Origin of the sequence: Clostridium nigeriense (genome assembly GCF_900086595.1) — a bacterium.
GTDB lineage: Bacteria > Bacillota > Clostridia > Clostridiales > Clostridiaceae > Clostridium > Clostridium nigeriense.
The window spans coordinates 210,637-268,307 of sequence record NZ_LT575472.1 but is presented as its reverse complement, the minus strand read 5'-3'; the positions used below and the strand labels follow the sequence as shown (position 1 = coordinate 268,307).

The 57,671-nt window shown below is 27.9% G+C and carries 57 protein-coding genes, 5 tRNA genes, 2 rRNA genes and 1 other annotated feature (2 of these 65 only partly in view); of the genes, 7 read left to right on the top strand and 57 right to left on the bottom strand.

The features are described from left to right. The 6 genes from BN6774_RS01585 to BN6774_RS01560 form a co-directional block, all read right to left on the bottom strand. Positions 1–1,137, bottom strand: partial view of an MATE family efflux transporter gene (locus BN6774_RS01585; protein ID WP_066889422.1) — the 5' portion only. Its footprint begins 174 nt before the window's first position; the window shows 1,137 of its 1,311 coding nt (coding positions 1–1,137); it begins with the start codon at positions 1,135–1,137; its stop codon lies off the left edge, out of view. 175 nt (positions 1,138–1,312) lie between these two features. Further along, on the bottom strand, positions 1,313–2,119 hold the full coding sequence (locus BN6774_RS01580; RefSeq protein ID WP_066889420.1) for a Cof-type HAD-IIB family hydrolase: 807 nt from the start codon (positions 2,117–2,119) through the stop codon (positions 1,313–1,315). A gap of 228 nt (positions 2,120–2,347) precedes the next feature. Further along, positions 2,348–3,082 (bottom strand): flagellar motor protein MotB, encoded by a 735-nt coding sequence (locus BN6774_RS01575; protein ID WP_066889418.1) that lies wholly within the window; start codon positions 3,080–3,082, stop codon positions 2,348–2,350. Position 3,083: 1 nt separating this feature from the next. Next, positions 3,084–3,866: a flagellar motor protein gene (locus BN6774_RS01570; protein ID WP_066889416.1), complete on the bottom strand. Its 783-nt coding sequence runs from the start codon at positions 3,864–3,866 to the stop codon at positions 3,084–3,086. Between the two features lie 300 nt (positions 3,867–4,166). Then, positions 4,167–5,891, bottom strand: a complete 1,725-nt coding sequence (locus tag BN6774_RS01565; protein ID WP_066889414.1) for a ferredoxin hydrogenase — start codon at positions 5,889–5,891, stop codon at positions 4,167–4,169. A gap of 157 nt (positions 5,892–6,048) precedes the next feature. Further along, positions 6,049–6,378 (bottom strand): DUF1622 domain-containing protein, encoded by a 330-nt coding sequence (locus BN6774_RS01560; protein WP_066889412.1) that lies wholly within the window; start codon positions 6,376–6,378, stop codon positions 6,049–6,051. A 143-nt stretch (positions 6,379–6,521) separates the two neighbouring features. Here BN6774_RS01560 and BN6774_RS01555 point away from each other — a divergent pair, with 143 nt between their 5' ends. Together BN6774_RS01555 and BN6774_RS01550 are read left to right on the top strand one after the other, a co-directional pair. Further along, positions 6,522–7,412: a phosphatidylserine decarboxylase gene (locus BN6774_RS01555; protein ID WP_066889410.1), complete on the top strand. Its 891-nt coding sequence runs from the start codon at positions 6,522–6,524 to the stop codon at positions 7,410–7,412. Between the two features lie 11 nt (positions 7,413–7,423). Then, entirely contained in the window at positions 7,424–8,227 is an 804-nt protein-coding gene (locus tag BN6774_RS01550; RefSeq protein WP_066889408.1) for a MurR/RpiR family transcriptional regulator, read from the top strand. A gap of 28 nt (positions 8,228–8,255) precedes the next feature. On the opposite strand, the gene BN6774_RS01545 is transcribed toward BN6774_RS01550, so the two are convergent. The 28 genes from BN6774_RS01545 to BN6774_RS01440 all read right to left on the bottom strand — a co-directional run bounded on the left by BN6774_RS01545 (position 8,256) and on the right by BN6774_RS01440 (position 26,373). After that, positions 8,256–8,516, bottom strand: coding sequence for a hypothetical protein (locus BN6774_RS01545; protein WP_066889406.1), 261 nt, complete (start codon positions 8,514–8,516; stop codon positions 8,256–8,258). An 8-nt stretch (positions 8,517–8,524) separates the two neighbouring features. Further along, positions 8,525–8,905 (bottom strand): hypothetical protein, encoded by a 381-nt coding sequence (locus BN6774_RS01540; protein ID WP_066889404.1) that lies wholly within the window; start codon positions 8,903–8,905, stop codon positions 8,525–8,527. A 21-nt stretch (positions 8,906–8,926) separates the two neighbouring features. Further along, positions 8,927–9,292 (bottom strand): DUF2089 domain-containing protein, encoded by a 366-nt coding sequence (locus BN6774_RS01535; protein ID WP_066889402.1) that lies wholly within the window; start codon positions 9,290–9,292, stop codon positions 8,927–8,929. A 271-nt stretch (positions 9,293–9,563) separates the two neighbouring features. Further along, complete coding sequence (locus tag BN6774_RS01530) at positions 9,564–10,928, bottom strand: 6-phospho-beta-glucosidase (protein ID WP_066889400.1); 1,365 nt, start codon at positions 10,926–10,928, stop codon at positions 9,564–9,566. Positions 10,929–11,014: 86 nt separating this feature from the next. Next, positions 11,015–12,157, bottom strand: a complete 1,143-nt coding sequence (locus BN6774_RS01525) for a Card1-like endonuclease domain-containing protein (RefSeq protein WP_066896370.1) — start codon at positions 12,155–12,157, stop codon at positions 11,015–11,017. 427 nt (positions 12,158–12,584) lie between these two features. Continuing rightward, complete coding sequence (locus BN6774_RS01520; protein ID WP_066889397.1) at positions 12,585–12,968, bottom strand: protein-export chaperone SecB; 384 nt, start codon at positions 12,966–12,968, stop codon at positions 12,585–12,587. Then, entirely contained in the window at positions 12,968–13,264 is a 297-nt protein-coding gene (locus BN6774_RS01515; protein WP_066889395.1) for a hypothetical protein, read from the bottom strand. Before BN6774_RS01515 ends, BN6774_RS01520 begins: the two co-directional genes overlap by 1 nt. Continuing rightward, entirely contained in the window at positions 13,254–13,826 is a 573-nt protein-coding gene (locus BN6774_RS01510; RefSeq protein ID WP_066889393.1) for a hypothetical protein, read from the bottom strand. Before BN6774_RS01510 ends, BN6774_RS01515 begins: the two co-directional genes overlap by 11 nt. Positions 13,827–14,309: 483 nt before the next feature. Continuing rightward, positions 14,310–14,669, bottom strand: a complete 360-nt coding sequence (locus BN6774_RS01505; protein ID WP_066889391.1) for a hypothetical protein — start codon at positions 14,667–14,669, stop codon at positions 14,310–14,312. Positions 14,670–14,787: 118 nt separating this feature from the next. Beyond that, positions 14,788–15,159: a hypothetical protein gene (locus BN6774_RS01500; RefSeq protein ID WP_159426805.1), complete on the bottom strand. Its 372-nt coding sequence runs from the start codon at positions 15,157–15,159 to the stop codon at positions 14,788–14,790. A 4-nt stretch (positions 15,160–15,163) separates the two neighbouring features. Then, on the bottom strand, positions 15,164–16,489 hold the full coding sequence (locus BN6774_RS01495) for an FtsK/SpoIIIE domain-containing protein (protein WP_066889387.1): 1,326 nt from the start codon (positions 16,487–16,489) through the stop codon (positions 15,164–15,166). A 40-nt stretch (positions 16,490–16,529) separates the two neighbouring features. Continuing rightward, positions 16,530–16,784 carry a hypothetical protein gene (locus BN6774_RS01490; RefSeq protein ID WP_066889385.1) on the bottom strand — a complete coding sequence of 85 codons (255 nt, stop codon included), beginning with the start codon at positions 16,782–16,784 and terminating at the stop codon, positions 16,530–16,532. Between the two features lies 1 nt (position 16,785). Further along, positions 16,786–17,598, bottom strand: coding sequence for a rolling circle replication-associated protein (locus BN6774_RS01485; RefSeq protein WP_066889383.1), 813 nt, complete (start codon positions 17,596–17,598; stop codon positions 16,786–16,788). 374 nt (positions 17,599–17,972) lie between these two features. Next, positions 17,973–18,140 (bottom strand): hypothetical protein, encoded by a 168-nt coding sequence (locus BN6774_RS18440; protein ID WP_159426804.1) that lies wholly within the window; start codon positions 18,138–18,140, stop codon positions 17,973–17,975. An 84-nt stretch (positions 18,141–18,224) separates the two neighbouring features. After that, positions 18,225–18,560: a hypothetical protein gene (locus BN6774_RS01480; RefSeq protein WP_066889381.1), complete on the bottom strand. Its 336-nt coding sequence runs from the start codon at positions 18,558–18,560 to the stop codon at positions 18,225–18,227. 1 nt (position 18,561) lies between these two features. Further along, entirely contained in the window at positions 18,562–19,275 is a 714-nt protein-coding gene (locus tag BN6774_RS01475; RefSeq protein WP_066889379.1) for a sigma-70 family RNA polymerase sigma factor, read from the bottom strand. Between the two features lie 70 nt (positions 19,276–19,345). After that, a complete protein-coding gene (locus BN6774_RS01470) occupies positions 19,346–20,119 on the bottom strand; it encodes a hypothetical protein (protein WP_066889377.1) in 774 nt (257 codons plus the stop codon). A 6-nt stretch (positions 20,120–20,125) separates the two neighbouring features. Beyond that, positions 20,126–20,275: a hypothetical protein gene (locus tag BN6774_RS18435; RefSeq protein ID WP_159426803.1), complete on the bottom strand. Its 150-nt coding sequence runs from the start codon at positions 20,273–20,275 to the stop codon at positions 20,126–20,128. Positions 20,276–21,212: 937 nt separating this feature from the next. Next, on the bottom strand, positions 21,213–22,127 hold the full coding sequence (locus BN6774_RS01465; protein ID WP_066889375.1) for a hypothetical protein: 915 nt from the start codon (positions 22,125–22,127) through the stop codon (positions 21,213–21,215). A 218-nt stretch (positions 22,128–22,345) separates the two neighbouring features. Then, entirely contained in the window at positions 22,346–22,510 is a 165-nt protein-coding gene (locus BN6774_RS18430; protein ID WP_159426802.1) for a hypothetical protein, read from the bottom strand. Between the two features lie 138 nt (positions 22,511–22,648). Continuing rightward, on the bottom strand, positions 22,649–22,792 hold the full coding sequence (locus BN6774_RS18425) for a hypothetical protein (protein ID WP_159426801.1): 144 nt from the start codon (positions 22,790–22,792) through the stop codon (positions 22,649–22,651). After that, positions 22,773–22,943 carry a hypothetical protein gene (locus BN6774_RS18420; protein WP_159426800.1) on the bottom strand — a complete coding sequence of 57 codons (171 nt, stop codon included), beginning with the start codon at positions 22,941–22,943 and terminating at the stop codon, positions 22,773–22,775. The genes BN6774_RS18425 and BN6774_RS18420 overlap by 20 nt, the downstream gene beginning before the upstream one ends. A gap of 177 nt (positions 22,944–23,120) precedes the next feature. Further along, positions 23,121–23,441 (bottom strand): hypothetical protein, encoded by a 321-nt coding sequence (locus tag BN6774_RS01460; protein WP_066889374.1) that lies wholly within the window; start codon positions 23,439–23,441, stop codon positions 23,121–23,123. A 106-nt stretch (positions 23,442–23,547) separates the two neighbouring features. Next, on the bottom strand, positions 23,548–23,703 hold the full coding sequence (locus tag BN6774_RS18415) for a hypothetical protein (protein ID WP_159426799.1): 156 nt from the start codon (positions 23,701–23,703) through the stop codon (positions 23,548–23,550). Positions 23,704–23,707: 4 nt separating this feature from the next. Continuing rightward, positions 23,708–25,072: a replicative DNA helicase gene (locus BN6774_RS01455; protein WP_066889372.1), complete on the bottom strand. Its 1,365-nt coding sequence runs from the start codon at positions 25,070–25,072 to the stop codon at positions 23,708–23,710. Positions 25,073–25,084: 12 nt separating this feature from the next. After that, on the bottom strand, positions 25,085–25,843 hold the full coding sequence (locus tag BN6774_RS01450; RefSeq protein ID WP_066889370.1) for a hypothetical protein: 759 nt from the start codon (positions 25,841–25,843) through the stop codon (positions 25,085–25,087). 128 nt (positions 25,844–25,971) lie between these two features. Then, positions 25,972–26,154 (bottom strand): helix-turn-helix domain-containing protein, encoded by a 183-nt coding sequence (locus tag BN6774_RS01445; RefSeq protein ID WP_066889368.1) that lies wholly within the window; start codon positions 26,152–26,154, stop codon positions 25,972–25,974. 15 nt (positions 26,155–26,169) lie between these two features. Further along, positions 26,170–26,373 (bottom strand): helix-turn-helix transcriptional regulator, encoded by a 204-nt coding sequence (locus BN6774_RS01440; RefSeq protein ID WP_084766823.1) that lies wholly within the window; start codon positions 26,371–26,373, stop codon positions 26,170–26,172. Between the two features lie 137 nt (positions 26,374–26,510). On the opposite strand from BN6774_RS01440, the gene BN6774_RS01435 reads away from it, so the two are divergent. Further along, positions 26,511–27,335 (top strand): helix-turn-helix domain-containing protein, encoded by an 825-nt coding sequence (locus tag BN6774_RS01435; RefSeq protein WP_066889366.1) that lies wholly within the window; start codon positions 26,511–26,513, stop codon positions 27,333–27,335. A 205-nt stretch (positions 27,336–27,540) separates the two neighbouring features. Continuing rightward, positions 27,541–28,698, top strand: coding sequence for a tyrosine-type recombinase/integrase (locus BN6774_RS01430; RefSeq protein WP_066889364.1), 1,158 nt, complete (start codon positions 27,541–27,543; stop codon positions 28,696–28,698). A gap of 119 nt (positions 28,699–28,817) precedes the next feature. Here BN6774_RS01430 and BN6774_RS01425 read toward each other — a convergent pair. From BN6774_RS01425 to BN6774_RS01415, 3 genes are all read right to left on the bottom strand, one after another. After that, positions 28,818–28,894 (bottom strand) — tRNA-Arg (locus BN6774_RS01425). Between the two features lie 62 nt (positions 28,895–28,956). Next, positions 28,957–29,886, bottom strand: coding sequence for a sensor histidine kinase (locus BN6774_RS01420; RefSeq protein ID WP_066889362.1), 930 nt, complete (start codon positions 29,884–29,886; stop codon positions 28,957–28,959). A 231-nt stretch (positions 29,887–30,117) separates the two neighbouring features. Next, positions 30,118–30,879, bottom strand: coding sequence for a DUF1189 family protein (locus tag BN6774_RS01415; protein ID WP_066889361.1), 762 nt, complete (start codon positions 30,877–30,879; stop codon positions 30,118–30,120). Between the two features lie 154 nt (positions 30,880–31,033). Here BN6774_RS01415 and BN6774_RS01410 point away from each other — a divergent pair, with 154 nt between their 5' ends. After that, on the top strand, positions 31,034–32,263 hold the full coding sequence (locus tag BN6774_RS01410; RefSeq protein ID WP_066889359.1) for a L,D-transpeptidase: 1,230 nt from the start codon (positions 31,034–31,036) through the stop codon (positions 32,261–32,263). 78 nt (positions 32,264–32,341) lie between these two features. Here the strand turns inward: BN6774_RS01410 and BN6774_RS18780 are convergent, their stop codons facing one another. Beyond that, entirely contained in the window at positions 32,342–33,577 is a 1,236-nt protein-coding gene (locus BN6774_RS18780; protein ID WP_066889357.1) for a L,D-transpeptidase family protein, read from the bottom strand. A gap of 124 nt (positions 33,578–33,701) precedes the next feature. Here BN6774_RS18780 and BN6774_RS01400 point away from each other — a divergent pair, with 124 nt between their 5' ends. Both BN6774_RS01400 and BN6774_RS01395 read left to right on the top strand, forming a co-directional pair. Then, positions 33,702–35,048 (top strand): CCA tRNA nucleotidyltransferase, encoded by a 1,347-nt coding sequence (locus tag BN6774_RS01400; RefSeq protein WP_066889355.1) that lies wholly within the window; start codon positions 33,702–33,704, stop codon positions 35,046–35,048. A gap of 200 nt (positions 35,049–35,248) precedes the next feature. Continuing rightward, positions 35,249–35,428, top strand: coding sequence for a hypothetical protein (locus BN6774_RS01395; RefSeq protein WP_066889353.1), 180 nt, complete (start codon positions 35,249–35,251; stop codon positions 35,426–35,428). 145 nt (positions 35,429–35,573) lie between these two features. Here the strand turns inward: BN6774_RS01395 and addA are convergent, their stop codons facing one another. From addA to BN6774_RS01300, 19 genes are all read right to left on the bottom strand, one after another. Then, positions 35,574–39,347 (bottom strand): helicase-exonuclease AddAB subunit AddA, encoded by a 3,774-nt coding sequence (addA, locus tag BN6774_RS01390; RefSeq protein WP_066889351.1) that lies wholly within the window; start codon positions 39,345–39,347, stop codon positions 35,574–35,576. 3 nt (positions 39,348–39,350) lie between these two features. Then, positions 39,351–42,785 (bottom strand): helicase-exonuclease AddAB subunit AddB, encoded by a 3,435-nt coding sequence (gene addB / locus BN6774_RS01385; RefSeq protein WP_066889349.1) that lies wholly within the window; start codon positions 42,783–42,785, stop codon positions 39,351–39,353. A gap of 43 nt (positions 42,786–42,828) precedes the next feature. Beyond that, positions 42,829–43,344 (bottom strand): GNAT family N-acetyltransferase, encoded by a 516-nt coding sequence (locus tag BN6774_RS01380; RefSeq protein ID WP_066889347.1) that lies wholly within the window; start codon positions 43,342–43,344, stop codon positions 42,829–42,831. Between the two features lie 106 nt (positions 43,345–43,450). Continuing rightward, positions 43,451–44,230: an endonuclease/exonuclease/phosphatase family protein gene (locus tag BN6774_RS01375; RefSeq protein ID WP_066889345.1), complete on the bottom strand. Its 780-nt coding sequence runs from the start codon at positions 44,228–44,230 to the stop codon at positions 43,451–43,453. 1 nt (position 44,231) lies between these two features. Continuing rightward, positions 44,232–45,896, bottom strand: a complete 1,665-nt coding sequence (locus BN6774_RS01370; protein WP_066889343.1) for a PTS transporter subunit IIBC — start codon at positions 45,894–45,896, stop codon at positions 44,232–44,234. 18 nt (positions 45,897–45,914) lie between these two features. Further along, on the bottom strand, positions 45,915–47,579 hold the full coding sequence (locus BN6774_RS01365; protein WP_066889341.1) for an alpha-glucosidase: 1,665 nt from the start codon (positions 47,577–47,579) through the stop codon (positions 45,915–45,917). 83 nt (positions 47,580–47,662) lie between these two features. Continuing rightward, positions 47,663–48,607, bottom strand: coding sequence for an ROK family protein (locus BN6774_RS01360; RefSeq protein WP_066889339.1), 945 nt, complete (start codon positions 48,605–48,607; stop codon positions 47,663–47,665). Between the two features lie 176 nt (positions 48,608–48,783). Then, positions 48,784–49,785 (bottom strand): LacI family DNA-binding transcriptional regulator, encoded by a 1,002-nt coding sequence (locus tag BN6774_RS01355; RefSeq protein WP_066889337.1) that lies wholly within the window; start codon positions 49,783–49,785, stop codon positions 48,784–48,786. Positions 49,786–49,949: 164 nt separating this feature from the next. Further along, positions 49,950–50,040: transfer RNA gene (locus tag BN6774_RS01350), tRNA-Ser, on the bottom strand. 24 nt (positions 50,041–50,064) lie between these two features. Further along, a tRNA-Ser gene (locus tag BN6774_RS01345) sits at positions 50,065–50,155 on the bottom strand. Between the two features lie 191 nt (positions 50,156–50,346). Next, positions 50,347–50,437: transfer RNA gene (locus BN6774_RS01340), tRNA-Ser, on the bottom strand. 263 nt (positions 50,438–50,700) lie between these two features. Next, a complete protein-coding gene (serS, locus tag BN6774_RS01335) occupies positions 50,701–51,978 on the bottom strand; it encodes a serine--tRNA ligase (RefSeq protein ID WP_066889335.1) in 1,278 nt (425 codons plus the stop codon). 51 nt (positions 51,979–52,029) lie between these two features. Further along, positions 52,030–52,230 (bottom strand) — a binding site (T-box leader). A gap of 50 nt (positions 52,231–52,280) precedes the next feature. Then, complete coding sequence (locus BN6774_RS01330; RefSeq protein WP_066889333.1) at positions 52,281–52,532, bottom strand: DUF1667 domain-containing protein; 252 nt, start codon at positions 52,530–52,532, stop codon at positions 52,281–52,283. Then, positions 52,525–53,937 carry an FAD-dependent oxidoreductase gene (locus BN6774_RS01325; protein WP_066889331.1) on the bottom strand — a complete coding sequence of 471 codons (1,413 nt, stop codon included), beginning with the start codon at positions 53,935–53,937 and terminating at the stop codon, positions 52,525–52,527. Before BN6774_RS01325 ends, BN6774_RS01330 begins: the two co-directional genes overlap by 8 nt. An 18-nt stretch (positions 53,938–53,955) precedes the next feature. Next, entirely contained in the window at positions 53,956–54,462 is a 507-nt protein-coding gene (locus BN6774_RS01320; protein WP_066889329.1) for a transcription repressor NadR, read from the bottom strand. A 15-nt stretch (positions 54,463–54,477) separates the two neighbouring features. Then, complete coding sequence (locus tag BN6774_RS01315) at positions 54,478–54,987, bottom strand: HD domain-containing protein (protein ID WP_066889327.1); 510 nt, start codon at positions 54,985–54,987, stop codon at positions 54,478–54,480. Positions 54,988–55,120: 133 nt separating this feature from the next. After that, a tRNA-Ala gene (locus tag BN6774_RS01310) sits at positions 55,121–55,196 on the bottom strand. A gap of 10 nt (positions 55,197–55,206) precedes the next feature. Beyond that, positions 55,207–55,323, bottom strand: a 5S ribosomal RNA gene (gene rrf, locus BN6774_RS01305). A 45-nt stretch (positions 55,324–55,368) separates the two neighbouring features. Further along, positions 55,369–57,671: ribosomal RNA gene (locus BN6774_RS01300) — 23S ribosomal RNA — on the bottom strand; it runs 602 nt beyond the window's last position.

Below are 57,671 nucleotides of genomic sequence, written 5' to 3'. Positions count from 1 at the left end.
TGCTTCATTAATTGATGCAAAGAATGATGTTGTTACTATATTCAATCCCATTATTATAAAAGCTATAAAATAAATTTTAACACCTTCTACTGCCATAGACAATAATACTATATCACCTTCATTATTAAATAAATTGACTATTTCCTCGGAAAACTTAAATCCAATAAGATAACATCCTACACCTAATACTACTGATGTAATTAATCCATAATTAAATATAGTTTTAATATTATCTCTATTTCCTTTTCCATAGTTCTTACTTATAATAGGCTGAATTCCTTGTGCTATTCCAGTGAAAATAGAAACTACTATTAATGCTAGGTTTGCTATTATTCCATAGGCAGCTACCCCTGTATTATTTGAAATACTTAAAATAGTAAAATTAAATAATAATATAATTATTCCTGAAGAAACTTCCGTAATAAATGATGGAATTCCTAAAGAAATTATTCTTTTTATATCTTGTAAATTAATTTTGCATTTAATAATCTTAAAGTTATTTTTCTTTCTAATAAAATGAAATGATAAAATGATTAAGCTTAATATAGGAGTAGTTCCTGTTGCTAATGCCGCGCCAAACATTCCAAGCTTAAAAGGATATATAAATATATAATCTAAAACTACATTGCTTAAAGTTCCTAAAATCATTGCAATCATAGCTAAATTAGGAGCATTATCATTTCTAATGAATGCTGTCATTATATTGTTTATAATAAATACAGTAGAAAAAGATAATAAAGTCCTTAAATAATCTCCTGCTAATGGTGCTATTATTTCATCAGCCCCTAAAACTCTTACTATATCATGTGAAAATAATAATCCTATTACAGTTGTAATAATACCTAAAATTAATCCTATTTTTATTGCATGAGTAAATACTCTATTTGCTCCATTTTCATTATTATTTCCTCTTTTTATAGCATAACTAATTGCAGCTCCAATACCTATCATTAAACCTATTCCACTCATTAAGCTCCATAGTGGAAGAACTAAATTAAGAGCTGTTAATCCAACACTCCCTACTCCATTTGCTATAAAAAATGTATCTGCAAGTATATAAAATGACATTCCTATCATACTAATTACATTTAAAGATACATATTTAGCAAAGTCTTTTAAAATATTATTTTTAATCATTATATTACCTCCATTAACAAATAAAAGCACTAGATAGTTTATACCCCAAGGCCTAATGGTATAAATCTCTAATGCTTGTAATTAAATAAAATATCCGGCGATATTTTTACTTATTCTTTTTAGTTTATAAGATTTTATAATATTATATTATCTTTGTCAATGATTCTATTAATTATTATTTTATTATACTTTCAATACACTCTTTAACACTAGAAACATGATTGTTAGCTATATTCTTAAGATTTTCTTCAACATGATGAAAAGTGTAACTATTTTTAGTTAATTCAAACATTGATACATCATTATAGGAATCTCCTATAGCGTATAAACTATCTGTTCCTACATTATTTATTTCAAGTAATTTTCTTAAACCATTTCCCTTAGAGCAGTTTTTAGGCGCTATATCAACAAAATATTGATTTCTAAAAGCCTCTAGACCTTGTCCATATTTTTCAATTAATAAATCCTTTGCTTTCTCAGCTAATTCTATATCCTTCTGAGTTGAAAACACACTTATAAATGAATATCTTCTTTTTTCAGAAAGTAAATCCTCTACTGAAATTCTATCTTTAAAATATAATACCATCTCATCTATCTCTTTTGAATGTGAGCTTGTACATTCTATCCCCTTTGATTCAACAAGATAATGTTGACCATCTGCTTCAAAATGAATACAAACATCCTTCTCATCTATAAAATCATTGAAAACGCCCTCTGCTATATCACTTTCAATATATTCATTCATTATTACTTCTTTATTTTTATCTAATACTATAGAGCCATTACAAGCTACTATATAATCATATTCTATTTCAGGATAATCTTTAAATACATCATAAATAGAATCTACGTTTCTTCCAGTTGATATAATAAACTTGTTTCCTGCTTCCTTAAATTTTATTATAGCATCTATATTTTCCTTACTGATACTATGATCTTCCTTTAATAAAGTTCCGTCCAAATCACAAGCTAAATACTTCATTAAATTACACTCTCCCTATAAATACTTCTTAAAGATTATACCACATTAGTAGTAAAAAATTTTTTCAATATATAAAATTCAAATTTTATATATATTTACAACATCACATTTACTTTTTTATCCATGATAACTGTACTTATATAAAGTAATAATTTATGAGGACTATGTTATTACTATTAAATTATAAAAGTGGCTGTTATAAACAGCCACTTTGTTATGTTTGAAATACTAATTACTATTTTCTATATTATCATACTTATTATTTAATATAAGTATATCTACTCTTCTGTTTTTTGCTCTACCTTCCTCAGTATTATTATCTGAAACAGGTCTATATTCTCCATATCCAACAGCTGATAATCTGTTTGGTGATATGCTTCCATGCTCTATTAAAAACTCTACAACATTTGATGCTCTAGTAGATGATAGTTGCCAGTTAGAACTATAAAGCTCATTACTTATTGGCAAATTATCTGTATGCCCCTCAACTCTTACATAGTTATCTATTTTATTTAATATTCCTGACAATGCTACTAACTTAGCTTTCATATTTTCCTTTATATCTGCCTTTGCACTATCAAAAAATATACTATCATTAAAACTTATTACTAAACCTCTTTCTTCTATTGTTGTAGATACACTATCCTCTAATCCTAGATTATTAATCATCTCATCAACTTGTCCTTCAATTCCTTGAAGTTTTTCTTCCTCACTTTGAACTAAGGGTTTTAACTCTCCCTCATCACTAGAGTTTTCTAAACCTTGTCCTACCCCTGACTCTCCAATACCTGTTCCACCAGTAAATGCAGAGGACATTGAATTTGCTAGCTTTTCATATTTCTTTTGATTTATATTGGACGCTGAATACAAAACAACAAAGAATACCATTAGTAGAGTTATAAGGTCAGAGTATGTAAGAAGCCATCTTTCACTATTTTCTGCTTTTTCTTTTTTCTTCTTCATATTAAACTTCTCCACCTAGATTTAACTTTTCTACTTCACTTTCTGTTAAATACCCTTCAAGCTTACTAACTATAGAATTTGGACTAGCGCCTTCTTGTATAAGTAATAAAGCTTCTATGTACATTTCCTTTTCTATAATCTCTTCATCATTTAAAGCTTTTAGTTTATTAGCTACTGGTAGCCAAATTAAGTTAGCTGTTGCTATACCATAAAGAGTTGCTATAAAGGCAACTGCTATCTTAGGTCCTAATTCATCAGGATCATCTAAACTTCCTAGAACTTGGACTAGTCCCATAACTGTACCTATAATACCCATAGTAGGCGCATAACCACCTGCTGCTTCAAATATTGCTATACCTTGATGATGCCTTTCAGAAATTTGCTCTAACCTAGTTTCTAAAGAGCTTTTTATTATTTCTGGACTAAATCCATCAACTATCATTTGTAATCCCTTTCTAATGAAAGGGTCTATTTCTGTATTATTTAAATCTGATTCCATACTAAGTAATCCATCTTTTCTTGTTTTAATTGCTGTATTTTTAAAGAATATTATTGAATCCATAATGTTACTTTTACGCTTCTTAAATGCAACTGCAAAAACTTTAGGAAACCTCTTTAATACCTTTGCTTGAGTTGAAATTCCTACAGCACCAATAGTACCCCCGATTACTATAATAGCTGCAGTATGTTGTAATAATGCCCCTAGTGCTCCCCCTTCTAATGTAAATCCTAAAATTATACATAGAAAAGAAAATAAAATACTTATAACAATTGTAATATCCATAATACACCATCCATTTTATATTAAAATTTCCCATTATTTTATATTATATACCTATTTTTTATTCTATCAATTATTCTATTTGTATGTGTTTTAAGCTATTTTTCGATATTTTACGTCATTATATTAAATTATATTTACATATCTTAGAATTTTTATAAAATAGTCCTTTATTATTTATATCAAATTTATGTACTAGTATTTTTTGTAATAATATATTTTAGTCATATAAATAATTAAGGGACTGTTTTAAACAGTCCCTTAATTATCCATTATTCATTTTTAATTGTGCTATATCACTCTTTATTTCTTATAACTCATATGAAGTAATTCATGTGCTTTTCCATGTCCTGGTTCACCCATATAAGTATCGTACATCTTATTTAATGCTCCATTTTCATGAGATTTTCTTTTCTTTAAGTTCTTATCTTGATTATATAAAACTGACGCTCTTACGCTTCTAATATCCATGCTTAATCTATCTGAAGCATTCACATGTGGTTGACCACCACCATTTACGCATCCTCCTGGACAAGCCATTACTTCAATAAGGTGATATTGTTTTTCATCCATTTTTCCACTATTTATAAATTCAAATAAGCTTGATGCTCCATTAATTACAGCTACATTATAATTTTCTCCACCAATTTCTACTGTAGCTTCCTTAATTCCTGCAAGTCCTCTTACTTGTTCATATTCTATATTCTCTAAGTCTTTTCCTTCAACAAAATCTTTTGCTGTTCTTAAGGCAGCTTCCATAACTCCACCAGTCGCTCCAAATATAGCTCCTGCTCCAGTATATTCTCCCATTGCTGGATCAGCTTCACTATCTTCAAGCTTAGCAAAGTCAATTTTTGCATCCTTAATCATTTTTGCTAACTCTCTAGTAGTTATAACTGCATCTATATTTCTTAATCCGTTATTTTCCATTTCAGGTCTATCAGCTTCGTACTTTTTAGCAGTACAAGGCATTATAGTTACTGTAAATACATTTTTAGGATCTATATCTTCAATTGTTGGGTAATAAGTTTTACTTGCTGCTCCAAATATTTGTTGAGGAGATTTAGCAGTTGATAAATTTCCTAAAAGATTTGGATAGTAATTTTCTACTTGTCTTACCCATGCTGGACAACAAGATGTAAACATCGGGAATGGTCCACCAGTTTTAATTCTTTCAACTAACTCTGTTGCTTCTTCCATTATAGTCATATCTGCACCAAAATTTATATCAAAAATCTTATCAAACCCTAATTGCCTTAAAGCAGTATATGTCTTTCCAGTTACATCTACCCCATATCCCATTTTAAATAATTCTCCCATAGCAGTTCTTACAGATGGAGCCATAGCCACAATAACATGCTTTTCTTCATCTGCTAATGCTTCTTTAACTCTATCCATATGAGATTTTTCTGATAATGCATCAACAGGGCATGCAGCAACACATTGTCCGCATAATAAACAATTAGTGTCATCAAAACATTTTAAATTATCAGGACCAATTATATTTTCACCATTAACTTCAATAAATTTTATAGATTCTGTTCCAGTTTTAGTCTTACAAGCTGCAACACATCTACCACAAGTAACACATTTAGTTCTATCTATAACAATTGATTTACTTCTATCATCAACATAATCTGATTTATCAGCAACAACAAATGGCTTAGTTGCTTTAGCTCTAGTCTTAATTACTAACTTTAAGAACTCACAGTTCTCTCTTCTCTTACAAGGTCCACACTTAAATTCATGTTTATCTAATAAAGCTGCAACTCTTTCTTTAACAGCTTCTTGAACCCTTTCAGTATTAGTATTAATGACCATTCCATCCTCTGGAATTAAACAGCAGGCCTTAACTAAATCCTCTTGCCCTTCTATTTCAACTAAACAAACTCCACACTGTCCAACACTTCCGCAATCCTCTAAGAAACATAGGGCTGGTATATCTATTCCATTATCTTTTGCTACTTTAATTAAATTGCTTTCATTATTTACTATAATATTATTTCCATTAATAGTTATATTCTTCATTAAAATTTCCCCCTATATTTGATGTAATGAGTTCACTTCCATTGTTATAATATTAACGATTATATTTTACACCATTTTTTAAATAATTACTATCTTTTAATTCAAATTATAAAGAAAAAGGTATTGTTTATTAATACCTCTTGTCCAATTTTTTATCTTAATGTCCATTTTTTGTATCAGCTTTCATTTCCCAATGTATTACAAAGGCTAATACAGCTCTTAGAATAATAATTGCTGCTAAAATATACATTTCATCTAAAGATCTAACTATAACTGTTTTTAGTATTTCTGCTCCTAATTTAAACTCTAATGCTAAAGTTAAAGATTGAGCAAATTCTACTTTAATAGGATAGTTATTTTTTGTAAGTATATTTAATATAAACTTATAAAAAGCCTTAATAGCTCCAATTATAATAATTATTATACCCATTAGTTCTAAACTATGTATAGCAATTGGAGTAATAAACTCAACAAAATGTTCTATCAATCCTAAATTCCCCCTATACTTTTTATACATCATTATTATCATTGATAAATGAAAATATGTAAAGGAAAATTAGCAATTAGGGGTTTTTTATTTATGTTTTATGGTAAGATAATACTATAAAATTTATAAAAACGAGGTAACTTATGATACAGGTATATAATAGAAAGACTAAAAAATATGAAGTAGAAAAGGTTGCTGGAGAAGGTTATATTAAGTGGTCCTATGAGTCTCCTATTGGAAAGAACTTCACTGAGCTACTTATAAAGAAAAAACTATTTTCAAAGCTTTATGGTGCATATTGCGATACTTCACTAAGCACAAAAAAAATCCCTAAATTTATTAAAGACTTTAATATTGATATGAATATTAGTTCAAGTAATATTGAGGATTTTAAAAGCTTTAATGACTTTTTTATTAGAACTCTAAAAAATGAAGCTAGGCCTATTTCTGAAGATAAAAGTTTATTAGTTTCTCCAGGAGATGGTAGATTATTTGCATATGAACATATATCTACTGATAAATTAATTCAAGTTAAGGGGATACACTATAGCTTATCTGAATTAATAGGTGATGATAAAATAGCTGAAGAATACGAAGGTGGAGTATGTTTAGTTTTAAGACTTTGTCCTACTGATTATCATAGATTCCACTTTGTAGATGATGGAATACCTTTAGAGAATCACTTCATTAATGGTAATTATTATTCTGTAAATCCAGTTGCTCTTGAAAGAATACCAAAGCTTTATTGCCAAAACAAAAGAGAGTGGAGTATTTTTAAATCTGATAATTTCGGAGATATAATTCATATTGAGGTTGGGGCTACATGTGTTGGAACTATAATTCAAAGCTATAAGCCTAATGAAAAAGTTTTTAAAGGGCAGGAAAAAGGATACTTTAAGTTTGGTGGTTCTACAACTATATTAGTACTAAAAAAGGATGCAGTTAAAATTGATGAGGATATATTAAACCAAACAAAATTAGGATTTGAAACTATGGTTTTAATGGGAGAAACAATAGGTAAAAAGGATTTTTAAAGGAGATTTATATGGGGGATTTAATATACAGACTTTTAATATTTTTAAATAGTAGTAAGGAAAATGATATTAATTATAATATAGCAATTACTATGCTTAGAAATGTTCGTATTATACCTAATATGTCTATTAATAGGCTAGCTGAACTTTGCTATACTTCTCCTGCTGCTATAACACGATTTTGCCATAAACTTGGATATACAAGTTTTATCGAATTTAAAGAAAATATTAAGAAAAATATAGATAGCTATAATGAAGGTTTAATGAAGCCTAGGTCAATTTCTTACGATTTACCTAGAGAAGACTTATTAAATAATATGTCCTTAGAAATACTTAATGAAATAGATACCTTTAAATCCTTTGTAGATTTAAAGGTAATTGATAGGGTAGTAGAACTAATTTATAGTAGTAACAATGTTTGTATATTTGGAACTCAATTTTCTCAATTAATGGCTCAAGATCTTCAAAGAAAATTAGCTAATCTATCCAAGATAATTTATAATGCTAATGATGTACAGGAGCAAGAAAGATTAGCTAGTGAGTTAGACGAAAATTCTTTAGCAATATTAATTTCACCAACTGGTAGATTTACTATTTATCACGAAAGACTTTGGGAAAAGATCGATAATAGTCCTGCAACAGTTGTTGTTATAACAGAAAAGGAAAATCCTTACTATAAAAAAAGAAGCGATTATATAATTTATCTTCCTCCTAGAAATGATTCCAATGAATATGTACAAAATCATAGGTATGATTTAGCATATCTTATTGAATATATATATACAAGATACGGAAACCTATATAAAAATAAATAGTGGATCTGTTTTAAACAGTTCCACTATTTTAAACTTTAATTAACACATAAGTTCCATCACTTGATGTAATCTCTACTAAAGTAAGCCCCTTAAATTTTTTTAACTCTCTTACTGCACACAATAGAGCTTTTGTATCTAAATAATCAATATATTTTATAGCACTATCTAAATCAGTATCTGAGTCAACAAACTTACTAATATATTTTGATATTCTTATTCCACTAGTTATAACAAACATAGGAATATAAAATTTAATATTTCTTTCCTCTGACTTAATAACTATTTTCATTTTTTTACCTACTCAATAACAACTCTAACAACATCACCATTACTAGAATCAACTGTAACTATTTCTCCAAGCATTTCATTATCTAAAGCAGTTATAATTGATTCGCTTAACACTTCAAAATCAATACCTTCCATTTCTGCATTTTTAATTGGTAATTTTCCAGTTGCTTTTAATATTGCTCCTATAACAGATACCGGCAGATTAACTCTTACATTGTCTCCTTTAGATGAATCTATAATTACCTTAAGCATTCTTTTATCATAATTCTTTACTATATCTAAACTTTTTTCTTCTTTTGCAAACATAGCCTCAATTAAATCTGCACTTTTTTCTATACTTAGCTTTTCTTCAGATAACATAGTTAATACTTTTAATAAATCCTCTCTCATTATATTCACCTCCAAATATTCCTAATTTTCCTTAATTTTCTCTATAGCCTCTTGTGCTGATATCTCACCTTTTTCTAATGCATCTATAACATCACTAGTTGATGTTTTTATTAATTTTGCGTTACTCTTATACCCTAAAGCATTTATTACCTCGTCTAGTTTTGCTCTAACTGTTGGATAAGAAATTCCAAGCTCTTTTTCAACATCTTTGATACTACCTCTACACATAATAAAAACTTCTATAAATTTAAGTTGATCTTTAGATAAGTAATCAAACTTAGAAAATTCAAATTCATTTTCTATAACAGTTTTACATGAAGAACACCTTAATCTAGTTGCCTTCATATTTTTATTGCATACTGGACAAGAAGTTATTACTTTATACATACCTTATCCCTCCTGTTAATATTATATTATTCCTCATCAATTTATTTGTCAATAAAATAATTAAAAATATTTATTTATAAGTTAATATATTTAATTTATTATTTTCAATTTATTAATACTTTTTATTTTTATATTAATTTTATTTATAATTTATCTATTTTTATATAAATAATAGTTAAGTTCACTAAAAAAAGAAGAAGCTGATATTAAATAACCGCTTCTTCTTAGTATTATAACTCATAAATAATACTTTATATTTTTAATTATTAAATTAAAACTCTGCTCTTTCAACCATTTCAATTTTTTCTATAACATCTTTAAATTGAGGTAAATATTCCTTATGGGCAACTAACATTTCATTTAATAACTTTCTTCCTCTTATATCATCTGCTACTAATGGATTAGTTACCATAGCTAAAAGTGCAGTATTATAATCTCCAGTATAAGCTGCTTCAGCTGCTAATCTTTCAAATGATTTAATTTGACTAACTAACCCTTGTGCAAATATAGGTAAATCAGAAACTGTTTCTACTGGAACTGGACCATCCTTACCTATATAACAACTTACTTCAATTGCTGAATCATCTTCAAATTGCTTTAATGTTCCATTATTTCTTGTATTCACAGCAATTACAGTATTTTTATCATTATAAATTCCATTAATTACATTACAAGCAACATCTGAATAGTGAGCTCCACCACGCTTTGATAGCTCCTCTGGTTTTTCCTTCAAATCAACATCTTTGTACATTTCAAATAATTTCTTTTCTACTTCCATTACTACTTCAGCTCTAGTTCTACCCTTCTTAAACTCTTCTAACTCATCCTTAAGCATATCTCTAGTCTTATAGTAATATCTGTGATAAGGACAAGGAATTACTCCGAATGCCCTTATGGTAGCAACATCCCAATCTAAGTCTTTTATATTTGCCATTGTTTGACTCTTTGCTTCAGGTGCTGTTAATCTTCTTATAACTTCAGCTGTAACATCTTTTCCTTCATTATATATTCTTTCTGCATAAACCATATGGTTTAATCCTGCAAAATCAACAGTAATTTTATCTCTATCTGCTCCTAATACATCAGCAAAAGCATATTGTAGTCCAATTGGAACATTACATACTCCAACTACCTTTTTATGAACTCCGTATCTTAGTAAAGCTTCAGTAACTATTCCTGCTGGATTTGTAAAGTTAATTAACCATGCATTAGGACATAACTCTTGAATATCCTTAGCTATATCTAATATTACTGGAACTGTTCTTAATGCTTTAAATAACCCTCCAGCTCCATTAGTTTCTTGTCCTAAAAAACCATGACTTAATGGAATTCTTTCATCTTTACATCTTGCTTTTAATAGGCCAACTCTTAATTGTGTAGTAACAAAATCAGCATCTTTTAAAGCTTCTCTTCTATCTAAAGTTAAATGAATATTCATTGGAACTCCAGCTTTTTCAACCATTCTCTTAGCTAAAGCTCCAACTATTTCAAGCTTTTCTTTTCCTTCTTCAATATCCACTAGCCAATAATCACTTACAGGCATCTCATCATATCTTTTAATTAATCCTTCTACTAGTTCTGGTGTATAACTTGATCCTCCACCAATTGTAACAATCTTTAAAGGCTTCTTTTCCATAGTCTAAACCTCCATAAATATATTTTAATTTTCTGATAATTTAATTATACACTTATTTTCTAGTAAACAATTTCATTTTTTGAAAATTAACCTTTATTAAGTATTAATTTTATATTATTCTTAAATTTCTCTTCATTTCCATCAAATATTATAAGGCTTATTCCCATTTCCTTGGCTCTATCCTTAACAGCTAATTTAATTGGCTCCTTTGTGGCAACTAAAATTTTATAAGCATTTTCTCCTCCTATTTGTTTACTATAAACATCTAGTTCATTTAAAGCATCTTCATTATATTTATCGCTATCCTTACATGAAATACAAATAGGTATAGAGTCTTTTACAGCAATTACATCAACTTCGTTTCTTACTATTTTACTATTATCATTCCACAAAAACATAACACCGCTTTTTACTTCATCTATTTCCTTAATTTCATTAATTATATTGTTAGTTGCTACTTCTAACCAAGTTCCACTTTTAAAAATGAATGATTTTAGATATTCATTTTGAAACTCAACCTTTATAACCTTATTTTCTTCATTATGATATTCTATTCCTCCTATTTTTTTTAACTCATTAAGAATTTTCTCTAATAGTTTTTCTTCTTCATTATTTAATAGTTTCAAATTTATTCTTATAGTCTTAGAGTTTTGTGAGTCGTGTAAAAAAATATTAGGATCATATAATTTTTGTTTATATTTATGCCAAGTGCTTAAATTTTTATAAATAGCTTTAGTTAATATAACTAAAGCTTCATTATTAGCTAGATCAGTTGAATCATTTATTAATTCTCCTCCACTAGCTTTTACGAGTTTATCTAACTTTAACTCTTCAAATTCTTCTTCAATTACTCTTACTTCATTATCAAACATGTATAAGTTCTTGTTTTTTATATCTACATATATAGACTGTATAGAATTTTCTATACATAAATTTAACAGTTGCAATGAATTTACTCTACTTCCTCCCGTTAAATTTACTATAATTTTTTTATTTTTATTTTCATTTATTATCTTGCTTAACGCTAATATATCTCCATTTTTTATCAACAAACTTTTAAATTTTATATTGGGCAAAAAATTATTATAATACTTTTTTAAAGAATCTAATAATCCCTTATTATCTTCTTTATATATAAATAATACACTCTCTGGATTAAATTTTTTAGTAGCTATTATACTACTCTCATTATGATCATCTATTTGGTTTATTAAAACATCTATATTCATAAAATATCTTTCCTTTATTATAAATAAATATATTTTTAATTTATCCAAATATATCAAACTTATCCTAATAAAAAATCATGTTATATAAATTTATTAATCTCTTATGATTTAATATAATTTTTTTTAATAATAAAAAAAATCTCGTAAATTATAAATTTACAAGACTTTCTGGTACGGCGGAGAGGATTCGAACCCCCGACCAACTGGTTCGTTTAATAGCATTTTAATATGTTTTAAACCATTTATAAGTACTTACTTTAAGTAAGTTCACTTTTTAATCAGTGTTACTTTTGCCCCTCTTATTTTATCCTATAAGGGGCAAAAAAGAGGGCAAAGATTCACTTTATAATCTACCATTTTAATTACTATGTAATTATTAAATAGCTTATTCTATTATATACCTATATTTCTATATTGATTAGTTATATTAATTATCTTTATCCAATAATGCATTAAAATTAATCGGTGGAAGTATTATTGGTTTTACACCTATTTGTGCAGTTAATGTAGTTAAAAAACTTCTTACATATGGAAATAATATTGCCATAGCATTTTTTTGTAAAAACTCTCCCTTTGCCTTAAAAATTCCAACTGTTGAGAATTCCAGATTAAAATCATTAGAATTAGTATCGCAAATTTCTATATTTATATTAACTCTATAACTATTACTTTCTCCCTCATCAACTCCTGCTCCTATTTTAAACTCTAGATCAGAATCAATTTGGGAATATGAATTACTTCTTTTATAAGTTATATCCTGTACATAGACATTTCCCAATTCTAAAATACAATCATATGTTTGTCCACTCATTAAGCTACCTCACCATAAAATTTATTGTATTCTTTTTCATTAATTAAAGTAACGTATTCATTGCTCTTTAAAGTATTTATATACAAATTGCTTTCATTAGAAAAAGTCTTCTTAAACGAAAACATCTTTATAGCATTATCCTCTATACTTCCCATATTAATCATATTTATATCCTTTGATTTATCTAACTCAAATTCCACTCCATACTCATCTAAACTTCTAATCATATCTTCTTTTTTCATTGTTTCTAAATCACTAATTAAACTTTTTAATAAATCATTTTTGTTAATCATCATTTCTTTCCCTCCCAATACACTTTATTGAATCAGAATTAATAATGTTTAAATTTTTAACACATAATATTCTACAATTAGGAATATTAGATGCTATTAACTTTACATCCATTTTTCTCTTTCTTAATTCTATGTATCTACTTTGAGTTATTGCTTCAAAGTCTCCTTTTTTAGCTATATTATCTATAATCATACAATCTAATTTTTTAACGCTATTTTTTTCATTTTCATTTATCTTTATACCATTTTTATAATGTATATTTAAGAAAGCTTCTTTATATTCATGAAACATTTGTTGATAAATATATTCATCCAAATTTAATATCTTACTTGATTCAACATGTATACTTGCCTCTACTATTGAAGAATATTTAAATCTTTTAACATTTTTTGCCCACTTTAAACTATTTTCTTTTGCATTATCTCCAATAAAATAATAAATCCCTTTTCCTATCCACTCATCATCATTTTCACTAGGATTAAATTTTCTCTCTCTTAAAATACCTTTTTCCCCATCATAACTAGTCCCATGATAAGCAAGTATATTATTTAGCTCATTGCTCATACCTTCTCAATCCTATCTTTAAGTATTCCTATAAAATAAAAAAATATACAAAATAATCATATTATTTAGTTTTTATGTTATATAGTATATTTAATACCATTCTATACCATTTAAATGTATTTGAAAAGAACTTTTCGCCTTTTAAATTTATAAAAATTAGTATTATTTTCTATAACTAACTATATAAGTTTTTATATATACAATATATAGTATCACTATTATCTTCTATATCTATATATATACCTTTGTATATATTATAAAGTTTTCTTAAAATAAATAACTATCAAAAAAGACAAGAAAAACCCTCATCTTCTTTTAATATTTATAATTTTTTATTTTATAGTTAATATTAATTTATGAATACTAATCACTCTTTCTTTTATATATTTTTTATACTAATACATAAAAAAATAGAGTAAAGAAAATCTTCACTCTGACTAAAAAATAAATTAAGTTACAAACTATTTATACAAAAGAATATAATCAACTTATTTTTTCTCTAAATAATTCCTTAAGCGACTTATATTCTTCTTCTACTTGTTTGTGATAATCATCAATAGATGTAATATTAGCTTTTTTAATACTAATATTTGTGTTTTCGTTAGTTTTATTATATTTAATATTATCATGTAAATTAAATTTTAATTGTTCATAGTAGCTTTCATTATCCCACATAATAGGAGCTACTATTTTTTCATATTGCTTTCTAGTAATACCTTTAAATTGAATAATTTCTTCTGCTGATATAGGTTGTTTCTTGCAGCTCTTCAATTTGGCAACTAGATAAGTAATAGATATTTTAACCATAACAAATAAAATCATAGTCATTAGGAATTTATACATTCTTTTTCTCTCCTTATAGTTTATTCATACCTCTTTTATTTTTTTGTTTTGTATAAGTGTTTTCTGGTGTTTTGTATAAATAGTTTGCTTGTGTTAAAAGTGGTATGTAAACCTAGAGTTAAAACAGAAACTTCTCTAGGTTTGAAAATTCTAAATCAGTATAAATTACTTCAAAATTTTTAGAATTATATCTAATACTTTTCTTTTCTTCTACTATTATTAAAATAGGGAATGTATCCCTAAACTCATTAAAATCCTTTCTATGCTTATATAATTCTTCATAGGTATTATTTATTGTAAAAGCACTTAAACGCCCCTTTAAGTCAATTTCTAATATCGTTAGATATATATAACCTTCATATATGAATTCTAAAAAACAACTAGGTTTAACTTTTCCATTTAAATATACTGGATCATTGACTATACTCGTTATTTTACAGTTATTCCTTTCTAGCTTTTCAATATATTTATTTAAAATTTCACTCTTCAACTTTTTAGATGTCATCAACTTTAATCATTCCCTTTTTAGGTGTTTTATTAGGCTTTTGATAAATAACTTTTTTATTTTTCTTTACATTACTTTCTTCAACTACTTCTTCTTGCTGTAGCTCTTCCACTTTCTCTTCTTCAAGATTATCTAATAAGCTCTCTAGTCTATTTAAATCTGTTTTTGTAATAGAAGAATTAGGAGTTATTATTTCCTTCACATATTGATTTAAAGCCTTAAAATCTTCATCTACAAAAGGAGTTTTAACTATATCCATAGGTTTATTAGTGCCATATATTAAACACTCTCTATCGTCTAAATTTATAGCATCATCACACTCTATTATATTTTTACTATCTATAGAACTTATTTGTCTAAAGCTTATTCTACACATTTGACTTTTAACATCAGAAGGTAAATTAGAAACTGTACTTCTTTGAATTAATGCTATTAAATGAATTCCTGAACTTCTTCCAGCCTTAACTATTGCCAATATATTATCCCAGCACTTACCTTTTAAATATTTAACTTCTTCATTATCACTACTTGAGGGCATAAAGAAAGATAACTCTTCTATTACATAAAATATTCTTTTTGCTTTTTCTCCCTGAAAATGCTTGTTATAATGATTTAAATTCTTAATTCCAAATTGTGCAAAATGCTTACTTCTTAAATCTATTAACTTAACAACCTTCTCTAAATCCTCTGAAATTTCTTTTAAATCCTCACTAGCAAATTTCACTGGTCTACAATTTTTAAATACTCCCAAGTCGCCTTTTACTATTTGCCCTAAATGTATTTCTATTTCCTTACTTGAGTTATATATTAAATTAGTCAATATAGTACTTATTAAAAAACTTTTACCAGTACCATTAACCCCTCCAACTAATATATGAGTAAATCTATTTACATCTATTAAATAATTATTACTATCAAACGTCTTTCCTATATATAGTTCAAATGATTCTGTTTTTACTGGATGATAGATAAATTTACCTATATCCTTTGTAATTATTTTTATTTGTACTGAGCTTGAAAACCTCTCTTTATATATAGATACTAAACCTTCAAACTTATTTTCTATTGCTTCTTTTGTGTCCTCAATTTTTTTTAATTCAAGTCCTGTAGGTATTTTAACTGTTAATATAAAACCATTTTCTATAAACTCAACTTCTTTCACTTCTGGAATTGCTTTAGAATCCTTTGTACTTAACTTTAACTCTTGCATTAGCTCCTTCCAGGAGTTCTTTATTTTACTCTTCTTTCTCTTTTCTATAGTTAGCCTAAAATATATTGAAGTTGCAGCTAGTCCTCCAACTACTACTAATTCCATAAAACAACCTCCAAACCATATATTATCTAGGTTCTTTTATTCAAATAATTCCTTCCTCTGAAATTATTCTAGCAATTTCTAACTTCAATCCATATTTCGTACTACTTAAATCAAAATCCATTTTAAACTTAGTCATAGACTTTAATTTTCCTAATAGCTCTAATTCCTTATTTATAATTTGAAAGTTGTCCCCTGATGCTAAATCTAATAAATTTATAATTAAATATCCTTTACCTTCTTTATTTTCCTTTACTTCAACTTTAGTAACTAAAACATCAATACTCTTTAATTTCATATTATTTACTCTCCTTTAATTCCATATCATAATAATTTACTGTACCTATATGCTCTCTTTTCTCGTCTATATAGCCTATTGAATAACTATTGGTAAATGTTATGCTATAGCCTTTAAATAGACTTAAAATTTCCTCTATGCTATCTCTTGTGTATATCTTTTCTTCTATAGGCTTATTTAAAGTTTTGTTACTATAGCCGTATATTCTAAATCCTTCAAGCTCTTTATTTTCCATACTTTTAGTAATATAAGTTGCAACATATAGAGCTACATTGCTATTCCCTTCCTGGTCCAAATGTCTTATATCTACAAATCCATACTTCCAATACTTCTTACAAAAAGCATTTTCTAAATCTTTATGCTCCTGGCTCTTTTTCTCTTTACTTATGCTTAATTTTATTTCAATAGGTATATTACATAGTAAATGATAATGCAATCTATTTTTTAACTCGCCATATTCTAACACCCAAATGTACTTTAGTCCCTTATAATCTTTTCTTAGCTTAGTAAATAATATATTTAAGCTCTTCTTACTCTCCTTGTAGTCCTGCTCTTTAGCAAATGTTAATGTTATGAAAATATTCATATCCTCATTAGCTTTTATAAGCCTAATAATATTGTTTCTAGCCTTATTTAAAGTTTCTTTCCTGACCTTCTTATTTTGACTTTCATTTTTATTCTTAGGTTTATCCCCTTTAATAATTCCTTCAATAATTTTAGTTCCTTCATGCTTTTCTCCTTGCTTTATTAAATAGTTGTTTATCTTGTATATCTCTACTCTTCTTCCACTTCTAATAATTTTAAGATTATACATTTTTAAACCCTTGAATTATTTCTGTTTGAATTACGCTGCTACTATCAAGTTTAGTAATAAAAAATTCTTATGCTTACTTATAAAGTGGCTACCGCCTCCATAGATAATGTATCTTTCGTTCATGCTCATCATTTCGCAAGCTCATTCGAGCATTCACTCAAGCTCCATGATCTACTGCAGTTGGTCTGCTTTTATTAGTACGCTAACCCTTTTGTTACTAACTTTTAATCACATAACTGGCGTTACTTGTTATAAGAAAATATAGACTTGATTTATTAATTAGATTATTTTGATATTGTTATGTTTTATTTATATGCCTATGTCTTTAAAATGTTTCCTATGTCTGACAAATAATTTATAAAAAAAGAAGGGAACTAATATCTCCCCTTCTCTTCCTGTTCTTTATATTGTGATATAATTTGTTTTATAGCATTAGAAACTCCAATAACTTTAGATTTTTCCATTATATATTTATATAGCTCTTCGTCAATTTTATTATTTTCTCTAAAGTTTACAGTTATTCTTTTCCTATTATCAACCATATAAACCTCCATTACACATATGTCGTTAATAATATTATATACCAATTTATTACAATATTGAACTTGTTAATAATATATATTATTTTATATTTTCCATCTATTACTTTCAAATAACTCCTTAGACTTATTAGATATTCTATATATTGTACTCCTTGATAATCTATATTTATCAACTAGCCTTTCAACTGGTATCTTATTAATGTATTTATCTATAAATATATTCTTATGTAATTCAATATCCTTATATAGACCTAACTCTATATTCAATAATTGTGATTTTATATCCATAATTTTATCTTCATATTCTCTGAATAATCTTCCATATTTCAATCTCTTTATAAGATCAGTTTCATTTTCTTGTAACTTCTTATATTTCTCATATTCTTTTTTTATTTTAATTATATCCTTAGCTTTAACCACACTATACCTCTATTCCCCAATCTCTAAATATCTGTAAATGAAACTTATCTATATATCCAAGCTCTGCAAACTCTTTTAAATTATTCATGGCCCAACTACTATTTCTTAATTTTCTTAAAGCTTGCTTCTCTATATCTCTTACTCTATTACTAGAAATACATACTATTTCCGATATTTCATTTAAATTCATTCTTTTTGAGTTCCAACCATATCTAAACTTTAATATTTGTCTTTGCTCTAAGGTATTATATTGATTCATAACCTCCTCTAACTCTTTTCTTAAGTTCTGTATATATATCTTCTCTTCTACATTTTCAAATCCATAATCTATTTTCTCTATAAAGTCCCCTAATTCTCTTGTTTCGCCTTCTTCTCCTGTAGTGATATTAAGGCTTGTACAACTACTATAAAGCTTATTATTGCCTATTTGCTTAGTGCTTCTTCCATTTACACAACTATGTATATATCTATCTATATAAAATACTGCAAATGTAATAAATTTAGCTTTCTTTTCATTGTTAAAATCATATTTATTTGCTGCTGCAATAATTCCTAATACTCCTTCTTGTATTAAATCATCTAATTCTAATTCTCTATTAATTCCATTATATTTAATAGCTATCTTTTTTATTATTCCTATATTATTCTCTATAAGCTTATCTAAGGCTCTATTATATCCATTTTGGTATAGTTGTATCAATTCCTCATTATCCATTTAAACACCCCTTAATTGCATATAAAAATAACCCTGGTAAATGCCAGGGTAAGTTTTTTTAAATAAATTTCTACATTTTCCATGGATCATTAATTCTACTACTAATTAAAGTAAAATCATTCTTTATATCTTTATTTAAATATAAACTTCCTGGATATTGCCTTCTTAATGCTCCGGATTTAAAAGTATTAGATATCTTTTGAAATTCATTAGTATAATCTGTTTTATACTTTTCAATCTTGCTAACTATATCTTGAATTTTAGTTCTATTTTTTCCACGCTTAGATGCTTCTACAACATCTATAACTTTATTAGTCTTCTCTTGTCCTGCATCTACATTAGGAATATCATTATTTAGTATATTTCTAGCTTTTAAATAGACTATATTAACCATTTCATCACTAAAATTACTATCTAAGCAAATATAATTAAAAACAGATTCTAATATATCAGCATCATTTATGCTAGTAATATTACTAATCATAGTATTAACGTACATTAATTGCGGCATTATCTTAGGATTTAATCCATTTATCTTTTCTAGTGTTTTAATTTCATATTCTTTAAGTATTATTGCCATTTCATTATTTAAATCAGCATAATGATTTAATGCAGCATAATTCACTTTATCAATGAATCTATCAAGAATTTCCTTATTTTTATTGATTTTACCTTCTGGTGAGTATTCTGTACTCTTATTAATATAATCAACTTGCCTATTGAAATCTTTTAATAATGATTGATACTCTTCATTAGCTACACCAAGTCTTTTGTTTAATTTGTTTTTACGTTCTTCGTAAAATTTTTCATTTTCATTTATTAATTGTTCTAACTTATTTTCCATTTTAAATTACTCCTCCTCAATTGCCCCTATTCTTTCCCTTATAAAATTATTTTCTGGTATATCCCTCATAGGATCTTCTAGTAAAGAAACTCTATCTTCTAATTCCTTTACCTTTTTAATTAAATCTTTAACTAATTTTTCTATATCTGAACTCATATATAAGGCCTCCTTTATTTCGCCCTTTATTTTGAAAAAATATTTTTCCTAATAGCTCAATGCTAACTACATTCAAATTTAGAATGTACTCCTATACTTAAATTTTAAAAATATAATAAATTTTTATGGAGTCCGTCGACACGCTTAGATCCTTTCCTATTTTAGAATGTACCTCTATCTCTACTGTAGCTTTGTAATTATCTAACACCGTTATTCCAATTTCGTTAAATAAAGGTTTGGCGAAATCACTTAAAACCACGTATTCAAGCCATTTGTTAGATGCGAAATCATTGTTTTTTGTTTAGTTGTTATAAACTTTTGGATAAAAATCAAGATTTCGTAATGGTAGTTGCGAAATAGTATTTTTATCGTGTCAAGAAATACCTTTTAACGATTAAAAAAATCTTATTTTTATCGCGTTACAAAACTCTTGTGGCACCTCCTTTTTATCGAGTTTATCAACCTCTACTCTTAACAGGACAACTTAACACCTAACAATCCATTATATATAATCCTCAAACTCCCTATATTACTTGTATTAGGCTTGCTTTTATTACACTAGGATTTTATGAAATATGTTAAGCATTTGTCCACCTTAGCCTATACTCAAAGCTCTATTCTGTATAATCAAATTTAATACCTTAACATAAATCTATAATTGTATTTAACATCTAAGCTTATTCTTAAAAAGGTTTCATTTTCGCTATGTAATTACATGTTATATATAATATATATAGGTTGTAGTTTCCCCCTTATAATGACACCTTTTATAAAATAAAAAAGACCATAGGAATATACAGTATCAAAACTTATATATTTCCCATGGCCTTTATGCCTTCCACTTTTTCAAGTAGGGTACTAAATTATTTTATTGTTATGTTAATCTCTATCTTTATTATACTACAAACACCTCTTTATTACTAGTGTTTTCAAGGCCTTAGCATACTTTTTTATATATTTTTTCTATCTCTTTATTGTCTTTATCAACTATATAATAAACATTATTTTCAAGCTTCTTTACTCTATATTTTTTAGTGTCAAATATATTACCTTTCTTTAATTCATTTATAAATTTACCTTGATAATCCTTTATTAATTCTCTTATACTTAATTCTTGTATTACTTTTTCTACTGCAATAACATTTCCATTTTCATCAATAGTTGCACTCACCATAGAATCTGAGAACATTTCTTCAAACTTATTATCCATTTTATTTCTTAATTTAGGATCATCATTAATTGCTTTCCACATATAATCACTCATACAATTAAATAAAGGCATTTCATAGTTAGGACAATCTATAAAGTCTTTATTTCTTCCCCTTCTCCATCTATATTCTCCATGATGAATAATATACGCTTTTGTAATAGAGCTTGTACCAGTTTCCTTCTTGGATTGATATTCATCAATTCTTTTAATTTGCTCGTATGATCCACCTATAAGTTGTGCTATCTCTTTTTTATTAAAATATTTATCTAACATAGGTACATATAAATTAACTAATACATATCCTAGTGAATTTAATTGAGTTTTATAATTTTCTATAAGCTTATCTATTGCACTATAATAATCTAAATATTCCTTCTTGGTATTCTTGTCAATATAGTCTAAATCTAATACCCCCTTCGCTCTTTTCTTATCTTTATAGCAAGTATCTAAGTCCTTATATATATTTATAAGCTTAAATTTTAACTTTAAGAAATTATTGCTAATAGCAATTCTGTCATTTTCTTCTGCTGCATTTTTATTTATTCTAACCCAACGATTAAAATCTTTTTCTGAGAAAAACTCTCTTAATTGCTCCATCTTTTCATCTTTTATTTGTTCTTTACTTTTATACTCAACTATCATAATTTCTCTCCTTCTATTTATAAGGCTATAATAGGCTCTATATTCAATTTAAAAGTAATTAGTATAAATATATGAATTTACTTGTAATATCAAATTTAAGCCTACTTTTAGCCTATACAGTATACTATTTTAATTGTTAATCTTTTTATTATTTGAATTAATGATTATACATTTCTTTTTCCCATCTAAAATCTTTATTATGAAAGTTTTCAAGTCAATCACCCCTTATGCTTTTTATATTCACTTTTAATTTGATTAGTATCTTTAGCTACTTCTCCTACAAAAGCATATATATTTATTCTTGGTGTATTTTTAATAGCATCTTCTATGCTTTCATATCCACATTCATCTATTAAAAATCTTTTTATCAATTCTATATTCATTAATACCACCTCTTAATAAGCTTTATAGTTATTTATTAAGTATGTGTTATTATCAGAATTTTATCCTCTTTTAACTATACTTGATAAAATCTTGTAGAATTCCCTTTCATTATTAGTCATATTTATATACCTCACTTATTAAGATTCTATATCTATATACACTCTATAGTACTTTCCTGTTTTTTTAGGTGTACTTACCTTCTTTATATTCTGTTTTTTTAATACCTCAAGGATCTTGACTCTTTCAACTTCATTTTCATATCTAACTTGTAGCTTTATCATTAATACCCTCCATGTACTGATTTATACCTTCTTTTACATATACAACCCTTGAATTTCCTTCCTTATCCTTTATGGTTATTTTTTCTATACCCTCTAAAAGATTAAGTAAACTTTTTTTATAGTCTATCTCTAAATCTATATAATCTTTCATATGAATACCTCTCTTAAATTCAATTTAAATATTTATTTATCTTACTTATTTTTCATAATAATATCTACAGCTTCTTTTCTCTTATCAACTCCACTACAGATATTCTCAATAATTACTTTTCTTTTTCCATTTGTTGTTACAATGCTAAACCTCTCCACTTTCACACTCTCCACCTCACTATCTGATGTAGCTTCTTACACCCTCTATATTATTTAAGAACTTTAAATTAGTAAGTCCGGCTCCTACTCCTTCTCTAAAATAAAATCTACATATGTTTGTCCACTTATTAGCAAGTACAGTTTCTAATTTATCTACTAAGTCTTGCTGCTCAATAGACAAATTGCTCTTAATCTTATCCCACATCATTAAAACTTCTTTATCTAATTCTTTTTGACTTAGATCAATTTGACTAAATTTAAACTCTCTGAATTCTTGAACATTACCAAATTCACTTTCTATTACACCTTCAACTAATCCATTTATTGTTTTATAATTCATCATTAATTCTCCTTTAACCCTTGATTTTTTGAGCCAATAGGATATACTATAGTTGTATTTTCTATGTTTATCCTATTGGATATTCATTAACTTATGGATATTGGTACTATCTATAAGTTTTTTTCTTTCTTTTATATATCCTTCTTTCGCCTGTCATAAGTTCCCCTACTTCAATTTTTGTAGGCTTGTCTGCTTTACTATACTTATCACCTATTATTAAAGCTCTACATATTAATTCTTGTGTTTTATCTATAAATATCACCCCCCTAATACCAATTACTAATTCTATAGTTTGGAGCTTTCCATTTAACTGCTACAATATCTTTTCCACTTGCCCTGCTTTTCTTTATTAGTAAATTAATACATTCTGGATTAACATCCGGATCCGTTGAACTGTAATTAATTCCACCTTGATTCGTTAATATATCCCTAACTACTTTGTTATCTAGTTCTATATTTCTATACATTCCTATTACTATGTCACTATCTCTATAAATACTTGCCCCTCCTGCTATGTCATTAACTGCTACCTTTTCCCAAATATTAAGATTTTTGTTACTTATTTTACTAGCACATTCTTGCTTTCCTTGAGCTAATATTACAATAGGCTTATTTATCTTTATTGCTAATTTCTTTAATAACCTGGTACACTCTGCAACCTTATAATGTTCTTCCTTGTTATTTCCTGTTATGTTAATAAGATTTATATAATCTATAAATATAATGTCTATGTCATGTTTCATAATTTCTACTTGAATCTTACTTGTTATATTTATTAATTCATCTTCTGTACTTATTAAAAGCTTATTATTAGCTGATAAATAAGAACTAGCTTTAATTACTTTTTCTAACTCATTATCGTTTAATTGACCACTTCTAATATTCTGAAAAGGTATATTAGTTAAGTTTGATATTAATCTATCTCTTACCTGTTCTTTAGTCATTTCTAAACTAAAGAATAAAATCTTTTTATTGTTTCTAATGCTATTTAGTCCTATTTGTGCTGCTAATGTAGTCTTACCAATTCCACTAAACGCAAATATAGTTACTAGATCTCCACCACTAAAACCACTTATTTTATTATCTAACCCAGTTAATCCTGTCTTTATTGGATTTATTTCACCCTTTATTCTTTTTTCAAGTATATATAAATATTCTTCTTCTTGTTTATCTGATGTTTCTGAATTATTTTCATATTCTATTGTTTCTGCTATTAACCCTGTAACTTCTTGCTGTAATTCTTCCAACTTCTTACCTATATTGGCTCTTATATGATTAGATAATGATATTAGCTTTCTTTTTTGACTATACTCCTTAAGTATTTCTATATAGTTTATTAAGTTTGCTGATGTTATTACTGATGTAGATATATCAGTTACATAAGATACTCCATTAACCTTACTTAATAAGTCTTTATCCCTTAGCTCCTCAATAAGTAGTAATAAATCCATAGTTGCTTTATCTTTGAATATGGTCTTTATTGTCCTAAATAAAATTTTATTGTAGGTATAATAAAAATCTTCTTCTCTGACTTTTTCCTCTATTACTTTGATACAACTACTATTGTCTATAATCATAGCTCCTAAAATTGTTTTCTCTACTTCCTGGCTATAAAGCTTTTCATATTCCATTAAATCACCTCTTTACTTAGTTGTTATATAAGCTGATATGTCTGTTACCTTCCCCCTTTCTATGCCTTTATTTTTTAATTCAAATATTCCTTGCCATGAATTAAATATACTTTGATTTAATATCTCTATCTTTTCATTGTCATTAGCCCCTAACTTATCAAGCTTACTAATTAATAAACTCATAGCTCTATCTGTCATAGGTTTCTTTATAGACTTTCTCATTTTCAAAAACTCTTTTAATGTATTTCTTAACTCTAAGTTTCCAGTATAAGAATTAATAATTTTATCTAAATTTGTACCTTTTTCTTTATTAGATATTATATTGAGATTATTATATTGAGATGAGTGCTCCTTTTTCTTCTCCTTATATTTCTCCCTTGGTTCTCCCGTATCATTACCAAAGCTAGTATTTTCAATGTCTATTGTTCTCCTATTACTCTCCTCATTGTTCTCTTTATTGTTCTCCTCAAATTTTTTATTAAATCTTGTTAAAAAGTACTTGCTACTAGTTCCCTTATTCCCTTTAACAGTTTGTATTATTACTGCACTTTTTGTAGTTAATTCTTTAATAGCTCTTTCCATTTGCTTTTTAGTAATTCCTAACCTTCTTCCCCAACTCTCATAGTCAAACCTAAACTCTCCAGGTAATAATCCTTCATATTCCTCTTGGGTAAGATTAGCTCTATACTCACATTCCATATAAACATCAAATACATAGCTTAAATTTGAATATCTATATTTTTTTCTTATTTCATGTTCGGTAAAATTCAATCTATCACCTACTTTATTTCAATGCCATTCTGAAAAGTTGAAGTCCCCTACGAATAACCAGCTTATTCTATAGATTGCATAGTTCTATGTACTGTTCTAATAATTTAATGTTCATATGTAGTCCCCCCTTACTTAAATTTACATTGATTATTCGCCCACTCTTGAAGTAATTCTCTATTAATGAAAATTCGTTTCCCCAGTTTCAGGCTTGGAAAGTCCTTTCTTTTTAATAGATCCTCATATAGCCTGTTTCTTCCTACTCCTAAAATCTTCATACATTCTGCTGGAGTAATTAAAATAGTATTTTCCATAATAAAATCTCCTTTCTATTCTTCATCACTAAAAAATAATTCTTCTACTGTTGAGTCGAGTAGAATTGCTATTTTTTTCATTAACTTAGCATTAGGATTTTTAGCTTTACCATTTTCTATAAGCCTTAAATATTCTCTAGATATCTCTAACTCATTAGCAAAATCTCCTGCTTTTATTCCCTTTCCTACTCTCAATGATTTAATTTTATATTTAATCACCTAATCACCTCCACACCCAATTCGGGTATCACTTTAATTATATGCTATCACCCATTTTGGGTTATGTCAATTGTTTTTTTAAAATTTCTAGTTTTAAAATACCCAATTTGTGCTATACTTATATTGAGGTGAATTACATGGATATAGGACAACGTATAAAAAAATATAGACAAAGTTCAGGCATATCACGTGAAGAACTTGCTGAAAAATTAGGATTATCTAAACATGCTATTGCAAAATACGAACAAGGACAACGTAACCCTGATGGGAAATTATTGATAAGAATTTCAGATGCTCTTGGAATACCTATTTCTTATTTATTAGAATCAAAAGTTCTAGATGGCAAAAGGCTTAAAAATCTTTTAGAAACTAAGGGGATATCTAGAGAGACTCTTAGTAAGGTTTTAAATCTAGATGAAAAAACTGTAGATTCTTTCTTTAATGATTGCGAAATTATAGATTCAGATCAGATAGAAACCATAAATAAAATTGCTGATTTTTTTGAAATTAATCCAGGATATATTTTGGGTGAAACTGAATTTAAATTTTATGAGGATCATGAAATTGAAAGTTTCTCTTTAATATTTGATTCAATGAAGAAATGTTCTAATGATGATATAAATATTATGTCAAGGGATATTTTAGAGTTACTTTTCTTAACCTTATATGATCCTATCTCTGGAGAAAATACTGGACTATTGAATATTTTAAAAGAATTAATAGAATTATTATATAAAATCAATCATAAATTATCTGCTAACTTCTATGCTACATTTATTGATAAAGTAAAATATAATAAAAATTTACTATCCAAAGAAGATATTGAATTGCTTATTAATAACTCAAAAGAGGAATTTTCTAAAAATATAAATAAATTAGTAGAATATTATTCTAATATTGATCTTATACAAGAAGAAACAATGAAAAAAATTTATAGAGAAATTGAGCTTGAAGATAATTAAATCATAATAAATAAAAAATAATAATGAATAAATTTCCATTTTTACTGATTACGAAATTCGTCTCGAGTAGATGAGCAAAATATTTTGCTCGTTCTATATAACATTATTTAACGACCTAAATTTTAAGGTAGTTAGTAAGCTAACTTAAGAACGGCTGAAAAATTTCCTTAGTTTCACTAAATAATAATAGAAAGGAGTTGATATAGTGGCTAAAACAATCTATAAAAAGAAAAATAAAAATGGTAAAGAGTATTATTTCTATAGATTAAGGCATAAAAACTTAAAAAATCCAAAGGATTTATACGGAAGTACGGTGAGAGAACTTGAAGAGAAAATTAGAGCTTTAAAGAATGAACTAAATAATAACATTACTGATAATAAAGAATTTTTCGGAGTATTCTTTAAAGACTGGCTTTATAATACTCATATGACTGATAAGAAAGCAGCAACTAAAGAAAGATATGATGGTATATTTAGAAATTATATTGACAATAGTCCAATTTATTATATAAAGCTTAAAGATCTTGAACCTTCTCATATTCAAAATTATTACAATGACTTAGTATCTACTGGTAAAAGTATTTCAGTTATTAATAACCTTCATAAGCTTATAGCTCCATGTATTAGATATGCTAATATTAGTAATAGAATATTAAAAGACTTCTCTAAGGCTATTGTATTACCTAAAATAAGTCAGAATATCAATAAGGGAAATGATGTAATACCTTTTACACTAAATGAACAACTAAAGTTTATAGAAGCTATAAAAGGAAATGACTTAGAAATGTTATTTATAACTGCTTTAGATACTGGATTAAGGCAAGGCGAACTATTTGCTCTTACCTGGAATGATATAGACTTAATAAATAAAGTTATCTATGTTAATAAAACATTTAAGAGAGTTAAAAATACTGATACTGGAGAATATGAGAATATAATTCAAACTCCTAAAACTAAGAAAAGTATTAGAATTGTACCTTTACCAGCTCACTTAATAGATAAATTAAGGCAATATGAAAATCAACAAAAGGAATTAAGAATAAAAGTTGCTAATCTTTATGAAGATAATAACTTAATATTCTGTAACTGTTTTGGTAGATATTTAGATAGTGGAAATGTATTAAAGAAATTTAAAAAGATACTTAAAGAGAATGATATTCCAATAAGAAAATTCCATGATTTAAGACATACATATGCTACTAGATTATTCGAACTTGGAGAAGATCCTAAAACTGTTCAAGTATTATTAGGCCATAGCAATATATCAATTACTCTTGATACATATACTCATGTATTAGATAATTTAAAAGATAATGCTATTAGTAAATTAAATGATTTATATAATAAAGTGGGTATTAAATAACTCACTTCTTTTTTGGTTTATAAAAAGCTATAAGGGGCAAAAAAAGGGGCAAAGTTCATAAAACTATTAATATTAGACAAAATAAAAACCTCGTAAATTCGCTATTTACAAGGCTTTCCTGGTACGGCGGAGAGGATTCGAACCCCCGACCAACTGGTTCGTAGCCAGCTACTCTATCCAACTGAGCTACCACCGCATATATTTTTTTGACATTATTTATATTATCATACCTATTTGAATAAATCAATAAAAATGATTTTAATTATTATATATGTCAGAAAATTCTACTTCTAGCATTTGTATTTTATTACTTCCATCATCATTTAAACAATAATCATCTTTTTCTTCAACTGTCTTTATAGGAAAACTCAATATAAATTCACATCCTTGGCCTTCCTTACTCTCTAATCTTATTTGACCATCCATAGATTTAACTAAATAATTTACTAAATCTAATCCAATTCCACTACCAATTGCATCACTGTCTCTTTTTTTAGACATTTGATAAAATCTATTAAATATTTTTTCCTGATACTCCTCTGGAATACCTGGCCCTTCATCCTTTATAGAAATTTTTATTTCTCCATTAAATACAAATATATCTATATAAATATTAGTATTACTATATGAAAACTTTATTGCATTTGATAATAAATTCATTATTATTCTATCAACTACTTCTGGATCTATTCCCATTATGCATTCTTCTTCATTTGTATCAAATATTAATTGAATATTCTTTTGCTTTGCATATTTATCTATACAATTTATAGTACTTTCAATCATAGCTATAATATCTATATTCTTTTTATTTAATACATAGTAATTGTTTTCCAATTTTGTTGTATCAATTAAATTATTAATTAACTTTAACATTTTTAGACTATTTCTTCTTACTATGTTCATATACTCTAAAGCTTTTTTGTCAGTAACATATGCACTTCCATGATTTATAACTTGCATAACACTTAGTATTACGTTTAAATGCCCCCTTAAATCATGTGAAATATTTAGCAAAAAGTTTTCTTGTTTTGAATTTTTATTTGTTAATTCTGTTATGATATTTATCATTTCATCCTTTGTTAGTTCATTACTATCTTCTGAAGAAAATCCATTTAATTTGATTTTATTGGATAATAATTCCCTATCCAAAAATTCCTTATTAATCATTTTAATAATTCCTTTCATAACAGCTTTAGATTTTATTTAACACCCATAATTCTAGTTTATCATATCCCCATTTCTACAACAATATCTTTTGTATATTTTTCCATTTATCATTTTCTTCATTTTATACATTTTTATTATATATATAGTAATATATCTTATTTTTGCAACAAAATTTTACATATAAAAATAAGAAGGTGATATTGCAAAATTACTTATTAATTTTGCAATATCGCCTTCATTTTCAATATTCTATAATTGTATTTCACTTCTCATATAATTTACTACTAAAATTAAATACATTCCTGAAATTAATAAAGAAAATGTTCCAATTGGAATAATTGCTCCTAATATTGTAGGTAACGTTGTTGCATATATACAAATTTTAAATATATCTCTATATTTTAGATTTAAACCGTTAAGATTATTTAATATAATTCCACCTATAGATAATATGAAAGCATTTATCATGAATTTAATATAAGTTAACAATATAGAGGCAAAAAAAGCTAAGTATTTAACAATTCCAATAATGCTTAAAGCCTTTAATACTATATCATTATCTATTTTTTCAATTAATGGCAACTCACTAAATTTATAGTTATACTCATTTCCATTTATTCTATAAGATATTCCATCCTTTAATATTGCAAAAGACTCATCCTTATGTACTACTACTTTTCTTATACTATCAACATTATCTAAAGATATATTTGTATCTATGTAAACTATACTTCTACCCTCTTCTCTTTTTATTGGAGAATTTTCAAAATCTAATATTCCATCTTTCAATATAAATTTAAATTCATCTGAAGAAATTATATCTTCTATATTTTTTTGCATAGTTCCAACAACAGCAAAGCTAAATGCCCCTAAAAAAGATCCTACTAATAAGGATAACATTAATGAATATATTATTGCTTTAGATAAGGTATCCTTAATTAATTCATTATATTGCCTTACACTAGTTATACTAATTCTTAGTCTATTAATAAAATTTATATTCTTATCCATCTAATTTACTCCTTAGGATTTACTATTTAATAATATCTTATCATATAAAAAGTTTTTTATAAATAAAGGTAATTTTTATAAAAGTTAATTTTTTCAGATTAAAATTTATCTTTTTTGTTAATGATTATAGTATAAGTTTTAAGGAGGTCCAAAAATGTACAGTAATAAATCCAAAAAGAAAAATAGATTTTCTATTTTTAAATTTCTCTCTATTTTTGTTTTATTAATATTATTAGGATTTACTGCAAATGTTTATTTAGACTCAAAATATGAATCATTAACTTATAGTTTTTATAATAAATTTAATAACTATGAATTTTCCGATGCTAAATCTATATTAGATAATAAAATTTTAAGTATAAAAAGAAATAAACTAAATAATGATTTAAATTATTACTTTACAGATATAGTTAATAAAATTTGTGTATCATTATCAAACAATACTATCAGCTCTAATAAAGCTATGGAAATTTTAAATGAAATAAAAGAATACAATATTTTAAATTCATCCTTAGATAAATTAATATCTGCATTAGATGAATCTAATAATGAAAATAAAATAAATACTACTAATAATTCTTCTTCATCTGATATTAGTTTTAATCATAATGAAGATAGTTATTTAAATCTTGGCATAGCTGCTTTTAATTCTAAAGATTATGATAAAGCTATGGAATACTTTAATCTAATCCCAAAAGATTCATTAAATGATTATAAATTGGCTAAACAATATATCGATGATTATAAAGCTAATTATAAAGAGTATTTACTTGAAAGCGTTGAAGAATTGGTAGCAAATAAATATTATACAAAAGCTATTAATATTTTATCTAATTACGATTCAAGTCTATTATCTAAGGATGAAATAATTGAAATAGATAATAAAATTAATTCAATAAAACTATTTAGAGAAGAATATTCAGGAGAAGATTCTGAATATACCTCAAATGCTATACTACAAGAAATTACTCCAAACAATATAAATAGTTTTTCTATAGCCAGTAAAACATCTTATTTAGTATATTTAAATTTAGCCAAACAAATAACTTATGTTTATGAAGGTTCAAATAATAATTGGAATCTAATTAAAGAATTTACTTGTTCCACAGGAGTAGAAGGTAAAGAAACTCCTAAAGGAATATTTGCCGTTACAAATAGAGGGGACTGGTTTTATGCTGAGGAGTTTCAACAAGGTGCTAAGTATTGGGTTCAATTTATGGGAGATTACTTATTTCACTCATTACCTTTTGACGAAACTCAAAGTACTGTATTAGATTATACCCTAGGGGTTCCTGCTTCTCATGGTTGTATAAGATTAAATGTAGAAGATGCCAAATGGCTTTATGATAATATTAGCAATGATACTAAAATAATAATAAATTAACCTCTAAAAAATAGGCTGTTTAAAACAGCCTATTTTGTATATATTTCCTCTCTTTTATTGTACTACTCACCGTATTTATTAGTAATTGCTATATATAGCTTCATATGTAAAATCCATAATTACAACTGGATTTTTAGATGGCTTTATTCTATTAAGTATATTTACTAGATTTTGTTCTGGTATAGCTACACATCCATAAGTATATATCCCCATATCACAATGAATAAAAATAGCTGAACTTTTTCCTGGTATTACTGGCCACCTATTGTAATCAATAACTAGAGAATAATTATAATACCCTGGAAAATCCATTAATTTTTCTGCAGAATTCCATCTACCATTAGGGTCTCCAAATTGCATTGTATTATAATATTGTGAATTTTCATCATCTACCCAATACTCTGATCCATCTAGCTGTCTGTATGTCACTCCACTTCCTGGATTAGACTTTATTCCAAAAGCTTCTGTTAAAGTGTATATTCCTGTTGGTGTACACTTATCCATTTCATAAACTTCACTAGCATTTTTCATTCCATTTTGTCCTAACCTAGCTTGTACTCTATCTATTTCTAGCCAATTACCCGATGAATCCTTTTCCCAAAATACTAATTCTCCATATGATCCACCTTTACTTATTATAGTTATAATTTGACTTGAATTTTGTGCTGCTGAAGTATTTGAAATTCCTAAATTTTCACTATTACTACTAAAAGAATTACTATTACTACTATTTATAGTAGTAATATTTAAACTTACTTCCTCTTTTTTCTTTTCTTCTAACTCAATATTAATTTCTTCAAGCTTTTTATTATATTTAGCTTCTATTTCTGAAATATCTTCCTCTGGATAACTTTCTTTAAAATTATCTATTAATTCCTTTACCGAATTTATCTCTTCATCAATTAACTTTAATATTTCTTCCTTTTTACTACTTATTTCATTTTTATATTCTTTAATACTATCCTCTATACTTAAAATTTCCTTAGTCATTTCATTAAATATATCAGTATTTAAGTTTTCTCTATAAGTTTCCTTAAATTTATTAAGTTTATCCTCTAAATTATTAAAATTCTTCTCTTCTTTTATAGCTAAAAATTCTTCAATTATATCTTTATATAAATTTAAATTTCCATTTTCATTGCTATTATTTATAGCCTTTAATGCATCTTCGTAGTTTCCACTAACTATAAAATTCTCTATATTTCTAACTATTTTCTTTTCACTATTTGATTTATAAATTGAAAAACTAAAAGTAAGTATAACTATAAGAGATATTATAGAAGCTATTTTAATAACGTATTTTTTGTTTTTCATAATTCCTTCTCCTATACCAAAAAAGTCTACATAAATTATATCATATAAATAGCATGTTATTTTAAACTTAAATTTTCATTATATGATATGATTATTTATATAAAATTTAAAAGGTAGGTTAACAATGAAAATAAATATTCCAAAGGAAGTAGAATTTATAATTAATAATTTTTATAAAAATGGATATGAGGCCTATATGGTAGGAGGCTGTGTTAGAGACAGTCTTTTAGGGGTTAATCCTAAGGATTATGATATAACTACATCTGCTAAACCAGAAGAAACTATTTCTCTTTTTAAAAAGACTATCCCTACGGGTTTAAAACATGGAACTATTACAGTTCTTATAAATAATAATCCTTATGAGGTTACTACCTTTAGAACTGAAGGAAGTTACTTAGATAATAGAAGACCATCATCTGTTGATTTTGTAACAGATATAAAAGAAGATTTGTCTAGAAGAGATTTTACTATAAATGCCTTAGCTTATAACTCAACTAATGGTTTAATAGATTATTTCAATGGAACTAATGACCTTAAAAACAAAATAATTAGATGTGTTGGTAATCCTGATAAGAGATTTAAAGAAGATGCTTTAAGGATGCTCCGTGCTATAAGATTTAGTTGTCAATTATCTTTTGATATTGAGGATAATACTTATACTGCTATTAAAAATAATTATAAATTAATTGAAAATATAAGTTTTGAAAGAATTCGAGATGAAATTTGTAAAATATTAATTTCACCTAATCCATCAAAAGGTTTAGAGCTTTTGAAGGATACAAATTTATTAGAGTTAATCCTTCCAGACATAAATTCCCTAGTTGATTTTTCACCTAAGTGTACTAATCATAATAGAAATGTATTTGAGCATACCTTAAATGTTATTAATAATACTGAAAGCAATTTAATACTAAGACTATCTGCTCTTTTACATGATGTAGGAAAATTAAAAACTCTAACTTCTTTTAATAATGGAAGCTTCTATGGTTTTCCTGGACATAGTATTGAAGGCTCTTTAATGAGTAAAAAAATTCTTTTAAAACTAAGATTTGATAATAATACTATAAAAATAGTTTCAAAGTTAATAGAGCACCACTTAGTGTTAAATGTTAATACTATGCCTACTAAATATGAAGTTAAAAAGTTATTAATTGATGTTGGTAAAAATAATATTAATTTATTATTTAAACTTCAAAGGGCTGATATAAATTCTTTAGATAATCCAAAAGTATTTTTAGAAAAAGTGGCCTACACTGAAAAATTAGCAAGTGAAATTATAGAAAATAATGAACCTTTATTAATTAAAGACCTAGATATTACTGGGGAAAATTTAATATATGAGTTCAATTTAAAACCTGGAAAAATAATTGGGGATATATTAAGTTTTCTTTTAAATAAAGTTTTAGAAAATCCAGAATTAAATTCAAAAGAAGAACTTTTAAAATTAGCAAAGACTAATTTTAATCTTTAAAATATAAAATGTTAAACATTATACTTTTATATTATGGGATTATAACCTAAATAGATATATAATAAAAATATATGTTATTAAACAATTGTATTATATTACAAACTAGAGAATAAATTTACTCACTAATAAAGCAAATTGTATACTTTTAGAAATTATTTTTATATTTAATTGACTATTAAATTTATAAGGGAGTATTTAAAATGAAAATAGATATTAATATTTTTGCTATTCTTGCTACTATCATTAACTTTTCTATATTAATCGCTATCATAATACTATTATATAAAGCAATAAAAGGTATTAAGAGTTTTATTAATAGAAATAAAGAGTTAGATAGGAAAGTAGATATTATTTTAAGTAAATTAGATGATAAAAATTAAAATAATTCTAGAATATATTTTATTCACAAGTAATAAAGAATCTTTTTATACAAAATTTTGATCTATTGCAAATTAAAAGTGGATAATTATTATCCACTTTTTTTATATTATCAACATCAGTTTAAAATAGAGCCTTATTTTTACATTATATAATTACTTCTTTTCCTAGTCCAAATAAATATAGGTAGCTTTCCTTAACCTTTTTACCTGTTATTTTTTCAACTGCATCTTTATAGTATTTTAACTGTACTCTATATTTTTCTATAATTTCTTCTTCCATTCCTTCTACTACATAGTCTGTCTTATAATCTAATAATACTATTCCATCCTCTTCTTCAAATATACAATCTATTATTCCTTGAAGTCTTACGTTTTCTTTTCCGTAAAGTTTTTCTGGTAATGTACTATCAATATTTAAACTACTTATTTCTGTATAGAAAGGAAGCTCTCTTTTTACTAACCTATTTTCATTATATGCACTTAACATTCTTTTTCCTAAATTACTTCTGAAAAAACCCAGGAAATTAATTTTATCCACAGCCTTAACTTCATCTTCAGAAAGTAAATTATTATTTTTCATCTCATTTATTTGTTCTTTTATTTCATCTCTAGTATGAACTTTTTCTAAATTTAACTTCTGCATTATAAAGTGTACAGCTGTACCTCTTTCTGATGCTGATAAACCTTTCTTTTCTTGAAGGAATTTAGGTTTTATTACTTCCTTATCTTTAAATATATTAACAGTTAGAACATCATCATCTTCATTTTCATAAAGCGATCTCTTTAAGTCAGAAACAGACACATTACTAGGTAATCCACTAGCTAAGCTATATTTATATTCATAATCTAATCTTCTTCTTATTTCTTTATCAATATAATTTACATGTGAATGAATAAATAATTCATCTTCACTATTTTCATCCACAGCCACTTCATCTTTTTCCACAGTTAAGTCATTTTTACTCCACATTTTAACCTTCCATGTGGAAAAATCATTAACAATTAAACTGTTTGTAGAACCTATATAATTTCTTAAGTTTTCTCCATCTCTATGTTTACAAATGGCCATTCCAATCCAATCTAAATAGCTTTTTCCCTTAAGTACTTCTGATGGTGGAACTATTTCATCATCTATAGAAGCTGCTGACATCCATCTAGAAATAGATTTTTCTAAATCTCTTGTGGCACCTGTAATAATTAATTTTTCTTTAGCTCTTGTAAAGGCAACATAGAGAATTCTCATCTCTTCTGATAGTGTTTCAAATAATATCTTCTTTTTTATAGCTTCTTTTGCTAAGGTACTATAAGAATTTCTTCTTTCTAAATCCACATAATCAGGTCCTAATCCTAAATCATCATGATAAAGAATTGATTTATTTAAATCCATTAAATTAAATTGCTTTCCAAATCCAGAAGTAAATACTACTGGAAATTCAAGTCCCTTACTTTTATGAATACTCATTATTCTAACAACATCTTCATTTTCTCCAAGAACCTTTGCACTTCCCATATCCCCTGAGGAGTTTCTTAGCTTATTAATAAAGTTTATAAAATTAAACAATCCCTTAAAGCTTGTTTGTTCGAATTGCTTAGCTCTTTGGAATAATATTTTTAAATTCGCTTGTCTTAACTTTCCATTTGGCATAGCTCCTACATAACCATAGTAAGCAGTATCCATATATAAATACCATATAAACTCATCTATAGGTGTATATATAGATTTTTTTCTCCACTTTTTTAAATTATTAATAAACATTTTGCATTTATATTTAAGTTCTTCATTTACTTCATAAGCATCTTCAGAAACATCACTTATAATTTCATAGAAGTATTTTTCCTTATTTAAAAGTCTAATATCTCCTAGTTCTTCTGCTGTAAATCCAACTAAAGGAGATCTTAAAACAGAAATCATAGGTACATCTTGCATTGGATTATCTATTATTTTTAATAAAGACATTATTGTTCTAATTTCTATAGTTTCAAAATATCCTGTTCCAGTATCAGCGTAAATAGGTATTCCTTCATATCCTAATTCCTCTAAAAATATTTCAGACCAATTTTTTGTTGCTCTTAATAAAATTACTATATCTTTATATTTAAGAGGCCTATATTCTCCTGTTTCCTTATCTAAAACCTTAAATATTTTTCCTGTATTAATATCAGGGTTCAATAATTCTTTTATTCTTCTTGCAACTATTCTTGCCTCAAGAGTTATTGCATCTACATCTTCTTCCTCTTCTATATCTGATATATCTGAATCGGTTAAATTAACCTCTTCTATTTTATCTTCTTCTGGTATATCCTTATTACCTGACTTATCTAAAATATGAAGCTCAATGGGCCCTGCTACAAATGTATTTTCATCTTCATTTTCCTTATAGCTAGCCCCTAAGTTTAAAGCTTCTTCATCATTATATTCAAGCTCACCAACAGTCTTAGACATTACTTCTTTAAAAATATAATTAACTCCATTAATAACTTCTTCCCTACTTCTAAAGTTTTTATATAACTGTATTTTTCTATTTAAACTTCCATCTTCTAATGGGTAACTATTATATTTTTCTAAAAATAACTCTGGCTTTGCTTGCCTAAATCTATATATACTTTGCTTAACATCTCCAACCATAAATACATTAGGATTCTCTAAACTTTTTCTTGAAACTAAATCTATAATAGCTTCTTGAACATTGTTAGAATCTTGGTATTCATCTACAAGAACCTCATCAAAATATTCTCTAAAGCCTTCTGATACACTTGATGGATTTATATTTCCTTCTTCATCATTACTAATAAGTATCTTTAAACATAAATGTTCTAAATCATTAAAGTCCAATAGATTTCTTTCTCTTTTCTTTTTCTTAAATCTATTTATAAAATCTAAGGTTAGCTTACTTATCATTTTCATATATGGATAAGAGTTTTTTATTCCATTTAAAGCATCTTCTACAGTCATAGAAAAGCTATCTTCAACTAATTTAGCACATTTTTTCTTAATACTATCTCTTATAGATTTTACTATTTCTAAACTTTCTACATCTGAGACCTTATCCTTTTTAACTGATTTTAGCCTACCAAAACTTATTTTACTAACTTCACTATAAAGTTCTCTAATTCCATAATTTAATGCTTCTAAAACACCATTAAACATATTTATTTCATCATTAAAGGTAGCTTCATAGGGTTCTAAACCTTCTGTTGACTTTATTAAATCTAATGCCTTTCCTAAAATCTTTATATACCCTGAAACCTCAATAGCTATAGTTTCTTTTAATACCTTAATCCAGACAGTTTCATTTAAATCTTCAATAGTTTCTATATTAAAACTTTCTGCACTATCTCTAAGCCATTCTTCTGGCCATGGTCCACTCATAGAAAATCTATATAAATCTAATATTATTTCTTTTAATCTTTCATCATCTCTAGAAGTGCTATATGCATCTATTAACCTTTTAAAGTCCTCATCCTCATTTTCATAATAGTCTTCAAACATATCATTAATTACTTCTAATTTTAGTAATGTATTTTCTGTTTCATCAGCTATTCTGAAAGTAGGATCTAAATTAATAATGTGATAGTAATTTTTTATAACATCTAAGCAAAATGAATGCATAGTTGTAATGTTTGCCCGACTTAAAAGTGTTAATTGTCTTTGTAATACTTTAGAATTAGGATTAACTTCTAAAGCTTTAGATATAGCATCTGCTATTCTTTCTCTCATTTCAGCAGCAGCTGCTGAAGTAAAAGTAACTACTAAAAGTCTATCTATATCTATTGGATTATCTTCATTAGTAATAATTCTTATAATCCTTTCTACTAATACTGCTGTTTTTCCAGATCCTGCTGCAGCAGCTACTAGAAGATTACAATTTCTTGTATTTATAGCTTTAAGCTGATCTTCAGTCCATTTAGTACTTCCCATAACCTAAACATTACCTCCCTTCTCTACCTCATCCTTTATTAACTTCCAGGCTTCTTCATTACTCTTTTTTAATACTATCTTATATTTATTATTTTCTATAGAAGTATCAAATTGACATATAGATGAGTAGTCACAATAATCACAATATGGAGTGTTATTATTCTTACATGGAGCTATTTTAATTTCTCCACTCAACATTTCTTCACAAAGCTCTGCCATCTTATCATTTACATACTTTCTTAATATATCGAATTGTTCCTCAGTAACAACTGAGCTAGTTGCTGTAAAGTTTCCATCCTTCTTTATTGCTGCTGGAATAATTAATGAATACGCAGATTCTATATCACTATCCATAGCCTTAACTACATTTATATCTTTAAGTAATAATCCACTCATTTTTAATTCTTTTAATATATTTTCTTTAATTTCTTCTTCTGTAAGCTGCTTTTTAGACTTAATTATTGGATCATCTATTTTAAAATATAAAATTGCTCCTGGCATGGCTTGCTTTTCTAATAAGTATTTTGAATTTTTAATAAGAGCATCTAAATATACTAAAAGCTGTATTTGAAGCCCATAATATACTTCTGTTAAATTAAATTTCTTATTCCCAGATTTATAGTCAACTACCTTTATATAAGTATTACCATCTAAATCTAAAGTATCTATTCTATCAACTCTACCAACTAAGTACACAGTTTCTTTAGATGGAAGCTCTATCTTTATAGGTTCTCCATCTTTAAATCCACCAAATTCAAATTCATTTTTAAATACTTCAAAACGTCCTTTTCTCATCTGCTCTGAAATAACCATAACAGATTTTGTTATAGTTCTTTTAAATCTATCTGCAAAATATTTATATTTCTTTGTACTATTTAATATTGAGTTAGTATCATTTTCTAATCTTTTATTAACTAATTCATTAACTATAACCTTACACTTTTCTTTATTTAATTCTGACCACGCTATTTTCTCATTTCTAACAGTATTAGTAAAATCATCTAATACATTATGCATAAAAGACCCTAAATCAGGAGCTGAGAATTCATATACTTTTCTATCTTTTGCTTTTAGCCCATATTGAACATAATAAGAGAAAGGACATTGAGCATACTTTTCTATTCTAGATATATTAAACACAAGCTTCTTATTTTCTAACTGATAAAGTCTTTTTATTTTATCTCTAGGAACCTTCTCTACTAGATTAGTATAAGTTAATCCCTTAAACATTCTATTAGCTTTACTTCTAAAAATTTCATTGTTTTCAAACCATTTAAATGCTTCAGCCCAATATTCATCTACCTCTTCTTTTTCAAATTCCATTCTTAAAGCTGAAATAAGCTCATTAAAAGTAGGAAGTGGTGCTGTTATTTTACTAAACTTATCATTCTTATCTCTTAAATTATATATTTCACTTTCCTCAATAACATTAGGTAATACCTTCTTTATCCTTGGAATAATTATAGATGGCCTTAAGGATTTTCCCTCAAAGTCTGCCATAGGGAAAGTTATCATTAAATACTCTGAGGCAATTGTTAAAGCTGTATAAACTATAAACTGCTCTTCAAATGCTCTACTTTTAGTATCAGAAGCTAATTTTATTCCTATATCTCTTAGCATATCTCTTTCTCTATCACTTATTATTCCTTCATCCTTATTAACTGCAGGAATCACTCCATCATTTACTCCTATTAAGTATACTGCCTTTATATCTCTTCCTTTAACCCTAGATATATCACCAATGTTAACTTGATCTAAAGCCATAGGAATTACCCCTATTTCTTTTTCTTCAAATCCTGATATAAGAATCTTAGTAAATTCTTTTATATCTATGACTTCATCTCCAAGAACCTCAACTAATTGGTCTAATATATCCATAACCATTTCTGGAACTTGAATATATTCTTTAATCTTGTCTTGATAACCTAATTCATTAAATTCCTCTAGCCAATTTTCTAATGTTTTAAATACATTTAATTCAACTAAAAATTCATAAAGATTAATAGCTATTTCTTTAACTGAAGTATTTTGTTTTATATTTTTATGAAGTTTCATTAAAGGTGCCCTAATTTCCTCCATAATTTCTAAAACTATATTTTCATCCTCTTTTATATCATCTCTATCATAGAGATCTTTAGTCCATTTATATCCCTTTATTCCATTAGCTAAAACATAGTTTTCAAGTATATCTATATATTTTTCTTCTATATTAACTAATCCACTTTTTAAGTATTTAAATACACTTTCATAAGACCAATTGCTTGATAATATTTCTAAAGATGAAATTATCAATACTACTAATGGATTATCTAAGATTTGTCTTTTCTTATCTAAGAAAAATGGAATATTATAATCGTTAAATATAACTGTAGCTATCTTTTCATATTCATCAATGTTTCTGCAAATAACAGCTATATCTTTATATCTATATCCCTTGTCTCTTACCATAACCAATATATCTTTAGCTACTGTTTCTATCTCCTCATAACTATTATTAGCTTTATATAATCTTACATTATTAGCCTTGCCTTTATAAGGCTTAAAAGGATAAGTGAAAAAATGTCTTTCCAAGTGCTGAAGATCTTCACTCCCTAAAAATCTATAAGAATATCCCTTATTTAAATCAATAGGTTCTAAATAAGATATATTTCCGTCCTTCATAATATTTAATATAGAATTTTCAGTGTTCCTTATTGCATCAAATATATCTGTATAATCTACATCATTTCCACCGCCTAAGCTATCACTACATAAAGTAATATTTAATGTCTTAGCTCTCTTAGCTAAGATTTTAATAACTTCTAACTGTTGAGGTGTAAATGTAGTAAACTCATCTATCCATATTTCCGAACCATCATAAATATTACACTCTGTAAGCTTTTCTGCTAATAAAGTTAATTCATCATCAGAATCTATAAATCTTTTATGAAGTATTTCATTAAAATCATGATAAATTATCTTTAAATCACTCATCTTCTTTTTCAATTCTTCATCATAAATTTCCTCTTCACTAGTCCCTAACATTTCCGTGGAAATATTATATTTTTTAAATTCCGTTATAATTTTAGAAACTACAGAAGAAAAACCATGCTCTTTTGACATTCTATTAAAGTATTGAAGTTCATCTCCCTTATCTTTAAGAAGTTTATAAATAAGCATATTTCTACCTGAATCACTTATCCTTAAATCATTTCTTCCTCCACATTCTTCAAATACTCTGTGAGCCATTCTCTTAAAGCTTAATACTTCTCCTCTTAAAAATCCTTTTTCTTTTACTATATCTAAAAACTTTTTTTCTGTATCAAAAGTATATTGTTCTGGCACTATTAAAATTAGCTTATTCGTATCATTGTTATTTTCTATTTTTTTCTTAATTTGTTCTAAACAAAATCTGCTTTTTCCAGTACCAGCTCTACCGAAAATAAATCTAATTCCCATACAAACCTCCTATTATTTAATATCTTAATTATTCCCCATAGCCCTAAATAAATTCTTCTCTTAGTAATCCCATTACTAAAGTATCTAAGTATTTTCCGTCATAATAGTACTTACTCCTTCTTATACCTTCATCCTTAAATCCACATTTTCTGTAACAATTAATTGCTCTTTTGTTTTCAATAACAACTTCTAATTCTACCTTATGAGCTTGTCTGCTATTAAATAAGTATGAACATAATGTCCTTATAGAATCAAATCCATACCCTTTATTCCAAAATTCTTTTCCTATAGTTATTCCAATAGAGTACACATCTCTAGTATAACTATTTTCTTTATAATAAACATATCCAATCAAATCGCTAGAATTAGTTACTATTACCATTTCTTTTTTATTTGGCTTTGTTAAATGGTGAAACTGGCTATTTATATATTCCTTAGTCATAACCCCTGTAGATAATCCGTTATATTTTAAAACATCCTCATCTGCACAAGTATCGTATAATGCCTCTATATCTTCTCTTACCGGATCTCTCATATATATTTTTTCTCCATATAGCATTTTACGCATCTCCCTTAGTCTTTTATTGTTATACCTTTATTATAGAACTAAGTTAATAATAAAAAAATAAAAAGAGCCAAACTTTATTGAATTTGGCTCTTTAAAACTATATTTCTATTTCTACTCCATAATGATCTGATATAACTTCTTTATTTTTACCATTAAATATTACATTAGATTTTAAAACTCTAATATCTTCCGTTGTAAATATTATATCAAGACGCTTATTTTCTTTTTTCCCTTCCCAGCCTGCAATTTCTCCTTCTACAGTTATACCACAGTCCTTTTCAATTGCTAGATTATAAGTATCTATTAATCCCTTACTTAATAGATAATCATAACCCTCTCCTTTTATAAATCCATCATTATTGAAGTCTCCCATAATAAAACTCTTATTATTTATTTTACTTATAAGGTTATCTACTTGATTTCTAAAAGGTTCATCCGTATCTCCCCACCAACCCAAATGGCAAGTAAAAAAACTTATTTTTTCTTTATTTATATTTATATTAGCCTTTATTATTTTTCTGCTTTTATAAAAAAAAGTATCATCGCTTTTAGTTATATAGAAGCTTTCATAGCTTTCAATATTATGCTTTGTTAGAATAGCTAATCCTTCTTCATATATATCATATCCAATATGCGAAAAATCCCAAATATACTTATAGCTATCTTCACCTATTTTTTTTAGTTCTTCATTTAATAAATGTACAAAGTTATCTTCTTTTATATTTTTATTTATAAATTTACTTTCTATACTTTGACTAACTTCTTGAAGAGTTATAACATCAAATTGTTTTTCTTTTATTACTTTTGCTAAGTATTTAATTTTACTTCTTTGTTCCTCTTCCATCCATGAGTGACAATTAAGTGTTAATAACCTCATATTAAACTCCTAATATATCTTGTATATTTGATTTTAAAACATCTGCTTTTGGGCCATATATAGCTTGAACGCCTTTATCTCTAATGATAAGTCCTAAAGCTCCATTCTTCTTCCATTCAGCTTCATTTGCAACTAAGTTTATATCTTTTACTGTAACTCTTAACCTTGTCATACAAGCATCAATATCTTCTATATTATCTTTTTCACCTAATAATGATATTATTTTTACTGCTTGTAAATCATTTTGTGTTATATCATTTTTTATTCCTATCTTTGAATCTTCTATTTCTGATTCTATATAGTTTCCATTACGTCCTGGAGTTGGTATATTAAATTTCTTTATTAATATATTAAATATACCATAGTTTAATCCAAAGAATACTAAGCATGAAATTACAAAGTTAATTAAGTCTCTTATTAAACCTGCATGAACCATCATTGGAGTTCTTGTTAATAATTCAATTAATCCAAATGAGTGTACTCTTAATTGTATAACATCAGCTAAAGCAAATCCTAAACCTGTTATTATTGCATATACTACATATAATATTGGTGATACAAACATAAACATAAATTCAATTGGCTCTGTTACACCAGTTAAAAATACTGCAATAGCAGCTGAGAAGAATACTGATTTGTATTTGCTCTTTTTATCTGATTCAACATTCTTATACATTGCAAAAGCTATACCTAAAAGTGATGCTGTAGATAATATTACTTGTCCTGCTTTGAATCTTGCTGGCACAACACTATTTAATAAATTATTGTATTCAACCATATTCCCTGCATCTTTTAAGTTAATTAAGTCACCTATCCATGCTAACCATAATGGATCCTGGCCTGCTACCATTGTACCTGCTGCTGATCCAGTTAATGTAGTATAAACTCCACCTAGTTCTGTATAATTTACTGGCACTGTCAACATATGATGTAAGCCAAAAGGTAATAGTAAACGTTCTAGTGAACCGTATACAAATGGTGCTAATATAGGTGCTGTATCCTTTGATTCAGCAAGCCAAACTCCAAAAGCATTCAATAATCCTTGTATGAATGGCCATACTATTGCTAAAATTACAGCTGTAACTGTTGAACCTAAAATAACTACAAATGGAACAAATCTCTTACCATTAAAGAAGTCTAAAGCTTTTGGTAGTTTATTGAAATTATAATATTTATTATATAAAGCAGCTCCTAAGAACCCTGCTATTATACCTACAAAAACCCCCATGTTAAGTGCAGGAGCACCTAAAATACTAGTAAAATAATTTCCTACTACTAAATCAGCACCAAATAATGATTTAACTGTTGCTGTTGTATTTGTTAACATATCTGAGCTTACTCCAAATATAGCTCCAGTTATCCTATTAATTAAAATAAATGATAGTAATCCAGCAAATGCACCACCAGCTCTTTCCTTAGCCCATGATCCACCTATTGCTACTGCAAATAATACATGTAAATTCCCAATTATAGCCCAACCTATGTCTTCCATAACCCTAGCTATTGTATCTATCATTGTTATGTCAGATGACATTCCTATTAACTTACCAATAGATATCATAACCCCTGCTGCTGGCATAACAGCAACTACTACTAATAATGCCTTACCAAACTTTTGCCAAAAATCAAATGATATTAATTTTCCTTTTTTTGATGTTTTACTCATTTCTTTTCTCCTTTTTTATTACTTTAATTTATACAATCTTGCTTCATATGGTTTTAATAGTACGTTAGTAATGTCACTATGAGCTTCAACCTTATAATTTGATAATAATAATTTTTCATATTTTAATAATTCTTTTTCATATTTAAACTCTACATGCTTTCCTGTAAGGTTAGTCATAATAATAAATCTCTTATTATCGAACTCTCTTATATATGAATATATACTTTCATCATCTTCTAAAATTAATTTATATTCTCCATATATTAGAGCTTCATTTTCTTTTCTTATTTTTATCATTTTTTTATAAAAATTAAGGATAGAATCTTCATTACTTAATTGATTTTCAACATTTATCTCTGTGTAATTAGGGTTTATTTTAATCCAAGGATTTGAACTAGAAAATCCACCATTAATAGAATTATTCCACTGCATTGGTGTTCTTGCATTATCTCTAGAAACAGCCCACAGATGCCTTAACGCCTTATCTTTATCAATGCCTTTTTCTATCATATCATTGTAGATGCCTACACTTTTTATATCATTATAGTCATTAATACTTTTATATTTAACATTTGTCATACCAATTTCTTGCCCTTGGTATATGAAAGGTGTTCCTTGTTGCATAAAGTACATTAACCCTAATGCAGTAGAGCTTTCTTTCCAATAATTTTTATCATCTCCCCAAGTTGATACTGCTCTTGGTATATCATGATTTTCAATAAATAATGCATTCCATCCCTTATTATGAAGTCCGTATTGCCATCTAGTTAATATATCCTTACATTCTTTAACATTAAATTCTTGATCATCTTCATTATTCCATAAATCTAAATGTTCAAACTGGAATACCATATTAAACTTACCATTTTCATCTCCAACCCACTCTTCTGCATGCTCTGCATTTACTCCATTTGCTTCTGCAACAGTCATAATGTCATATTTAGAAAATGTATTCTCATTTAATTCATCTAAAAGTTCATGTATTCCTTCAACATTCATATGTTTTTCAAAAGAACTTACATATCTCTCATTATTAGGATTTGGCATATCTTTTAAACCGTTTTCCTTTTTTACATGACTTATGGCATCAACTCTAAATCCGTCTATTCCCTTATCAAGCCACCAATTTATCATTTTATATAACTCTTTTCTAACATCTTTATTTTCCCAGTTTAAATCTGGTTGTTTCTTTGAAAATAAGTGTAAAAAATATTCATCTGTGCTTTCATCATATTCCCAAGCAGATCCTTTAAAAATACTTTCCCAATTATTAGGTTCTAATTCACCTTTACCTTTTCTCCAAATATACCAGTCTCTTTTTGGATTATTCTTTGATGATTTTGATTCTATAAACCATTCATGTTCATCACTAGTATGATTTATAACTAAGTCTATAATTAACTTCATATCCCTCTTGTGAACCTCATTTAAAAGCTCATTAAAGTCATCCATATTCCCAAAATCACTCATTATATCTTGATAATCACTTATATCATAACCATTATCATCGTTTGGTGATTTATACATTGGACAAATCCATATAACATCTATCCCTAAATCCTTTATATAATCTAATTTTGATATTATTCCTTTTAAATCACCTATTCCATCATTATTGTAATCCATAAAGCTTCTTGGATATATTTGATATGCTACTGCCTCTTTCCACCAAATTTTTTTCATTTCTCTTACTCCTCTTCAGTTTTGCGCAATCGGTTGCACAAATAGTTTTTTAATATGTGTGTACTAATGCACACACATATTTTTTATTTATGCTCTAATATTGCTAAAGCTGCTGCCCCTAAGACTCCAGCTTTACCGCCTAATAATGCTTTTTCTACTTTACAATGATTATATATAGTTCTTAAACATCTTCTTGACATTTCTTCTTCTATTTTATCAAAAACTATTTGTCCAGCTTGGCTTACACCACCACCAATAACAATCTTATCTGGATCAAATATATTAGCCATATTTGTAACAGTAATTCCTAAATAAGATAGAGCCTCATTAAGTATATCTTGTGATACCTTATCTCCTCTTTCTGCTTCTAAGAAAACTTCTTTAGCTGTAACTTCTTCATAATTCTTTAATGAAGTCTCTACTTTACTTTCCACAGCTTCTCTTGCTCTTTTAGTAATTGCAGTTCCTGATGAAACAGCTTCAGAACATCCAGTGTTTCCACAACCACATCTTGGTCCACCCTTCATAACAGTAGCATGACCTATTTCTAAAGCATTTGAAGTGCTTCCCCTAAATAAACTACCGTTTATTATAGCTCCTCCGCCAATGCCTGTACTAACTGTTATAAATACCATGTTTTTACTACCCTTACCTGCTCCAAATAAGAATTCACCTAAAGTTGCTACATTAGCATCATTGTCTAAGTATGTGTTTAATTTATATTTATCAGCTATTGGCTTAACTATATTAAAGTTTTTAAATGGTAAATTAGGGGTATATACTATTAAACCTTTTTCTACATCTAAAGGTCCTGGAGAACCTATACCTATAGATTGTATATCATTAATATCTATTCCTTCTATTACTTCATCTATTGTTTTTAAAATTTTATTTAATACTACATCCTCGCCCTTATGTGCTTCAGTTGGAATAGTAATCTCTTTTACTATAGAACCATCTAAATTAACTAAAGCCGTACATATTTTGGTTCCACCTAAATCAACACCAATCACATATTTCTTTTCCATAATATCTCCCCTACACATTTATTATTTCTATTATCACTAAAATAAGTATAACATCCACGGAAACTGTTTACAATGTTGTATATCTTTATTTTAGCTCATTATTTTAATTTATCTTCATTTTATTAAATAATTCAGCATCTAGTGAAACCGCTTGCACTAGATGATTTTTCAATTTATTACTTTAATGATTCTCTTTCTATAAGCTTTGTTTCTATTATATGTGAACTTATATTAGTTTCTTTTCCTTCTAATTTGTTTATTATTAAACTTGTAGCATAATATCCTAGTTTTTCCGCATTAATATCTACCGATGCTAAAGCTGGCTTTTGATATTCAGATATTTGAATATTATTAAATCCTACTATAGATATGTCTTTTAATTTTATGTTATTTAGTACTTCTATAGTACCAAAGGCTAATAAGTCATCTGTTGCAACTATTGCTGTGGGTTTACACTTTTCTAATATAATAGTTGTTCCAACTTCACCAGTTTCCTTATTAAAATCACTACCTTCATAGATTAATTCATTATTTATATCTATATTATTATCTAGCAAGGCTTTTTTATATCCATTTAATCTATCTCTTGAAACATTTAATTTAGATTTAGCTCCTATAAATCCAATTTCTTTATGTCCATAACTTATCAATTTGCTCACTAGATCATACATTGCTTTTGTATTATCATTATCTACCCACAATATATTTTCTATATTGTCTGGTCTACCTATTACTACAAATGGAAATTGTATTTCTCTTAAATAGTCTATTATTTCGTCATTTTCCTTAACCTTTAATAAACATAATCCATCTACTAAATTACTATTTATAAATTTTTTTAACCATTCTTTTTCATTATCCTTATCTTGATTAAACCCATACATTATATAATAATCCTCTTCTTGAGCACATATACTTATTCCCTTCATAGCTTGAATAAAGAATGGATTTGAGAATATATCCTCTGCTTCTTTAGGAAGTATTACTGCTAAAATTCTTGTTTTTTTATTAGCTAATCCCCTAGCTACTACATTAGGAGTATAATTTAGCTTCTTTATAGCATTATTTACTCTTTCCTTTGTTTCATCACTAATTTTATCACTATTAGATAAAACTCTAGATACTGTGGATGTTGCTACATTTGCTTCTTTAGCCACATCCTTTATTGTAACCTTCACCTTTTATCACCTCTATAGTATTAATATAACATATTATTATTTATTAAATATATAGTGCTATATAAATTTATTAAATTATTCTACTGCATAAATATTAGTCATTTTAATTTTTATTTTTATTAAAGTAATTACAAAAAAAGCACCTAACAAAAGTTAGATGCTTTTGGCGGAGAAACCGGGATTTGAACCCGGGCGCCAGTTACCCGACCTACGCCCTTAGCAGGGGCGCCTCTTCAGCCACTTGAGTATTTCTCCATGTGCCCTCTTATAAAGGTTATATGGCGGAGAGAGTGGGATTTGAACCCACGGTACCCGTAAAGGTACGCCGGTTTTCAAGACCGGTGCCTTAAGCCAGCTCGACCATCTCTCCATATTTCAGTCTTGCGACAAATATTATTATAGCAACCACTATATATATTGTCAATTAATTTTTTTATTTTTTTAATATTATTTTTATTTTTTTATTGTTTTTAATATATATACATATTGTAAAAATATCATTATCAAATATTTTTACAATAATTATTTAAGAATTAAAAAAGCACCTAATACTAGATGCTTTGGCGGAGAGAGTGGGATTTGAACCCACGGTACCCGTAAAGGTACGCCGGTTTTCAAGACCGGTGCCTTAAGCCAGCTCGACCATCTCTCCATATTTCAGTCTCACGACAAATATGATTATAGCAACAGAAAAATATTCTGTCAACATTTTATATAAAGATTTTTTTTAAAAGTGCTAATATATCTATATTACTACATTATAATCTATTTATTCTCAACATATAATTCTATTTCTTCCATAATTTATTACTAAAAATATTTAATAATAGACCTAACTTAAATAACAAATAAACTTATTTGTATAGAAATTAAAGGCTAAATTTCCTTTATCAGATTTAGCCTTTAATAAAAAAATTATTTAATTACCTTCATATTACCCATATATGGTTGAAGTGCAGTTGGAATATTTACTGAACCATCTTCATTTAAGTTGTTTTCTAAAAATGCTATTAACATTCTTGGTGGTGCAACAACTGTATTGTTTAATGTATGTGCAAAATATTTTCCATCTTTAGAGTTTACACGAATCTTTAAACGACGAGCTTGCGCATCTCCTAAGTTTGAACAACTTCCTACTTCAAAATATTTCTTTTGTCTTGGTGACCAAGCTTCAACATCCACAGATTTAACTTTAAGATCTGCTAAATCTCCAGAACAACATTCTAAAGTTCTAACAGGTATATCTAAAGAACGGAATAAATCTACCGTATTTACCCATAATTTTTCATACCAATCCATGCTTTCTTCTGGTTTACATACAACAATCATTTCTTGTTTTTCAAATTGATGAATTCTATATACTCCTCTTTCTTCTATTCCATGAGCTCCTTTTTCTTTTCTAAAACAAGGAGAATAACTTGTTAAAGTATGTGGTAATGATTCTTCAGGTAATATAGTATCTATGTATTTACCAATCATAGAATGTTCACTTGTTCCGATTAAATATAAGTCTTCACCCTCAATTTTATACATCATAGCATCCATCTCAGCAAAGCTCATAACTCCTGTTACAACTTCACTACGAATCATATATGGAGGAATACAATAAGTAAATCCACGCTCTATCATAAAATCTCTAGCATATGAAATTATTGCTGAATGTAGTCTTGCAACATTTCCCATTAAATAATAGAATCCACTTCCTGCTACTTTTCTAGCACTATCTAAATCTAATCCACTTAACTTTTCCATTATTTCTGTGTGATATGGAATTTCAAAATCTGGAACCTTTGGCTCTCCAAAACGTTCTACTTCTACATTTTCACTATCATCTTTTCCAATTGGAACACTTGGATCAATTATATTAGGTAAAGTCATCATTATTGATTTAACTCTTTCAGCTAATTCATTTTCCTTAACTTCTAAAGCTGATAAACTTTCTGAGTTTTCAGTTACCTTCTTTTTCATTTCTTCTGCTTCTTCTCTTTTTCCTTGAGCCATTAAAGCTCCAATTTGTTTTGAGAATTTATTTCTATCAGCTCTTAATGCTTCAGCTTGTTGCTTAGCTTCTCTAAGTTTTTTATCTAATTCTATTACCTCATCTACTAGTGGAAGTTTACTATCTTGAAACTTATTTCTTATATTTTGCTTAACTATCTCTGGATTTTCTCTTACAAATTTTAAATCTAACATTACTATTTCTCCTCTCTTATTTTTGTAAATAAAAAAGAACCTTTCTCCCCTAAAAGGGACGAAAGATTCCGCGTTGCCACCCTAATTAATAACAAATACTTTGTTATTCACTTAAAAAATTTAACGGTTTATACCGTACTACTCATCGTAGTCCCTCCGAGGTGGATTCATAATATATTACTATCGATTTACACCAACCATCGACTCTCTTAAAGTTAATAATACTATTACTAGCCTCTTCAACAGTTTTATTATATTTAATCTTAATATATTATAAAACAATATTTATGTCAATAGATTACTTATTCATCTATTAAATCTCTTGTACAGATAATATCAATTCCTGTATTTAAAATGTTTTTACATATTATTTCTCCAACCTCAATTGGGGTGCTTATATAAATTCTTCCTAAAACTTTAGATAATTCTATCCAAAGACTTCTATCTACACTTTTACTAGATTTTACAGGAACTACCTTATATTTATCGCTCCCCTTGACTCTAACTATGGAAGTAAATATATCTTTATCGTTATTATCATTTAAATTACACATCTTCAAACTCCTTTATTCTACTTGAAATAATTTTTGAGTTTTTAGAATCATCTACTATTTCTGTAATATCTTTATCTAATTCTCTAGCAAGAATATTTACTATTTTCTCATAACAATAAGATCCCTGACAGGTTCCAAATCCTGATCCAGTTCTTCTCTTAACACCTTCTACGGTTCTAGCACCTAATGGTCTTCTTATACAATCTACAATTTCCCCCTCTGATATGTTATTACATACACATATTATTTTTCCATACTTTTTATCTAAAGCTATTATTTCATTGGCTTCTCTTTTTCCTAACTCTCTAAATTTATAGACTTCTCTTCTTTTATCTATAAAATTCTTTTTTAAAGTACAGTTTAAATTATTTACAATAGTATCACAAATCATTTGTGCTATGGCTGGAGATATAGTTATTTTTCCATAATGAGTTCCAGTTATCCTTATATAACCTTTATCTATTTCGCTATCATCTATTAACATTGAATCTTTATTATAGGTTTCTCTAAAAAGGTTATTAATATTATTCTTCTCTAAGTCCTGTAATAAATTATTAGCATATAATAAATTATCTCTTAAGCTAGTTCTTTCTGTACTTTTTATACCTATTAAAGATCCTGATGTAGTAGTAGGAGTACTTAATACAAAAGTATCTTTATCAAAAGTTTCTATTACTATTTTGTTTAATTTTTTTTCATAATTATCATCTACTAATAGATAACTCATATTTTTAAAATATGCTTTTTTATTTCCTATTTCTTTTTCTTCTACTTTACCATTTTTTTTAATATAAATTTCATGAGGAATTGTATTTATAACTACTTTACAACTAAACTTATTTTTATTAGTTGTTACTCTAAATCCTTTAGATAAATTTTGAATGTTTAAAACTTCTTCTTCTAATTTAAAAATAACTCCATTATCTGCTGCTACTTCGGCATACGCTATTGCTAAATCATATGGAGCTACTATACCTATGTTTTCTGAATAAAGCCCTTTTTTAATATTTTTATTTATATTAGGTTCAATATCATAAACATCCTTATTATCTATTAAATATACTCCCTTTATTCCTCTTTTTATTGCTCTATCATGCATTTCTGATAATTTAATTACTCCATTATCATCATTAACAACCCTTAATGCACCTATTTTTTTAAATGGTACCTTGAACTTTTTACATGTTTCTTCAATAATAGAATTTCCTATGTATTCAAGCCCTGCCATGACATCATCTGACGTCTCTGATCCATCATATACTATGGATGTATTAACAAAAGAAATATCATCTGCAATATCATAGTCTCTTTCTATTAACGCTATATTTAAATTATACTTTGATAATTCATAGGCTACTGAACAACCTATAATTCCACCACCTAGTATAAGAATATCATAATCCATAGTTTTTTCCTCCCATAATTATAACAAAAATCCCTTTTCATCTAACTCTTTCTTTATTGATTCTATGTCTTCTTCACTATCAGCTGCTATTGTATGAAGATGAATACCATTAGTTAAATTAGATAAGGGTTTTGCTTTTTTATTTTTAAATTCCTTTTCAAACTTATTTAAATCATTTAAGTTCTTTATCATTAGATTTCCTCTTATTTCTCCATATAAAGGATGCTCAATAATAACATCCTCAATTACTCCACCATATTTAACTACTATTTCTAATTCTTCTATAGTTTTATTACTCTCATGATTAACTGCAATTATAGATTTTACTTTATTTACATCCTTATTATAAATATACCCATCTGGAGTTGCTATAATATTCTTTCCTTCAGCTCTTAATATAGCAATATCCTTAACTATTATTTGTCTTGTAACTCCAAATAATGAAGCTAATTCTGTACCCTTTATTGCTCTATTTTCTTCAACTAACATTTTTATAATATCTTCTCTTCTTCTTTTAGAACTCATAACCCACCTCAAAACCTAATTTTTATCATCACAAGTCTTAATTATTTTTAACATATCATTATCAAATTTATCTATTCTACTATGATGATACCTAACAATATTTAATAATTCTTTATCATGCTCAAATCCATTATGCTTTAAAATATCTAATCCTATCTTTGGATGATTATAATAAACATCTACTTGCTTTATATTGTTATATTTTTTTATTTTTCCTTTAGTAAACTTATCCAATAATACTAAAGTTGACTTTTCTATTAATGATAAGTGTTTTACACTCTTCCCTACATCATGTAAAAGAGCAGCTCTACCTAATTTATACATATCAACATTAATATCTAAATCATTTCTCATTTTTATAGAGTCCTTACAAACCCTGATACAATGATGCTTATCATTATGTTTTAATGTATTAAAAATTTTAATTTCTTCTTCATTTAAAAATTTAGTTAAGTACGTACTATCTATTTTTTTAAATAATGAAGTAAATCCCCAAATAAATTGTTTAACTCTATATAAAGCCACTAAAATCACCTTTTACATTACATTTTAATTATTACCTATAAAAATAATAACATTATAAATATTTATTAGCAATTATATGTTTTTAAATAAAATTTATTTATAAAACAAAAAAAGCTACGATTATATCGTAGCTTGGTGGAGGTAAAGGGATTCGAACCCTTGACCCCTTGCGTGCAAGGCAAGTGCTCTCCCAACTGAGCTATACCCCCATAAAAAATAACCTGGCAACGTCCTACTCTCCCACACAGTCTCCCATGCAGTACCATCGGCGCTGTAGAGCTTAACTTTCCTGTTCGGAATGGAAAGGAGTGTTTCCTCTACGCCATCATCACCAGATTTCAGAGTGTTCTCTGAAAATTGCACATGAATTTATAACTTATTTTGGTCAAGCCCTCGACCTATTAGTATCAGTCAGCTAAATATGTTACCACACTTACACCTCTGACCTATCAACCTTGTGTTCTTCAAGGGGTCTTACTAGCTTATGCTATGGGAAATCTCATCTTGAGGGGGGCTTCACGCTTAGATGCTTTCAGCGTTTATCCCTTCCCGACTTAGCTACCCAGCTATGCTCCTGGCGGAACAACTGGTGCACCAGAGGTCAGTCCATCCCGGTCCTCTCGTACTAAGGACAGCTCCTCTCAAATTTCCTACGCCCGCGACGGATAGGGACCGAACTGTCTCACGACGTTCTGAACCCAGCTCGCGTGCCGCTTTAATGGGCGAACAGCCCAACCCTTGGGACCTACTACAGCCCCAGGATGCGACGAGCCGACATCGAGGTGCCAAACCTCCCCGTCGATGTGGACTCTTGGGGGAGATCAGCCTGTTATCCCCGAGGTAGCTTTTATCCGTTGAGCGATGGCCCTCCCACGAGGTACCACCGGATCACTAAGCCCGACTTTCGTCCCTGCTCCACTTGTGGGTGTCGCAGTCAGGCTCCCTTCTGCCTTTGCACTCTACGAACGATTTCCGACCGTTCTGAGGGAACCTTTGGGCGCCTCCGTTACATTTTAGGAGGCGACCGCCCCAGTCAAACTGCCCACCTAACAATGTCCCGTCACCAGTTTCATGGCGTCCGGTTAGAATCCCAATACTGTCAGGGTGGTATCCCAAGGATGACTCCACTAAGGCTGACGCCCTAGCTTCTCAGTCTCCCACCTATCCTGTACAGACAATATCGAAACTCAATGCTAAGCTACAGTAAAGCTCTACGGGGTCTTTCCGTCCAATCGCGGGTAGCGAGCATCTTCACTCGCACTACAACTTCGCCGGATTTGCAGTTGAGACAGTGCCCAAGTCATTACGCCATTCGTGCGGGTCAGAACTTACCTGACAAGGAATTTCGCTACCTTAGGACCGTTATAGTTACGGCCGCCGTTTACTGGGGCTTAAGTTCACACCTTCGCTTGCGCTAAGTGTTCCCCTTAACCTTCCAGCACCGGGCAGGCGTCAGCCCCTATACATCAGCTTGCGCTTTAGCAGAGACCTGTGTTTTTGCTAAACAGTTGCTTGGGCCTATTCTCTGCGGCCTGCTCTCACAGGCACCCCTTCTCGCTAACTTACGGGGTCAATTTGCCTAGTTCCTTAACTGCAATTCTTCCGATGGCCTTAGGATTCTCTCCTCATCTACCTGTGTCGGTTTGCGGTACGGGCACTATTTCTCTCTCTAGATGCTTTTCTTGGAAGCAGGGAATCAGATACTTCAGTCTAAAAGACCTTCCCCATCACACCTCAGGATTGTTAAGACGGATTTGCCTATCTTAACTCCCTAAATGCTTAGACTAGCATTTCCAATCGCTAGCACATCCTATCCTTCTCCGTCACACCATCGATAATAACGATAATAGTGGTATTGGAATATCAACCAATTGTCCATCACCTACGCCTTTCGGCCTCGGCTTAGGTCCCGACTAACCCTGGGCGGACGAGCCTTCCCCAGGAAACCTTAGATTTTCGGCCTGTAAGATTCTCACTTACATCTCGCTACTAATGCCAACATTCTCACTCGTAATCAGTCCACCGCTCCTTACGGTACGACTTCAGCCCGATTACGACGCTCCTCTACCGCTCAAGTAATCTTGAGCCCGTAGCTTCGGTGGTAAGTTTGAGCCCCGGACATTTTCGGCGCAGGATCTCTCGACTAGTGAGCTATTACGCACTCTTTAAATGAGTGGCTGCTTCTAAGCCAACATCCTAGTTGTCTTAGAAATCCCACATCCTTTACCACTTAACTTACACTTTGGGACCTTAGCTGACGATCTGGGCTTTTTCCCTTTTGACCACGGATCTTATCATTCGTAGTCTGACTGCCGGACTAATAGTATATGGCATTCGGAGTTTGATAAGGTTCGGTAAGCGATATGCCCCCTAGCCCATTCAGTGCTCTACCTCCATTACTCATATCCGACGCTAGCCCTAAAGCTATTTCGAGGAGAACCAGCTATCTCCGAGTTCGATTGGAATTTCTCCGCTATCCACAGCTCATCCCATGCTTTTTCAACAGCAACGTGGTTCGGTCCTCCACGGGGTTTTACCCCCGCTTCAACCTGGCCATGGATAGGTCACCCGGTTTCGGGTCTACGGCATGCAACTAGTCGCCCTATTAAGACTCGGTTTCCCTTCGGCTCCGTACCTTAAGTACTTAACCTTGCTACATACCGTAACTCGTTGGCTCGTTCTAC

Bases quoted from the DNA above. Each gene is read 5' to 3' on its own strand.
- BN6774_RS01580 (WP_066889420.1), bottom strand. From the start codon at position 2,119: ATGAAGTATTTAGCTTGTGATTTGGACGGAACTTTATTAAAGGAAGAT.
- BN6774_RS01575 (WP_066889418.1), bottom strand. From the start codon at position 3,082: ATGAAGAAGAAAAAAGAAAAAGCAGAAAATAGTGAAAGATGGCTTCTT.
- BN6774_RS01570 (WP_066889416.1), bottom strand. From the start codon at position 3,866: ATGGATATTACAATTGTTATAAGTATTTTATTTTCTTTTCTATGTATA.
- BN6774_RS01565 (WP_066889414.1), bottom strand. From the start codon at position 5,891: ATGAAGAATATAACTATTAATGGAAATAATATTATAGTAAATAATGAA.
- BN6774_RS01555 (WP_066889410.1), top strand. From the start codon at position 6,522: ATGATACAGGTATATAATAGAAAGACTAAAAAATATGAAGTAGAAAAG.
- BN6774_RS01550 (WP_066889408.1), top strand. From the start codon at position 7,424: ATGGGGGATTTAATATACAGACTTTTAATATTTTTAAATAGTAGTAAG.
- BN6774_RS01545 (WP_066889406.1), bottom strand. From the start codon at position 8,516: ATGAAAATAGTTATTAAGTCAGAGGAAAGAAATATTAAATTTTATATT.
- BN6774_RS01540 (WP_066889404.1), bottom strand. From the start codon at position 8,905: ATGAGAGAGGATTTATTAAAAGTATTAACTATGTTATCTGAAGAAAAG.
- BN6774_RS01535 (WP_066889402.1), bottom strand. From the start codon at position 9,292: ATGTATAAAGTAATAACTTCTTGTCCAGTATGCAATAAAAATATGAAG.
- BN6774_RS01530 (WP_066889400.1), bottom strand. From the start codon at position 10,928: ATGGAAAAGAAGCCTTTAAAGATTGTTACAATTGGTGGAGGATCAAGT.
- BN6774_RS01525 (WP_066896370.1), bottom strand. From the start codon at position 12,157: ATGAATATAGATGTTTTAATAAACCAAATAGATGATCATAATGAGAGT.
- BN6774_RS01520 (WP_066889397.1), bottom strand. From the start codon at position 12,968: ATGAGTGGACAAACATATGATTGTATTTTAGAATTGGGAAATGTCTAT.
- BN6774_RS01515 (WP_066889395.1), bottom strand. From the start codon at position 13,264: ATGATGATTAACAAAAATGATTTATTAAAAAGTTTAATTAGTGATTTA.
- BN6774_RS01510 (WP_066889393.1), bottom strand. From the start codon at position 13,826: ATGAGCAATGAGCTAAATAATATACTTGCTTATCATGGGACTAGTTAT.
- BN6774_RS01505 (WP_066889391.1), bottom strand. From the start codon at position 14,669: ATGTATAAATTCCTAATGACTATGATTTTATTTGTTATGGTTAAAATA.
- BN6774_RS01495 (WP_066889387.1), bottom strand. From the start codon at position 16,489: ATGGAATTAGTAGTAGTTGGAGGACTAGCTGCAACTTCAATATATTTT.
- BN6774_RS01490 (WP_066889385.1), bottom strand. From the start codon at position 16,784: ATGAAATTAAAGAGTATTGATGTTTTAGTTACTAAAGTTGAAGTAAAG.
- BN6774_RS01485 (WP_066889383.1), bottom strand. From the start codon at position 17,598: ATGTATAATCTTAAAATTATTAGAAGTGGAAGAAGAGTAGAGATATAC.
- BN6774_RS18440 (WP_159426804.1), bottom strand. From the start codon at position 18,140: ATGGTTGATAATAGGAAAAGAATAACTGTAAACTTTAGAGAAAATAAT.
- BN6774_RS01475 (WP_066889379.1), bottom strand. From the start codon at position 19,275: ATGGATAATGAGGAATTGATACAACTATACCAAAATGGATATAATAGA.
- BN6774_RS01470 (WP_066889377.1), bottom strand. From the start codon at position 20,119: ATGGAAAATAAGTTAGAACAATTAATAAATGAAAATGAAAAATTTTAC.
- BN6774_RS18435 (WP_159426803.1), bottom strand. From the start codon at position 20,275: ATGAGTTCAGATATAGAAAAATTAGTTAAAGATTTAATTAAAAAGGTA.
- BN6774_RS01465 (WP_066889375.1), bottom strand. From the start codon at position 22,127: ATGATAGTTGAGTATAAAAGTAAAGAACAAATAAAAGATGAAAAGATG.
- BN6774_RS18430 (WP_159426802.1), bottom strand. From the start codon at position 22,510: ATGAATATAGAATTGATAAAAAGATTTTTAATAGATGAATGTGGATAT.
- BN6774_RS18425 (WP_159426801.1), bottom strand. From the start codon at position 22,792: ATGATAAAGCTACAAGTTAGATATGAAAATGAAGTTGAAAGAGTCAAG.
- BN6774_RS18420 (WP_159426800.1), bottom strand. From the start codon at position 22,943: ATGAAAGATTATATAGATTTAGAGATAGACTATAAAAAAAGTTTACTT.
- BN6774_RS01460 (WP_066889374.1), bottom strand. From the start codon at position 23,441: ATGAATTATAAAACAATAAATGGATTAGTTGAAGGTGTAATAGAAAGT.
- BN6774_RS01455 (WP_066889372.1), bottom strand. From the start codon at position 25,072: ATGGAATATGAAAAGCTTTATAGCCAGGAAGTAGAGAAAACAATTTTA.
- BN6774_RS01445 (WP_066889368.1), bottom strand. From the start codon at position 26,154: ATGGAAAATACTATTTTAATTACTCCAGCAGAATGTATGAAGATTTTA.
- BN6774_RS01435 (WP_066889366.1), top strand. From the start codon at position 26,511: ATGGATATAGGACAACGTATAAAAAAATATAGACAAAGTTCAGGCATA.
- BN6774_RS01420 (WP_066889362.1), bottom strand. From the start codon at position 29,886: ATGAAAGGAATTATTAAAATGATTAATAAGGAATTTTTGGATAGGGAA.
- BN6774_RS01415 (WP_066889361.1), bottom strand. From the start codon at position 30,879: ATGGATAAGAATATAAATTTTATTAATAGACTAAGAATTAGTATAACT.
- BN6774_RS01410 (WP_066889359.1), top strand. From the start codon at position 31,034: ATGTACAGTAATAAATCCAAAAAGAAAAATAGATTTTCTATTTTTAAA.
- BN6774_RS18780 (WP_066889357.1), bottom strand. From the start codon at position 33,577: ATGAAAAACAAAAAATACGTTATTAAAATAGCTTCTATAATATCTCTT.
- BN6774_RS01400 (WP_066889355.1), top strand. From the start codon at position 33,702: ATGAAAATAAATATTCCAAAGGAAGTAGAATTTATAATTAATAATTTT.
- BN6774_RS01395 (WP_066889353.1), top strand. From the start codon at position 35,249: ATGAAAATAGATATTAATATTTTTGCTATTCTTGCTACTATCATTAAC.
- addA (WP_066889351.1), bottom strand. From the start codon at position 39,347: ATGGGAAGTACTAAATGGACTGAAGATCAGCTTAAAGCTATAAATACA.
- addB (WP_066889349.1), bottom strand. From the start codon at position 42,785: ATGGGAATTAGATTTATTTTCGGTAGAGCTGGTACTGGAAAAAGCAGA.
- BN6774_RS01380 (WP_066889347.1), bottom strand. From the start codon at position 43,344: ATGCTATATGGAGAAAAAATATATATGAGAGATCCGGTAAGAGAAGAT.
- BN6774_RS01375 (WP_066889345.1), bottom strand. From the start codon at position 44,230: ATGAGGTTATTAACACTTAATTGTCACTCATGGATGGAAGAGGAACAA.
- BN6774_RS01370 (WP_066889343.1), bottom strand. From the start codon at position 45,896: ATGAGTAAAACATCAAAAAAAGGAAAATTAATATCATTTGATTTTTGG.
- BN6774_RS01365 (WP_066889341.1), bottom strand. From the start codon at position 47,579: ATGAAAAAAATTTGGTGGAAAGAGGCAGTAGCATATCAAATATATCCA.
- BN6774_RS01360 (WP_066889339.1), bottom strand. From the start codon at position 48,607: ATGGAAAAGAAATATGTGATTGGTGTTGATTTAGGTGGAACCAAAATA.
- serS (WP_066889335.1), bottom strand. From the start codon at position 51,978: ATGTTAGATTTAAAATTTGTAAGAGAAAATCCAGAGATAGTTAAGCAA.
- BN6774_RS01330 (WP_066889333.1), bottom strand. From the start codon at position 52,532: ATGTGTAATTTAAATGATAATAACGATAAAGATATATTTACTTCCATA.
- BN6774_RS01325 (WP_066889331.1), bottom strand. From the start codon at position 53,937: ATGGATTATGATATTCTTATACTAGGTGGTGGAATTATAGGTTGTTCA.
- BN6774_RS01320 (WP_066889329.1), bottom strand. From the start codon at position 54,462: ATGAGTTCTAAAAGAAGAAGAGAAGATATTATAAAAATGTTAGTTGAA.